The organism is Pseudomonas sp. Root562 (genome assembly GCF_001427125.1).
GTDB lineage: Bacteria > Pseudomonadota > Gammaproteobacteria > Pseudomonadales > Pseudomonadaceae > Aquipseudomonas.
Genome location: NZ_LMGK01000024.1, coordinates 1 through 56,664 on the forward strand (window position 1 = coordinate 1; position 56,664 = coordinate 56,664).

The 56,664-nt window shown below is 60.0% G+C and carries 57 protein-coding genes (1 of these 57 only partly in view); 6 read left to right on the forward strand and 51 right to left on the reverse strand.

Going from position 1 to position 56,664, the window contains the following annotated elements; translation table 11 throughout:
• On the reverse strand, positions 1-256 hold a 256-nt coding region (locus tag ASD60_RS21455), incomplete at its 3' end, for an electron transfer flavoprotein subunit beta/FixA family protein (protein WP_442966015.1).
• A gap of 549 nt (positions 257-805) precedes the next feature.
• On the opposite strand from ASD60_RS21455, the gene ASD60_RS21460 reads away from it, so the two are divergent.
• Entirely contained in the window at positions 806-2,470 is a 1,665-nt protein-coding gene (locus ASD60_RS21460; RefSeq protein ID WP_056855906.1) for an electron transfer flavoprotein-ubiquinone oxidoreductase, read from the forward strand.
• A gap of 178 nt (positions 2,471-2,648) precedes the next feature.
• Here ASD60_RS21460 and ASD60_RS21465 read toward each other — a convergent pair whose 3' ends face one another.
• From ASD60_RS21465 to ASD60_RS21490, 6 genes are all read right to left on the reverse strand, one after another.
• The gene (locus ASD60_RS21465) at positions 2,649-3,452 is read right to left on the reverse strand and encodes an IclR family transcriptional regulator (protein ID WP_056855907.1); all 804 of its coding nucleotides are present in this window, start codon (positions 3,450-3,452) and stop codon (positions 2,649-2,651) included.
• Between the two features lie 60 nt (positions 3,453-3,512).
• Positions 3,513-4,823, reverse strand: a complete 1,311-nt coding sequence (locus ASD60_RS21470; RefSeq protein ID WP_056855908.1) for an MFS transporter — start codon at positions 4,821-4,823, stop codon at positions 3,513-3,515.
• Between the two features lie 176 nt (positions 4,824-4,999).
• A complete protein-coding gene (dgoD, locus tag ASD60_RS21475) occupies positions 5,000-6,148 on the reverse strand; it encodes a galactonate dehydratase (RefSeq protein ID WP_056855909.1) in 1,149 nt (382 codons plus the stop codon).
• Between the two features lie 48 nt (positions 6,149-6,196).
• The gene (locus ASD60_RS21480; RefSeq protein ID WP_056855910.1) at positions 6,197-6,817 is read right to left on the reverse strand and encodes a 2-dehydro-3-deoxy-6-phosphogalactonate aldolase; all 621 of its coding nucleotides are present in this window, start codon (positions 6,815-6,817) and stop codon (positions 6,197-6,199) included.
• Between the two features lie 19 nt (positions 6,818-6,836).
• A complete protein-coding gene (locus tag ASD60_RS21485) occupies positions 6,837-7,829 on the reverse strand; it encodes a 2-dehydro-3-deoxygalactonokinase (RefSeq protein ID WP_056855911.1) in 993 nt (330 codons plus the stop codon).
• 243 nt (positions 7,830-8,072) lie between these two features.
• Positions 8,073-8,555, reverse strand: a complete 483-nt coding sequence (locus ASD60_RS21490; protein ID WP_056855912.1) for a GNAT family N-acetyltransferase — start codon at positions 8,553-8,555, stop codon at positions 8,073-8,075.
• Positions 8,556-8,717: 162 nt separating this feature from the next.
• Between ASD60_RS21490 and ASD60_RS21495 the strand changes: the two genes are divergently transcribed.
• Both ASD60_RS21495 and ASD60_RS21500 read left to right on the forward strand, forming a co-directional pair.
• On the forward strand, positions 8,718-9,056 hold the full coding sequence (locus ASD60_RS21495) for a hypothetical protein (RefSeq protein ID WP_056855913.1): 339 nt from the start codon (positions 8,718-8,720) through the stop codon (positions 9,054-9,056).
• Between the two features lie 40 nt (positions 9,057-9,096).
• Positions 9,097-9,351, forward strand: coding sequence for a hypothetical protein (locus ASD60_RS21500; protein WP_056855914.1), 255 nt, complete (start codon positions 9,097-9,099; stop codon positions 9,349-9,351).
• Positions 9,352-9,396: 45 nt separating this feature from the next.
• Here ASD60_RS21500 and ASD60_RS21505 read toward each other — a convergent pair whose 3' ends face one another.
• The 27 genes from ASD60_RS21505 to ASD60_RS21640 all read right to left on the reverse strand — a co-directional run bounded on the left by ASD60_RS21505 (position 9,397) and on the right by ASD60_RS21640 (position 35,050).
• A complete protein-coding gene (locus ASD60_RS21505; RefSeq protein WP_056855915.1) occupies positions 9,397-10,326 on the reverse strand; it encodes a PfkB family carbohydrate kinase in 930 nt (309 codons plus the stop codon).
• A complete protein-coding gene (locus ASD60_RS21510; RefSeq protein WP_056855916.1) occupies positions 10,319-11,785 on the reverse strand; it encodes a purine-cytosine permease family protein in 1,467 nt (488 codons plus the stop codon). The genes ASD60_RS21505 and ASD60_RS21510 overlap by 8 nt, the downstream gene beginning before the upstream one ends.
• A 216-nt stretch (positions 11,786-12,001) precedes the next feature.
• Positions 12,002-13,000 (reverse strand): ADP-ribosylglycohydrolase family protein, encoded by a 999-nt coding sequence (locus ASD60_RS21515; protein WP_056855917.1) that lies wholly within the window; start codon positions 12,998-13,000, stop codon positions 12,002-12,004.
• Positions 12,997-13,710, reverse strand: a complete 714-nt coding sequence (locus tag ASD60_RS21520) for a GntR family transcriptional regulator (RefSeq protein ID WP_056855918.1) — start codon at positions 13,708-13,710, stop codon at positions 12,997-12,999. Before ASD60_RS21520 ends, ASD60_RS21515 begins: the two co-directional genes overlap by 4 nt.
• Before the next feature lie 1,067 nt (positions 13,711-14,777).
• Positions 14,778-15,746 (reverse strand): L-arabinose ABC transporter permease AraH, encoded by a 969-nt coding sequence (araH, locus tag ASD60_RS21530; protein WP_056856300.1) that lies wholly within the window; start codon positions 15,744-15,746, stop codon positions 14,778-14,780.
• A gap of 12 nt (positions 15,747-15,758) precedes the next feature.
• Positions 15,759-17,300, reverse strand: coding sequence for an L-arabinose ABC transporter ATP-binding protein AraG (gene araG, locus ASD60_RS21535; protein WP_056855920.1), 1,542 nt, complete (start codon positions 17,298-17,300; stop codon positions 15,759-15,761).
• 65 nt (positions 17,301-17,365) lie between these two features.
• Positions 17,366-18,370, reverse strand: coding sequence for a substrate-binding domain-containing protein (locus ASD60_RS21540; protein WP_056855921.1), 1,005 nt, complete (start codon positions 18,368-18,370; stop codon positions 17,366-17,368).
• Between the two features lie 127 nt (positions 18,371-18,497).
• The gene (locus ASD60_RS21545) at positions 18,498-19,316 is read right to left on the reverse strand and encodes an SDR family oxidoreductase (protein ID WP_056856301.1); all 819 of its coding nucleotides are present in this window, start codon (positions 19,314-19,316) and stop codon (positions 18,498-18,500) included.
• A gap of 125 nt (positions 19,317-19,441) precedes the next feature.
• Positions 19,442-20,317, reverse strand: coding sequence for an SMP-30/gluconolactonase/LRE family protein (locus ASD60_RS21550; protein ID WP_056855922.1), 876 nt, complete (start codon positions 20,315-20,317; stop codon positions 19,442-19,444).
• A gap of 44 nt (positions 20,318-20,361) precedes the next feature.
• Positions 20,362-21,078, reverse strand: a complete 717-nt coding sequence (locus ASD60_RS21555) for a FadR/GntR family transcriptional regulator (protein ID WP_056855923.1) — start codon at positions 21,076-21,078, stop codon at positions 20,362-20,364.
• Positions 21,079-21,265: 187 nt separating this feature from the next.
• Positions 21,266-21,826: a DUF1285 domain-containing protein gene (locus tag ASD60_RS21560; protein WP_056855924.1), complete on the reverse strand. Its 561-nt coding sequence runs from the start codon at positions 21,824-21,826 to the stop codon at positions 21,266-21,268.
• Positions 21,827-21,842: 16 nt separating this feature from the next.
• Positions 21,843-22,451, reverse strand: a complete 609-nt coding sequence (locus tag ASD60_RS21565; protein WP_056855925.1) for a DUF4823 domain-containing protein — start codon at positions 22,449-22,451, stop codon at positions 21,843-21,845.
• Between the two features lie 232 nt (positions 22,452-22,683).
• Positions 22,684-23,652: a GTP 3',8-cyclase MoaA gene (locus tag ASD60_RS21570; RefSeq protein WP_056855926.1), complete on the reverse strand. Its 969-nt coding sequence runs from the start codon at positions 23,650-23,652 to the stop codon at positions 22,684-22,686.
• A 138-nt stretch (positions 23,653-23,790) separates the two neighbouring features.
• Positions 23,791-24,429, reverse strand: a complete 639-nt coding sequence (locus ASD60_RS21575; RefSeq protein ID WP_034149949.1) for a TetR/AcrR family transcriptional regulator — start codon at positions 24,427-24,429, stop codon at positions 23,791-23,793.
• A gap of 395 nt (positions 24,430-24,824) precedes the next feature.
• Positions 24,825-25,616, reverse strand: a complete 792-nt coding sequence (locus tag ASD60_RS21580; protein ID WP_056855927.1) for a TatD family hydrolase — start codon at positions 25,614-25,616, stop codon at positions 24,825-24,827.
• Positions 25,617-25,631: 15 nt separating this feature from the next.
• A complete protein-coding gene (locus tag ASD60_RS21585; RefSeq protein WP_056855928.1) occupies positions 25,632-25,988 on the reverse strand; it encodes a PilZ domain-containing protein in 357 nt (118 codons plus the stop codon).
• A 42-nt stretch (positions 25,989-26,030) separates the two neighbouring features.
• The gene (locus ASD60_RS21590) at positions 26,031-27,017 is read right to left on the reverse strand and encodes a DNA polymerase III subunit delta' (protein WP_056855929.1); all 987 of its coding nucleotides are present in this window, start codon (positions 27,015-27,017) and stop codon (positions 26,031-26,033) included.
• Entirely contained in the window at positions 27,010-27,642 is a 633-nt protein-coding gene (tmk, locus tag ASD60_RS21595) for a dTMP kinase (protein WP_056855930.1), read from the reverse strand. Before tmk ends, ASD60_RS21590 begins: the two co-directional genes overlap by 8 nt.
• Positions 27,643-27,661: 19 nt before the next feature.
• On the reverse strand, positions 27,662-28,885 hold the full coding sequence (mltG, locus tag ASD60_RS21600) for an endolytic transglycosylase MltG (protein WP_056855931.1): 1,224 nt from the start codon (positions 28,883-28,885) through the stop codon (positions 27,662-27,664).
• A gap of 3 nt (positions 28,886-28,888) precedes the next feature.
• Positions 28,889-29,704 (reverse strand): aminodeoxychorismate lyase, encoded by an 816-nt coding sequence (gene pabC, locus ASD60_RS21605; RefSeq protein ID WP_056855932.1) that lies wholly within the window; start codon positions 29,702-29,704, stop codon positions 28,889-28,891.
• The gene (gene fabF / locus ASD60_RS21610) at positions 29,704-30,948 is read right to left on the reverse strand and encodes a beta-ketoacyl-ACP synthase II (RefSeq protein WP_056855933.1); all 1,245 of its coding nucleotides are present in this window, start codon (positions 30,946-30,948) and stop codon (positions 29,704-29,706) included. Before fabF ends, pabC begins: the two co-directional genes overlap by 1 nt.
• Positions 30,949-31,057: 109 nt before the next feature.
• Positions 31,058-31,294: an acyl carrier protein gene (gene acpP / locus ASD60_RS21615; protein WP_003175607.1), complete on the reverse strand. Its 237-nt coding sequence runs from the start codon at positions 31,292-31,294 to the stop codon at positions 31,058-31,060.
• 192 nt (positions 31,295-31,486) lie between these two features.
• Positions 31,487-32,230 carry a 3-oxoacyl-ACP reductase FabG gene (gene fabG / locus ASD60_RS21620; RefSeq protein WP_056855934.1) on the reverse strand — a complete coding sequence of 248 codons (744 nt, stop codon included), beginning with the start codon at positions 32,228-32,230 and terminating at the stop codon, positions 31,487-31,489.
• A gap of 16 nt (positions 32,231-32,246) precedes the next feature.
• The gene (gene fabD, locus ASD60_RS21625) at positions 32,247-33,185 is read right to left on the reverse strand and encodes an ACP S-malonyltransferase (RefSeq protein ID WP_056855935.1); all 939 of its coding nucleotides are present in this window, start codon (positions 33,183-33,185) and stop codon (positions 32,247-32,249) included.
• 126 nt (positions 33,186-33,311) lie between these two features.
• Positions 33,312-34,322, reverse strand: coding sequence for a phosphate acyltransferase PlsX (gene plsX, locus ASD60_RS21630; protein ID WP_082557643.1), 1,011 nt, complete (start codon positions 34,320-34,322; stop codon positions 33,312-33,314).
• A gap of 4 nt (positions 34,323-34,326) precedes the next feature.
• Entirely contained in the window at positions 34,327-34,509 is a 183-nt protein-coding gene (gene rpmF, locus ASD60_RS21635; protein ID WP_003179396.1) for a 50S ribosomal protein L32, read from the reverse strand.
• A gap of 13 nt (positions 34,510-34,522) precedes the next feature.
• On the reverse strand, positions 34,523-35,050 hold the full coding sequence (locus ASD60_RS21640; RefSeq protein WP_007942001.1) for a YceD family protein: 528 nt from the start codon (positions 35,048-35,050) through the stop codon (positions 34,523-34,525).
• Between the two features lie 105 nt (positions 35,051-35,155).
• Between ASD60_RS21640 and ASD60_RS21645 the strand changes: the two genes are divergently transcribed.
• Complete coding sequence (locus ASD60_RS21645) at positions 35,156-35,734, forward strand: Maf family protein (RefSeq protein ID WP_056855936.1); 579 nt, start codon at positions 35,156-35,158, stop codon at positions 35,732-35,734.
• Between the two features lie 150 nt (positions 35,735-35,884).
• On the opposite strand, the gene ASD60_RS21650 is transcribed toward ASD60_RS21645, so the two are convergent.
• The 3 genes from ASD60_RS21650 to rluC are packed head-to-tail and all read right to left on the reverse strand — an operon-like array spanning position 35,885 to position 38,510.
• Entirely contained in the window at positions 35,885-36,874 is a 990-nt protein-coding gene (locus ASD60_RS21650) for a S49 family peptidase (protein WP_056855937.1), read from the reverse strand.
• A 24-nt stretch (positions 36,875-36,898) separates the two neighbouring features.
• Complete coding sequence (locus ASD60_RS21655; protein WP_056855938.1) at positions 36,899-37,561, reverse strand: HAD-IA family hydrolase; 663 nt, start codon at positions 37,559-37,561, stop codon at positions 36,899-36,901.
• Entirely contained in the window at positions 37,548-38,510 is a 963-nt protein-coding gene (rluC, locus tag ASD60_RS21660) for a 23S rRNA pseudouridine(955/2504/2580) synthase RluC (protein WP_056855939.1), read from the reverse strand. Before rluC ends, ASD60_RS21655 begins: the two co-directional genes overlap by 14 nt.
• A gap of 700 nt (positions 38,511-39,210) precedes the next feature.
• On the opposite strand from rluC, the gene rne reads away from it, so the two are divergent.
• Entirely contained in the window at positions 39,211-42,405 is a 3,195-nt protein-coding gene (gene rne / locus ASD60_RS21665) for a ribonuclease E (protein ID WP_056855940.1), read from the forward strand.
• Positions 42,406-42,472: 67 nt separating this feature from the next.
• Here the strand turns inward: rne and ASD60_RS21670 are convergent, their stop codons facing one another.
• The 12 genes from ASD60_RS21670 to ASD60_RS21725 form a co-directional block, all read right to left on the reverse strand.
• The gene (locus tag ASD60_RS21670; protein ID WP_056855941.1) at positions 42,473-43,060 is read right to left on the reverse strand and encodes a nucleotidyltransferase family protein; all 588 of its coding nucleotides are present in this window, start codon (positions 43,058-43,060) and stop codon (positions 42,473-42,475) included.
• Positions 43,057-44,040: an XdhC family protein gene (locus ASD60_RS21675; RefSeq protein WP_056855942.1), complete on the reverse strand. Its 984-nt coding sequence runs from the start codon at positions 44,038-44,040 to the stop codon at positions 43,057-43,059. Before ASD60_RS21675 ends, ASD60_RS21670 begins: the two co-directional genes overlap by 4 nt.
• The gene (locus tag ASD60_RS21680; RefSeq protein ID WP_056855943.1) at positions 44,040-46,358 is read right to left on the reverse strand and encodes a xanthine dehydrogenase family protein molybdopterin-binding subunit; all 2,319 of its coding nucleotides are present in this window, start codon (positions 46,356-46,358) and stop codon (positions 44,040-44,042) included. The genes ASD60_RS21675 and ASD60_RS21680 overlap by 1 nt, the downstream gene beginning before the upstream one ends.
• A complete protein-coding gene (locus tag ASD60_RS21685; protein WP_056855944.1) occupies positions 46,355-46,825 on the reverse strand; it encodes a (2Fe-2S)-binding protein in 471 nt (156 codons plus the stop codon). The genes ASD60_RS21680 and ASD60_RS21685 overlap by 4 nt, the downstream gene beginning before the upstream one ends.
• 240 nt (positions 46,826-47,065) lie before the next feature.
• Positions 47,066-48,085, reverse strand: a complete 1,020-nt coding sequence (gene murB / locus ASD60_RS21690) for a UDP-N-acetylmuramate dehydrogenase (protein ID WP_056855945.1) — start codon at positions 48,083-48,085, stop codon at positions 47,066-47,068.
• Complete coding sequence (locus tag ASD60_RS21695; RefSeq protein ID WP_056855946.1) at positions 48,082-48,546, reverse strand: low molecular weight protein-tyrosine-phosphatase; 465 nt, start codon at positions 48,544-48,546, stop codon at positions 48,082-48,084. Before ASD60_RS21695 ends, murB begins: the two co-directional genes overlap by 4 nt.
• Positions 48,546-49,310 carry a 3-deoxy-manno-octulosonate cytidylyltransferase gene (gene kdsB, locus ASD60_RS21700; protein ID WP_056855947.1) on the reverse strand — a complete coding sequence of 255 codons (765 nt, stop codon included), beginning with the start codon at positions 49,308-49,310 and terminating at the stop codon, positions 48,546-48,548. Before kdsB ends, ASD60_RS21695 begins: the two co-directional genes overlap by 1 nt.
• Positions 49,307-49,492 carry a Trm112 family protein gene (locus ASD60_RS21705; protein ID WP_007945752.1) on the reverse strand — a complete coding sequence of 62 codons (186 nt, stop codon included), beginning with the start codon at positions 49,490-49,492 and terminating at the stop codon, positions 49,307-49,309. Before ASD60_RS21705 ends, kdsB begins: the two co-directional genes overlap by 4 nt.
• Positions 49,493-49,517: 25 nt before the next feature.
• Positions 49,518-50,528, reverse strand: a complete 1,011-nt coding sequence (gene lpxK, locus ASD60_RS21710; protein ID WP_056855948.1) for a tetraacyldisaccharide 4'-kinase — start codon at positions 50,526-50,528, stop codon at positions 49,518-49,520.
• Positions 50,528-50,956, reverse strand: coding sequence for an ExbD/TolR family protein (locus tag ASD60_RS21715; protein WP_056855949.1), 429 nt, complete (start codon positions 50,954-50,956; stop codon positions 50,528-50,530). The genes lpxK and ASD60_RS21715 overlap by 1 nt, the downstream gene beginning before the upstream one ends.
• A complete protein-coding gene (locus ASD60_RS21720) occupies positions 50,953-51,588 on the reverse strand; it encodes a MotA/TolQ/ExbB proton channel family protein (RefSeq protein WP_056855950.1) in 636 nt (211 codons plus the stop codon). The genes ASD60_RS21715 and ASD60_RS21720 overlap by 4 nt, the downstream gene beginning before the upstream one ends.
• 98 nt (positions 51,589-51,686) lie before the next feature.
• Positions 51,687-53,921 carry a DNA internalization-related competence protein ComEC/Rec2 gene (locus ASD60_RS21725; protein ID WP_056855951.1) on the reverse strand — a complete coding sequence of 745 codons (2,235 nt, stop codon included), beginning with the start codon at positions 53,919-53,921 and terminating at the stop codon, positions 51,687-51,689.
• A 136-nt stretch (positions 53,922-54,057) separates the two neighbouring features.
• Between ASD60_RS21725 and ASD60_RS21730 the strand changes: the two genes are divergently transcribed.
• Positions 54,058-54,573 (forward strand): DUF2062 domain-containing protein, encoded by a 516-nt coding sequence (locus tag ASD60_RS21730; RefSeq protein WP_056855952.1) that lies wholly within the window; start codon positions 54,058-54,060, stop codon positions 54,571-54,573.
• Positions 54,574-55,310: 737 nt separating this feature from the next.
• Here ASD60_RS21730 and ASD60_RS21735 read toward each other — a convergent pair.
• Both ASD60_RS21735 and ASD60_RS21740 read right to left on the reverse strand, forming a co-directional pair.
• Entirely contained in the window at positions 55,311-56,090 is a 780-nt protein-coding gene (locus ASD60_RS21735; protein WP_056855953.1) for an ABC transporter permease, read from the reverse strand.
• On the reverse strand, positions 56,087-56,664 hold the 3' portion of the coding sequence (locus ASD60_RS21740) for an ABC transporter ATP-binding protein (protein ID WP_056855954.1). It continues 355 nt past the right edge of the window; only the last 578 of its 933 coding nucleotides appear in the window; its start codon lies off the right edge, out of view; the stop codon is at positions 56,087-56,089. Before ASD60_RS21740 ends, ASD60_RS21735 begins: the two co-directional genes overlap by 4 nt.

Sequence of the window (56,664 nt, forward strand, 5' to 3'; positions counted from 1 at the left end):
CAGCGCGGTGCGCAGTTGCTCCTGAGCGCAGCGCGGTGCGCAGTTGCTCCTGAGCGGTGGACGGGCCGACGGAGACGACGACGATTTCAGTCGCAACACCCTTCTCTTTCAGGCGTACGGCTTCTTCCACGGCGATCTCGCAGAATGGGTTCATCGACATCTTGACGTTGGCAAGATCGACGCCGGAATTGTCCGCCTTGACGCGAACCTTGACGTTGTAATCCACAACGCGTTTGACAGCTACAAGAACCTTCATGGATTCCTCGTTACTCTCCGGTGAAAAGAAAGTCGCCTAGGCGAACCTGGCGGTTGATGCTCATCGGGCGCAAGGGCACCTCCAAAAACGCCGGCAAAAAGTGTCAAGTGAACATCGCTCACGATGTAGATGACCGTTCGTCAGCAGTGACTGACGAGTCATTCAATATCGCTGCGTGTAAACTGCGCGCCAATCCCGCGCGGCGCATCACTTGCCCAGGCCATCGCCCTGTCTTTAGAGGTGCTCTTGAAACCAACATTCAGCCTACGGCGAGCGCAAAACCGCCCGTATCTTGACCGGAACACCTATTCCGGTCAATACGGCAAAATAGCCGTTCATAAGCCGCGTGACTTTGATTTCTCTGGGTTTGAGCCATTTCAAACAAACGTTTGTATTGGACCCTGAGAGTGGTGTAGATATAATGCGCCACCCAAAGAGAAAGGTGGTCACTCGATTGTCCTCTCCCGACGTTACGCCGGGATTCAAGGATGCGACACCTAACCTCCAAAATTAGAAAAAAACTGTTGAGCCTTGAGTAGGAGATAGCCTGTGGAACGCGAATACATGGAATTCGACGTGGTCATCGTCGGTGCCGGCCCCGCTGGTCTTTCCGCCGCCTGCCGCTTGAAGCAGAAGGCTGCGCAAGCCGGTAAGGAAATCAGCGTCTGCGTGGTCGAAAAAGGCTCCGAAGTCGGTGCTCACATTCTCTCCGGTGCCGTGTTTGAACCACGCGCCCTGAACGAACTGTTCCCGGACTGGAAAGAACTCGGCGCGCCGCTGAACACGCCCGTCACCCGCGACGACATCTTCGTTCTCAAGAACGCTGAAAGCGCGCAGAAAATTCCAGACTTCTTTGTGCCCAAGACCATGCACAACGAAGGCAACTACATCATCTCCCTGGGCAACCTGTGCCGCTGGCTGGCCCAGCAGGCCGAGAACCTCGGGGTGGAAATCTACCCGGGCTTCGCCGCTCAGGAAGCGTTGTTCGATGAAAACGGCGTGGTTCGCGGGATCATCACCGGTGACCTGGGCGTTGACCGCGAAGGTCAGCCCAAAGAAGGCCTGTACACCCCGGGGATGGAACTGCGTGGCAAATACACGCTGTTCGCCGAAGGCTGCCGTGGCCACATCGGCAAGCAACTGATCAAGCGTTTCAATCTGGACAGCGATGCCGACGCCCAGCACTACGGCATCGGCCTGAAAGAAATCTGGGAAGTCGACCCGGCCAAGCACCAGCCAGGCCTGGTGGTGCACACCGCCGGTTGGCCGATGGACATCATGGGCACCGAAAACACCGGTGGCTCCTTCCTCTATCACCTGGAAAACAACCAGGTGGTCGTTGGCCTGATCGTCGATCTTTCCTACAGCAACACCTTCCTGTCGCCGTTCGACGAGTTCCAGCGCCTCAAGCATCACCCGGTGCTCAAGCAGTACCTGGAAGGCGGCAAGCGCATCAGTTACGGCGCGCGTGCGATCTGCAAGGGCGGCCTGAACTCGCTGCCGAAAATGGTCTTCAAGGGCGGTGCGCTGATCGGTTGCGACCTCGGCACCCTGAACTTCGCCAAGATCAAAGGCAGCCACACGGCGATGAAGTCCGGCATGCTCGCGGCGGAATCCGTGGCGGACGCCCTGTTCGCCGACAAGGACGGCACCGAAGAGCTGACCACTTACGTGGATGCGTTCAAGAACAGCTGGCTGCACGAAGAACTGTTCGCCAGCCGTAACTTCGGCCCGGCGATCCACAAGTTCGGCGCTATTGTCGGCGGTGGTTTCAACTGGCTGGACCAGAACATTTTCGGTGGCAAACTGCCGTTCACCCTGCACGACACCAAGCCGGATTATGCGTGCCTCAAGCTGGCGGCCGACTGCAAGAAGATCGACTACCCGAAACCGGACGGCAAGATCAGCTTCGACAAACTGAGCTCGGTGTTCATCTCTGGCACCAACCATGAAGAAGAACAACCGTGCCACCTGAAGCTGACCGATCCGAGCATCCCGATCAGCAAGAACCTGCCGCTGTACGATGAGCCTGCCCAGCGTTACTGCCCGGCCGGCGTGTACGAAGTGATCACCAAGGAAGACGGCGAGAAGCGCTTCCAGATCAACGCCCAGAACTGCGTTCACTGCAAGACCTGCGACATCAAGGATCCTGCACAGAACATCACCTGGGTGACGCCGGAAGGCGCTGGCGGCCCGACTTACCCGAACATGTAAGCCGAACCGCGAACATCAAGGCTCCCGAAACGGGGGCCTTTTTGTTGCCTGCGATCCAGGGCATAACACCACTCCCTGTGGGAGCTGGCTTGCCAGCGATGACGGTTCATCATTCAACATTGCCGTCGACTGACCCACCGCTATCGCGGGCAAGCCCGCTCCTACAGGGGGAATGTGTTTAAACCTTGAGGCCAAGCTCCGCCGACAGCCGTGCGGTGACGCCTTTGATCAGGGGAATCAGCTCGGCCATTTTTTCCAGCGGCATATACGGCACTGTACTGGCAATGCTGATGCCGGCGACGATGCGTTTGCTGGCATCACGAATCGGCGCGGCCACGCAGCGGATCGACGGTTCGTTGTCTTCCAGGTCGAAGGCATAACCACCGGCCACGTACTCGATCATGCGCTGCTGGAACTGCTCCCAGGATTGCTCCGGGTGCTGCGGCCAGAACTGGTTTTTTCCACCCACCGGCAGGCTGACTTCGTACAGGCGCTGCCACTCTTGCGGCGAATCATCGAGCATCAGCGCCTTGCCGATCCCGGTGCGCGCCAACGGCATGCGGTGGCCGACCCGCGAGCGCATTTCCGGGCCGTTGCGCCCCGGATTCTTGTGCAGGTACAACACCTCGTCGCCTTCACGGATCGCCAGGTGAATGGTGTCGCCGGTCAAAGCCGACAACTCATCCAGATACGGTCCGGCCAGGGTCACCAGCGGCAACTCTTCGCGCGCCTGGAATCCCAGCTCGATCAGCTTCGGCCCCAACAGATATCCGACTTGCGGCACCACCCGCAGGTAACGCTCGTCCACCAGGCAACTGGCCAGGCGATGAGTGGTGCTGCGCGTGGTGCCGATCAAGCGGGCGATTTCCTTGAGATCGCGGGCGCCGCTGGCCACGGCCTGGACCACACCCAAACCGCGAAGCAGTGTCTGGGTGCCGGTCGGTGCGGCGTCCTTGGCGATTTTTGGGGCGTCTTCCTGCATATCCAGCCTTTACCGTTGAGCGAGTGAACGGGCGGCATTATGGTCGCCCGGATGGCACGACTACAACTTGATACGCTCGACCTTGCCCACCAGCAAGATGTAGGACAGCGCTCCCATCAATGCCAGTACCGAAATGTAGGTGATCGCCGGAGCAAAGGAATCACCGCTGGCGAGGAAGCCGATCACGATAGGCGTGGCGATGGCCGACAGGTTGCCGATGAAGTTGAACACGCCACCGGTCAATCCCAGCAAGCGGGCCGGCGCCAGCGTCGACACCAGCGACCAGGTGATCGAAGCCAGACCGTTGCCGAAAAAGGCCAATGCCAGGAACGCAATCACCAGCGGCGTCGATTCGACGAAGTTGGCGCCGATGATCGACGTGGAAATCAGCAGGCCACTGATGATCGGCAACTTGCGGGCGAAACCGACGCTGTAGCCACGGCGGATCAAAAAGTCGGAGAAGAAACCGGAACACAACACGCCGACGAACGCCGCCAGAAAAGGCAGCGATGCCAACAGACCGGACTTGATGAAGTCCATGCCGCGATATTTCACCAGGTAGGTCGGGAACCACGTCAGGAAAAACCATAACGTCGAATTGAGGCAGAACTGGCCAAGGTAAATGCCCCAGAGTTTGCGCTTGCTCAAGACAATACCAAGGTCGGCCCAACTGAATTTGGCCTTGACCTTGGCTTGTTCGGCCTGGATATCCACCAGCCCGCCGCCTTCGCGGATCAGATCGATTTCAGCCTGGTTGGCGCCTTTGAAATCCCGTGGTTCGCGATACACCGCGTACCAGATCACCGCCCAGAGAATGCCCACTGCACCTGTGGTGACGAACACCATGTGCCAGCCGAATTCATGCTGGAGCCAGGCCAGCACTGGCGTCAGGAATGCCAGGCCGACAAACTGTCCCGAGGTGTAGAAACCGATGGCCGTGGCGCGTTCGCGCTCGGGGAACCAGGTGGTGACCACGCGGCTGTTGATCGGATAGGCCGGCGCTTCGAGGGCACCGACGGCCATGCGCAGGACGAACAGCGCAATGAAGCTGCCAGCGAACCCGAGCATCACCGTGGCAATCGACCACAGCAGCAAAGCGGCGGTATAGAGGATACGCGGCGGTACCCGGTCCACCAGCCAGCCGCCGGGGATTTGCATGGCGGCGTAGGTCCAGCCGAACGCGGAGAAAATCAGGCCGACGTGAATCGGATCGATGCCCAGGTCGCTGGTCAGCGCCGGAGCGGCAATCGACAGGTTGCTGCGGTCCAGGTAGTTGATCACCACGGTGATGAACAGCAGCACCATGATGAAAAAACGCTTGCGGCTGGGCGCCGCCAACGACGCCTGCCCGGTAAGGGTTTGCGGTTGCATGGGGAGTGCCTCTTTTTATGTTTATTGAGGTCGTTCGTGATCGTTCCCACGCTCTGCGTGGGAATGCAGCCTGGGGCGCTCCGCGTCCCAAAAGAGGACGCAGAGCGTCCGGTAAGGCATTCCCACGCAGAGCGTGGGAACGATCACCACAGGTTCATTGGTGATTCAGGAGGTGATCACCACTCGGCGAAACTGCCATCGGCATGGCGCCAGATCGGGTTGCGCCAGCGGTGGCCGACAGCGGCGCGTTCGATCACGTATTCCTCGTTGATTTCGATGCCCAGGCCCGGGCCATTGGGGATCTTCACGAAGCCTTTGTCGTAGTCGAACACCCGTGGGTCTTTGATGTAGTCGAGCAGGTCGTTGCTCTCGTTGTAATGGATGCCCAGGCTTTGTTCCTGGATGAACGCGTTGTAGCAAACAGCGTCCAGTTGCAGGCACGCCGCCAGGGCAATCGGGCCGAGCGGGCAATGCAGCGCCAGCGCCACGTCGTAGGCCTCGGCCATGTTGGCGATCTTGCGGGTTTCGGTGATGCCGCCAGCATGGGATGCATCCGGCTGGATGATGTCAACGTAGCCTTCGCTGAGCACACGCTTGAAATCCCAGCGTGAGAACAGCCGCTCGCCGAGGGCAATCGGTGTGCTGGTCAGCGGTGCCAGTTCCTTCAGCGCTTCGTAGTTTTCGCTGAGCACCGGCTCTTCGATGAACATCAGCTTGTACGGATCAAGCTCCTTCATCAGTACCTTGGCCATCGGCTTGTGCACGCGGCCATGGAAGTCGACGCCAATGCCGACGTTCGGGCCGACCGCGTCACGCACGGCGGCGACATTGGCCAGGGCCAGGTCGACTTTCTCGAAGGTGTCGAGAAATTGCAGCTCTTCGGTGCCGTTCATTTTCACTGCAGTGAAACCACGGCTGACCGCTTCCTTGGCTGCTCGCGCGGTGTCTGCCGGACGGTCACCACCGATCCACGAATACACGCGGATCTTGTCCCGAACCTGGCCACCCAGCAGATCGCTGACCGACACGCCCAGCGCCTTGCCCTTGATGTCCCACAACGCCTGATCGATACCGGCCAGGGCACTCATGTGAATCGCCCCGCCCCGGTAAAAACCGCCGCGATAGAGCACGGTCCAGATGTCTTCGATGTTGCGCGGATCCTTGCCGATCAGGTAATCGGACAATTCTTCAACGGCAGCCGCCACCGTGTGAGCACGACCTTCGACCACGGGCTCGCCCCAGCCGGTCACGCCCTCGTCGGTTTCAACCTTGAGGAAGCACCAGCGCGGTGGAACGATGAAAGTGGTCAGTTTGGTGATTTTCATCTGATTGTCTCTCTTGTTAGATGCAGCGCTCGCAGCGCCAAAAAAGTCTTAGCGAAGGGCTTTCCAGGCAGTGACATAGGCCTTGGCATTGGCCGCCACTTGCTCCGGGGTCATGCCCGGTTTGAACAGGCCCGAACCGAGGCCGAAACCTTTGACGCCCGCGTCGATGAACGCCTGCATGTTGTCCGGGGTAATCCCGCCGACGGGCAACAGGACGGTTCCGGCCGGCAGCACCGCGAGCCAGGCTTTGACGACTGCCGGCCCCATCTGCTCGGCCGGGAACATTTTCAGCACGTCCGCGCCTTCAGCCAGTGCCGCGAACGCTTCGGTCGGTGTAGCGACGCCCGGTGACAGGTACAGCCCGGCTGATTTCGCTGCGCGCAGGACTTTCGGGTCGCTGTGGGGCATGACGATCACCTGCCCGCCCGCCGCTTTCACCTGCTCGACCTGTTCCGCGGTCAGCACCGTCCCCGCACCAATCAGGCAATCGGCGGGCAAGGTATCGCGCAGGATACGGATGCTTTCGTACGGCACAGGAGAGTTGAGCGGGACCTCGATAACCCGGAAACCGGCGGCGTACAGGACTTCCCCGATGGCGGCCGCTTCTTGCGGATGCAGGCCGCGCAGGATCGCGATCAGACCGTTTTGCGCCAGTGCTTGTTTGAGCATGTCAGGACTCCAGTCAGGTTTAACGGATTGGGTTGGGCCGGATCAGGCCGGCGGCCAGCGCCACTTGCCACAACCCGCGTTCGGTGGCCTGCTCGGCCAGGGACACTCGGGCAAAGCCGCAAGCGTCGAGGGCGCGGCTATAACGAGTGCAGAGCTGGGAATTGCCGATGAGGATGATTGATGGCAGATGCACGCTGTTGCGACGACGCCGTTGAGCATTGGCCAGGGCCGACAGCTCATGGCCGATCAACAGGCCGGACAGATAATCCGGTTGCGCCGCAGCGCTCAGCTCGCCGGTCAATCCGAGGCTGCGGGCGCTGAACAAAGTCGACAGCACGCCGATCTCACCGTCCGCCGACAACGCGACCTGCACCCCGCGATCGAACGCAGCGCCATCAAACGCGCCGCCGCGCTGTTGGGTGCGCCCCAGGATGCTGTGTTCGCTGAGTACGGCGAAGACTTCACCGGTCATGAAGGTATCGAAGTGCACGATGCAGCCATCGGTAACTTCCACCCATTTTGAATGGCTGCCTGGCAGGCCGATCAACAGTCCGGCGCCCGCCTCATCCGCCAGCGTTTGCAGAACACCGAGTACCTGGGTTTCTTCGCCACGCATCACGTTTGGCAGGCGCGAGCGTTGAATCACGCCCGGCACAATATGCACATCGACACCGCGCAGACTGCGCACGGTTTGCAGGGAAGTTCCGAGATTGGCGACATTCGCCGGCGTATCGCAGTAGGCCGCTTCACGCCAGCCCTGGGCGCTGCCGACCATCCCGCAGGCTATCACCGGCAAATCTGGCTGAGCATCGAGCCAGTCGCCGCAAGCCTCGTCAAAAGCCAGTTCAAAACCGTCGGTGCATTCACGACCGTTGATGAGTCGCGGCGCCTTGGGCAACTGCATGATCCCCGACGACAGCGAACGCTGTTCAAGGACCTGGCCGCCTTCGGCAAGTTTGTAAGCACGTAATGAGGTTGTCCCCCAATCGAGCGCGATCAATTGCGCCAGCATCGCTTCACCTGTTTTGTTTTTTGGCAGTGAGTGAGCGGGACTATAAACCTTGGCGCAGGTAAATCTCAATATATAAATATCAATCCCATATATTGGAACAACACAAAAAAAAACCATCGCCTGCGACAGCCTCCTGTAGGAGCCTGCCTGCTGGCGATGGTCGTCAACGATAATGGGGGAAGCCTGAAACCCTGTGGTGTTTGCGATTTTTTCGCGAGCAGGCTCGCGCCTACAGAGAGCGGTTCAATTACCTTCGGCGAACTCTCTCAACACCTTCCCATCCATCCGATAGCGAACCCATTCCTCCTGCGGCTGCGCACCCAGGGATTTGTAGAAATCGATGGCGGGGGTGTTCCACTCCAGCACGCTCCACTCAAAACGGCCGCAGTCATTGGCACAGGCGATTTTGGCCAGATGGCGCAACAACGTCTTGCCCGCCCCGCCACCACGCTGCTCGGGGGTGATGTAGAGGTCTTCGAGGTACAGGCAGTTGCTGCCCAGCCACGTGGAGTAGCTGAAGAAGAACACCGCGAAGCCGATCGGCAAGCCATCGCGCAGGCAGATCAGACCATGGGCCGTTGCGCCTTCGCTGAACAGACTGCGCTCGATGTCGGCGACGCTGGCGATGACTTCATGGCGGGCACGTTCGTAGTCGGCCAGTTCAGTGATGAACGCGAGAATTTGCGGCGCATCGCTGGGGGTCGCCGGGCGGATTTCGATCGTCATGGACGTGCCTTGTCAAAAGTGGAAAACGCCATACTAAGTCGGTGAGTGATTTGTGGCGAGACATCGCAACCGGGCTGAACCGTTCGTCGTTCATCAGGCACCAATCAGAAACAGGGGCGGACCAACATCAGGTAAGGACTCTAAATCAATGGAGACACCACCATGATCATGTCCAGGCTGCCCGCTCTAGCCTTTGCTGCCCTGCTCTCCTCGTTCGCTGTCGCTGCGACCACCGCGTCCGGCACCGGCCCGACCAATCCGGTCGAGCCGCCCAAGGCTCCCGCCATCCAAAGCGCCCCCGGCATGAACACCAACGGTACGGGCGTCGACGACAGCCTGCCGCCGTCCACGGGTACTGACCCACGGACTCAAGGCAACGATATGGGCCGCCAGGGCGGCCTGAACCTGCCGGACACCAAAACACCCGACAACGCCGGCCCCGGCGTTGGCTCGAAAACCACCACCGGTGGCTCAGGCTCCGAAGGTGGAGTGAGCCAGTAAGTTCGCCGCAAGACCTACCCATCGCCATGAAGAGGTAACCATGAACGTCGATAAAAACCTGGAAAAAGAAGTCCTCACCCGCCTGCTGCACGCCCATCCAAGCGGACTGGGCAAGGAGGTCCTGGACAATTACCGGGGGGAGAAAGTCGTGGCCAGCACCCTTGCCGAATTGCAGGACCGCGGCTTGATCCAGCACGGCAATGTGCAGTGCAACGAAGCCGGCGAACACTCGTTGAACCTGCCGATCAAACTCAGCGCCGCTGGCGTAGAGGCCGCACGCAAACTGGATATCTGAATGACTCCGATCGCCAGCAGCTAGCCTGCTGGCGATCGCGACGGATCAGCCGCCGAAAGTATTACGGATCAACGCATCCACCTCTGTAGACCCGGGCGACGTCGCAGGCCCCCAGCGTGTGACCGCCAATGCCGCCGCCGCATTGGCCCGACGCGCCGCCTCCTGTGCGTCCAACCCCTGGGCCAATCCGGCGATGAACACTCCCGCATGAGCATCACCGGCACCGTTGCTGTCCACGGCCTCGACCTTGAATCCCGGCACATGCCTGTGCTCGGAACCCTGGTTGATCCAGCAGCCATTCGGCCCATCACGCACCACCATCAGCACATCCTGCGGTAGATAGCCGACCAGTCGATCCAGTGCCTGAGCAATATCCGCAGCGCCGGTAATCTTCAGTGCTTCGACGCTGTTGCTGGTCCACACGTCGATGCGCGGCAGCAACGCCTGCATCAGCGGCTCATCAGGTGAATCCACCAGTGGCCCCGGATCGAACACCACGTTGACACCTTTCGGCAGCGCAAGCACCCAGTCCACCAACGGCTGTGCCTTGCCCACATGCAGCAGGCTGTAGCCGCTGACGTAGACAAAATCCCCCGCTTCGGCCGGGACACTGGCCAAATCCTCGGCGCTCAATTCGCCTTCGGCGCCGATGTAGGACACGAAACTACGCTCGGCCGAGGCGTCCGTAATCGCGACGCACAACCCGGTATCACGTTCGGCCGGATCTGTAATGCCGATACGGATGCCTTCCGCGCTCATGGCGTCGCGGGCCAGATCACCGAAACGCCCGGTGCCGTGTCGCCCGAGGTACACCACCGGCAATCCGTTGCGCTGCGCGGCGGCCATTACATTAAAACCGCCGCCGGCTTCGAAACTGGCGGATTGCGCTAATACGTCACCCCCTGCTTGCGGCAATTTATCCACGGCCATCACCAGGTCGATGATGACCTGGCCGGTGTGCAGCATCTTAGGCATGAGCATTCTCGGTAAGCGCGGCGCGACGGTCTTTCGCCCCACCGAGTACAAAATAAATCCCGCCAGCCACGACAAAAGTCACGATCCAGCCGAGGCCGTTGTGCCCCAGCCACGAGTCGGACAGGAAGCCCTTGAACCAGACATTTTCGGCCGTGGTGCCGATGGTGGTGAAGCTGAAACCGAGCACGATGGCGATGGCCCACGCGCTGAATGCGCGCCATTCCACACCGCCGCGATACCAATAAGCGCTGCTCGGGCTGACATCCAGCAAGTCCTTGGGACTGTAGTAATGCCGATGAATCAGGTCGACCACAAAGATCCCGACCCATGCCGTGATCGGCACCGCCAGCAAAGAAATGAAGGTAATGAACGGGCCGTAGAAACTGTCGGCGATCAGCATGAAGTATATCGAGCCAGCAAAGATCGCGACGATGTCGACCACCACGGCGTAGACGCGCTTGACCCTGAGCCCGAGCGTCAGCGTGGTCAAACCGGCGGAATACACCGACAGATTGTTCGACAGCAGCAAGCCACCAAACGCAGTGATCAGGTACGGCACGGCCATCCAGGTCGGCAGCATGTCGCGGATCGCGATGATCGGGTCAGTGGCCTGGGCCAGGTCATTGTTGCCCACCGACAACAGGCCGCCGAGGGTGATCAGCAGCACCAGCGGAATCCCCGCACCGAATGCTGCCGAAGCCACCAGGCGTACGGCTTTGACGCTGCGGTGCTGATAGCGCGACATGTCCGCACCGGCATTGGCCCAACCGATCCCGGTGCCGGCCGCCATGGTGCCGATGCCGATGATCATCGCGCTGATCGGCGCAGGCGTAGCGTTGAACACCGCGCTCCAGTCGATGGTGGCGCAGAGGAAGCCGCCGACCAGAATATTCAGCGCGCCGAAGACGTAGGTCGCCCATTTCTGAATGACCAGCAATGTCGCATGACCGAGGCCGGACACCGACAAGGTCAACAAGACGAAAATCGCGATGAACAGCAGCGTCAGCACAGGCGCACTTTTCGCTTCCACCGGCGAGCCGAACAGGATCGAGCACAGTGAGAGCAGCACGAACGCGGCGGTGGTGGTGTTGACGGTTTCCCAGCCCAGCCGCGACATCAGCGAAACCAGGGTCGGGCCGATATTGCCGCGTACGCCGAAGATTGCTCGCGACAAGGTCAGGCTCGGCGCGCGACCGCGACGACCGGCGATCGAGATGATGCCGACCACCGCAAATGAACCGGCGGCGCCGAGGATCGCGACGATGATTGCCTGCCAGATCGCCAAACCGCGAAAGGCCACGAGGGTCGCACCCAATGGCAGGCCGAGGATGGAAATGTTGGCGGCAAACCAGACCCAGAACAGTTGCAACGGATGACCATTGCACTCGGATTCCGGCACCGGTTCGATGCCGCGTGTTTCCAGTTGCCCGGCACTTTGCCCGGCGTTTGATGAACTCATGAAAAATGCTCCTGTTGCCATTTTTGTGGTTGTGGGCAAATCGGATATCGACACTACAGCCCTGTGGCGAGGGAGCTTGCTCCCGCTGGGCCGCGAAGCGGCCCCAAACCTGCGACAGTAGTGAAGCAGGCACACCGAGTCGTCAGCGTTTACGACTGCTGCGCAGCCGAGCGGGAGCAAGCTCCCTCGCCACAGAATATCGGCTTGATCCAAAAATCAGCGCAGAACCAGCAGCCCTTGCACCAAAGGCTCAAGCTCCAGATCATTGACGGCCTTGACCTTGTCGATCATCTCGACCGGCCAACTCTCAAGGCCCAGGCAGGCCCCAAGCATCGCGCCGAGAATCGCTGCGATGGTGTCGGTGTCACCGCCAAGGCTGGCGGCCATGCACAACGCTTCGAAGGCATTCATTTCGCCGATGGCCACCTGCTGGGCCAGGGCAAACGACACCACCACCGACTCCTGCGATGCCACCGACGTACCGATCACGTCGTACATCAGATCCGCCAACAGCGCTTTGTCGCTGTCAACGCTGATGCTCCGCGCCCAACTGATGCGCGAGGCAATGCGTCCGCCGGCGACCCAGTGACCATGGGTTTCTGCTTGCTGGGCGATTTGCTGACCGAGGTTCAATGCTTCGCCCAGGTCCATGCCATTGATCCCGGCGGACACCACCGCCGCCACCGCCGCCGCGCTGGAAATCCCCAGCGTGGTGTTGTGGGTGACCTGGCAGGCCTGCACGACCGCTTCAATGAAACGCTGCGGATCGACAACATCCGCCGCGATCCCGACCGGCGTAATGCGCATCGCCGCGCCATTGGTGGTGCCGTAGCGCCCCGCCTCTTCCGGTGAATGACCCGCGAGGATCATCTCGATGGCGCGCTTGGTCGAAGGACCGAGCAGATCCTGCGAGCCCTTGGCCTGCATCACCGCTTCCCAATCGATCAAGCGCTGGGCAAGCACCGACGGTTCGATGCGACCTTCGCCCTCGATCAGCAACTGGCCGACCAGGATAGCCTGTTCGGTGTCATCGGTGATCGAGCCTTTGGGCATGTTGGCGGCGATCGGTTGATCTGGGCCGGCATCTTCAAGGTCAGTGATTTGGCCAAAACGCGCCTGGATTGCAGCACGACTCAACGATTGCGTCGGCATGCCCAGGGCATCGCCCAAAGCCAGACCGTAGAACGCGCCCAAGGCACGGTTGAGCGCAGTCATTTCGACGTTCCAAATTGCAGGTGCAGACGGAAATGCACAGGGTCGAGCAAACTTTCCACTTGCTCCATGAAGCGGTTCTGTCGGTCGTAAGTTGTACGCAGCGCCTTGAGAAAGACCGTGCCGACCGGGCGCCCCAGCAACTCGGCATCCAGTTCATTCAATGGTTCGGCGCCGATCCATTGATCGCCACGCTCACCGATGTAGCCATAGGCAGCCAGGGTGATGGTCAGGGAATTGTCGATCAGACCGACCCGCGGCAGGCTTTCCAGGCCTCCGGTGGCGGGCATCAGCGAGCGTTCGAGGGAAACCAGCGTACCGTCGTTGGAACGGCGGCGACGGTCGAGCGTGATGAATTGGTCAGTGCCGAACCGCGACAGCAGGTCGGGGCGAGTCACCGCCTCCAGCCGCAGCACCTCGGTATTGACCAGCGCTCCGCTATCGGCCAGGGCTTGGGCCCAGCCGCTGCGCTGGTCGAGGACCACACCGTCAAAGGTGACGATGGAACCCACCCCGCTTTGCGTCGCGATGTAATTGCGCCGTTTCAGTTCGGCCAGAGCTTCACGCAAAGTGCCGCGGCTGACTTTGAATTCTTGAGCCAACTGATGCTCACCCGGCAACTGAAAACCGTCCTCGAGGAGGCCGCTTTCGATGCGCCGGATGAGTTCGTCGACCACCCGTTGTTTCTTGTCAAATCGAACCTGTCTAATCATGTACAAAGTGATAACCGAAACCGGTTCGGGCGGGCAAGGAAAATTTATCGATCCAGACGGAAGGATCACAGAACCGTGGCGAGGGAGCTTGCTCCCGCTCGGCTGCGCAGCAGTCGTAAGCCCGGAAAGTGCGGTCTACCAGACTCACCGCGACAAGCGCTTTTGGGGCCGCTTCGCTGCCCRGCGGGAGCAAGCTCCCTCGCCACAAAAGCTCTCTACTACAAAGGAATGATGATCGTTCCCACGCTCTGCGTGGGAATGCAGCCCGGGACGCTCCGCGTCCCCATTCAAAGGCCGAACGCAGAGYGCCCGCGGAAGCATTCCCACGCTCTGCGTGGGAATGATTGGCTCACAGAACCGTGGCGAGGGAGCTTGCTCCCGCTCGGCTGCGCAGCAGTCGTAAKCCCGGAAAGGTGCGGTCTACCAGACTCACCGCGACAAGCGCTTGTGGGGCCGCTTCGCTGCCCGGCGGGAGCAAGCTCCCTCGCCACAAAAGCTCTCTACTACAAAGGAATGATGATCGTTCCCACGCTCTGCGTGGGAATGCAGCCCGGGACGCTCCGCGTCCCGGCGGGAGCAAGCTCCCTCGCCACAAAAGCTCTCTACTACAAAGGAATGATGATCGTTCCCACGCTCTGCGTGGGAATGCAGCCCGGGACGCTCCGCGTCCCCATTCAAAGGCCGAACGCAGAGCGCCCGCGGAAGCATTCCCACGCTCTGCGTGGGAATGATTGACTCACCGAACCGTGGCGAGGGAGCTTGCTCCCGCTCGGCTGCGCAGCAGTCGTAAGCCCGGAAAGGTGCGGTCTACCAGACTCACCGCGACAAGCGCTTTTGGGGCCGCTTCGCTGCCCAGCGGGAGCAAGCTCCCTCGCCACAAAAGCTCTCTACTACAAAGGAATACCCGGAAAGGTGCGGTCTACCAGACTCACCGCGACAAGCGCTTTTGGGGCCGCTTCGCTGCCCAGCGGGAGCAAGCTCCCTCGCCACAAAAGCTCTCTACTACAAAGGAATCAGCACTGTGATGATCGTTCCCACGCTCTGCGTGGGAACGATCAGCTGAGGGGTTAGCGCTGTTTGAGACGGTCGATCACCACCGCCAGCAACAGGATCGAGCCGCGGATCACGTACTGGTAAAAGGTGTCGATGTTCTTCAGGTTCATCGCGTTCTCGATGATTGCCAGAATCAGCACCCCGGCGATCACGTGCCGGATCATGCCAATCCCGCCGCTCAACGAAACCCCGCCCAGTACACACGCAGAAATCACCGTCAGCTCGAAACCCTGGCCGATCATCGGCTGACCGGAGGTCATGCGCGAGGCGAGGATTACGCCGGCCAACGCACCGATTACACCGTGCACGGCGAAGATGATGATCTTGGTCCGGTCAACGTTGACCCCGGCCAGCAGCGCCGCTTCCTGGTTCCCGCCGATGGCCATGGTATTGCGGCCATAGGTCGTGTAGTTGAGCAACCAGCCGAAGAACAGGAAGCAGACGATCGTGATCAGGATCGGCACCGGCACGCCGAACAGTTGGCCGTTACCAAAGACGAAGAACGACTCCTGGGAAACGCCCACCGCTTTGCCGTTGGCAAAGATGTACGCCAGGCCGCGGACGATCTGCATCGTTGCAAGCGTGGTGATCAACGCATTGACCCGCAGCTTGGCAATCACGATACCGTTGATCAGGCCCACGATCAGGCCCATCACCAACGCCGCGCCGACGCCCAGCAACACGCTGTCGGTGTCGCGCATAACCACCGCCGCAACCACCCCGGCGCAGGCGATCACCGATCCCACCGACAGGTCGAAGTGCCCGGACGCCAGGCAATACAACATGGTGCACGCCGCGATCCCGGTCGTTGAAATCGCCAGCCCCAACCCGCGCATGTTCAATGGCGAAAGAAAGTTGTCGATCAGCAAAGTGCAGAGTACGAAGATCCCTACGGCCGCCAGCAGCATCACCCAGTCATCGAGAAAGCGCCGCAAGTCCAGGGGTTTGCGCGCAGTCGGCAGGGTTTCGTTTTGGGTTGTCATCATAGTCACCTCTCAGTTCGCCACGCCGTCAGCGCGTTGGCGCGGCAAAGCCAGTTGCAGCAAGTTGGATTCATTGGCCTGTTCGCGGCTCAGTTCGCCACGCAGCGCGCCTTCGCACAGCACCAGGATGCGGTCGGAAATGCCCATCACTTCCATCAGGTCGCTGGACACCACGATCACCGAAATACCGTCCGCCGCCAGGTTATGGATGATCTGGTAGATCTCGGCCTTGGCGCCGATGTCGATGCCACGGGTCGGCTCGTCGAGCAGCAGGACTTTCATCGGCATCGACAGCCAGCGGCCGAGAATGGCCTTCTGTTGATTGCCGCCGGACAGGTACATGATTTTCTGTGCTGCGCTCGGCGTCTTCACTTTCAGCGCCTTGATCTGCTTGTCGGCATTGCCCTTTTCCCACAGGCCGCGCAACAGGCAACCGAAGGTGGAATGCGCGCCGCGTGCGCTGATATTGATGTTCTCGGCAACACTGGAGAGCGGCATGATGCCCTCCTTCTTGCGGTCTTCGGGACACAGCAGAATCCCCGCCGAAATCGCGTCGCGGGGCGAGCGCAGTTTCAGCTCGTGCCCACGTAACTCAAGGCGCCCGGCGGTGTTGCGCTCCAGGCCGCTGAGCATCCGGAACAACTCCGTGCGCCCCGCCCCAACCAGGCCGAACAACCCGAGGATCTCGCCTTTGTGCGCTTCGAAGCTCACCGGTTCGCGCAGACCCGGGCCGAGCAGGCCGTCAACCTTCAACGCCACCGCGCCACGCGGGCGCGGGCGATAATCGTAGATGTCCTGGATGTCGCGACCGACCATGCACGTGACCAGGTGATCGTGGGTCAGCTCGCGCATGTCTTCGAAAGTACGCACGTAACGGCCGTCCTTGAACACCGTCACCGCGTTGCAGATACGGAACACTTCTTCCATGCGATGAGAAACGTAGAGCACCACTTTGCCTTCATCGCGCAGGCGGCCGATGATCGCCATCAAGCGATCGATCTCCCGCGCCGACAGGCTGCTGGTGGGTTCGTCAAAAGCTATGACATGGGCGCCACGGGACAGCGCCTTGGCGATTTCCACCAGTTGCCGCTGGCCAAGCGACAGCCGCCCGACCTTCTGCTGCGGGTCGATTTCGTCGGCCAGGCCCTTGAGACAGGCCAATGCCTGCTGACGCAACGTGCTGCGATTGATCAGGCCGAAACTGGCCGGCAAATGTCCGAGAAACAGGTTTTCCGCCACGGTCATTTCCGGCACCAGGTGCAGCTCCTGGTGGATCACCGCGACGCCACTGCCGATGCTGTCGGCGGTGGATTTGAATGCCATCGTCTGCTCGCCGATCTGCAGATTGCCGCTGCTGGGGATGTAAGCGCCGCCGAGAATTTTAAGCAGCGTCGACTTGCCGGCGCCGTTCTCGCCCATCAAGGCGTGAACCTGCCCCGGATGAGCGACGAAGTTGATGTTGTCCAGCGCCTTCACCCCGGGAAAGATCTTGCCGATCCCGTTGAAGCGCAAGCTGCCGCCTGCATTGTGTTGTATTTGTGTTTGCGCGTGCATAGCCCACCTCTTCACACAGAACGGGCGGCCCCGTTGCCGAGGCCGCCGATGAAATCAACCAGCCTTCAATTCCACAGGCCGATCTTTTCCAGTTCCTGCTTGAAGTTGTCGCGGGTGATCAGCGTTACGTCGTCCATCGCCGTGTATTTCGGCGGCTCTTTGCCGGTGGTGACCCACTCGTACATCATGCTGGCGGTGTTGTAGCCTTCGATGTGCGGGCTCGGCAGCATCGAACCGAAGAAGCCGCTGTTGGGCTTTTTCAGTTCGCCGATGGCGTCGGTGCCATTGATGCCGATGCCGATCACGTTCGCTGCGGTAAAGCCGGCGGCTTCCGTGGCACGCACGCCGCCGAGCACGGTGTTGTCGTTCATGCCACCGATGATCAGGTTTTTCGCCGCGCCCGGCAGTTTCACCAGCGCCGAGTTGGTAGCGTCCATGCTGCCCGGTACGTCGAGGGTTTTCAGGGCGGCGAACAGGATATGGTCTTTTGGCATGCCGGCATCTTCCAACGCCTTGACCGAACCGTCGGTGCGTTTCTTGCCGGTGTCGAGTTCGTTGTAGGTGTTGATTACCGCGTAGGTGTCTTTCCACTCCCAGCCGCGTTTTTTCGCCTCGGTGGCCATGGCGCTGCCCTGCTTCTGGCCAACTTCAAAGGCGGCCATGCCGAGGTACGGCACCTCTTCCATGAACTTGCCGCTGGCATCGACAAAGCGGTCATCCACAGCAATCACTTTCAGGCCGTTGAGCTTGGCCTTGGCCATGATTGCAGGACCGAGTGACACATCCGGCGGGCAGATCACGAAACCCTTGGCGCCGTTGGCCGCCAGGCTGTCGATGGCCGACAGGGTTTTCTCGCCGTCCGGCACGGCGATTTTGATCAGGGTAAAGCCCTTGTCTTTGCCGGCCTTTTCGGCAAACGCCCATTCCGTCTGGAACCAGGGCTCCTCCGCTTGCTTGACCAGAAATCCGATTTTCACCTCTTCAGCCGCCAGCAGCGTGCTGCTCAGGCTGACCGCCGAAACCGCCAGGGCGGCACAGCACAGGGTTCGGATGGCATGACGACGATTCATAAGCTGACTCCTTGTTATTTTTCTTGAGCGTTCTTTGAAAGCCATAAGGCGGTGTAGCCGTACTACTAATAGTCATATCGTATGATGATTGGATTTCAGGCGTAATTTTCCACCTCAATCCGTTCATTCAGTCGTGGTACATCACCGAGCGACCACCATCGATGGTGATGCAGGATGCGTTGATGAACGGCGCTTCATCACTGGCCAGGAATACAGCCGTCATGGCCACTTCTTGCGGCTGGCCGATGCGCTTGGGCGGATGCAATTCCAAAGCGCGCTGACGCTCAGCGTGTGGATCGGCAAAACCGTTCCAGTAGTCGACGTTCAATTGAGTCTCGATGTAGCCCGGGGCGATGGCGTTGACCCGGATACCTTTGGGCGCGTATTCGATCCCCAGGGCGCGGGTCAGGCCGAGCAAGCCGTGCTTGGCCACCGGATAGGGAAAACAGCCCGGAATGATATGAGAAGAATGAGTGGACGCGATGTTGATGATGCTGCCGACGCCTTGCTCGATCATCTGCGGCAATACAGCCTTGCAGCCGAACCAGGCGCCATCGAGATCAATGGCGAAGCAGCGGCGCCAGTCCTCTTCGGTCATTTGCAGTGGGTCACGAAACACGTTGACCCCGGCACAGTTGACCAGCACGTCGATCCGACCGTGACGTTCTACAGCCAGTCTGGCCATGGCATGCAGATCTTGCTGTTGCGAAACGTCGGCCTTGATCGCCAGCACATCAGCCCCTTGGCCTCGCCAATACGCGGCGACTGCTTCGACTTTCCCGGCCTGGATATCGCTGATGATCAGCTTGGCCTGTTGCGACGCAAAAGACCCAACAATCGCCTCGCCGATGCCCTGGGCGGCGCCGGTCAGCAGCACTACCTTGTTTTTCAGACGCTCGCCCTTGGGCGGCGTGGGCGCCGCCGGCAAAGAAAGGGGTTCAGCCATGGATCGCTGCATCACTTCACCTGTTTTGTTTTTTTAAGTGTGAGTGCGTGTAACTGATGAAGCCGACTATAAACCCGGCTCGCAGATAATCTCAATATATATATTTGCATCCCATATTTAGGGATTTATCCCGAGAACCGAGTACACAGCTTTCCTGGCACGTCCACCCGAATCGCCAACACCGCCCCATCCAGCGGGTGACCGAGCGGGCTCGCGGCACTGGTGATGTACAGGGTTTTCAGGTCGGCATCGCCGAACACACAACTGGTCGGACGGCTGACAGGCAATTCGATTATCCGATCGACTTTGCCGTCCGGCGTCAGCCTGAGCAGGCAGCTGCCGTCCCAGCGGGCGTTCCAGATAAATCCCTCGGTATCCATCGCCGAGCCGTCCGGGCCGCCGCGTGCATGAGGGCCGAACCAGGGTTGCGCGGGCTCGAGATTGCCGTCGGTGCGGATGAAGTGCCGATACAACGTGCCGTCCAGGCTGTCGCCGAAATACACGGTGGTCGCGTCATCGCTCCACAGCAGCGTGTTGGGAATGCCTGATCCGCGCAGCAACGGCGTCACCCGCGCATCGCTATCGATACGGAACAACCCGCCCGAGCGGCGCTCGATGGGCAAGTCTTCGCCCTGTTCGCCGATGTTGTTTTGCATGGTGCCAAGCCAGAGCCGACCCTGAGCATCGCAGCGGGCTTCGTTGGCGCGGTTGCCCGGTTGCGGATCGGCAACGCACAACAGCGTCAGCCGCGGCTCGAGCCCTGGGGAATCAAGATCAAGGCGGTACACGCCGCTGCTCAACGTCACCAGAGCATCACCGCTTTCACAGGGGATAAACGCAGAAACATGCTCAGGCATCTGCCAGATCTGCACATTCGCGCCGATCAGCCGCAACGCTTGCTTGCCGGCGATATCCACCCAGTACAACGCCTGGGTCGGCGCATCCCAGAAGGGGCCTTCGCCCAGCTGTGCCCGATGTTCGGTGACCGCGGTCAACGTCATGAAACCTCCTGCATTGTTATTGTTTTTATCCGTGGTGCTTTTTGTCAGCCCGCTTTTTTATCGGCCATGACTTGAGGGTAATAGCGCTTGATCGCCAGGTCGGCGTTATCGATCAGGGTCATGCAAGCCCAGACGCCCCGCGCGGCATCCCGGGCGGCGATGGCATCGGCCATGTCTTTATGAATGGGCAAGGTGCGGCGCAGTTCGTCGGGGTCGGCAGCGGACACTTCGAAACACACCGCCAATAGCGCACCGAGGGCCGGGATCATTTGTTCAATGAATTGGTTGTGGCTGGCGGCAAGAATGCACTCATGGAATATCTGATCCGCGCGGTTGTAATCGACACCGCTTTCCACCGCCCTTTCCAGCGCGTTGTAGGCCAGCAGCACGGCTTTAACCTGCTCGGCATTCGCCCGCTCGCAAGCCCAGCGCACGGCCATGGGCTCGATGGTGCGACGCAGGTCGAGCAAGTCATCGACGAAGTTTTCCGGCAATCCGCTGCGTGACAACCAGCCTACGACTTGTGGATCGAAGAGATTCCAGCGCCGCACCGGCAACACCCGCGTGCCGACTTTCGGCCCGACTTCGAGCATGCCCTTGGCAACCAGAGTCTTGATGGCTTCGCGAATGACGGTGCGGCTGACCCCGAGCTGCTCGCCGAGATCGGCTTCGACCTTGAGCGTTTCCCCGGGTTTGATCTGCCCGGTCGCGATCCAGCAACCCAGCCAATCGACCGTCGACGCATGAAAGCTGCTGGACATGGACACCTCAAAGCCGTTCGCAATGGATGCCCACGCTAATCATCATATGATTGGTTGTCAATTTGATTTTTTGAACACACAACCCTCAATAGGAGCGAACCTGCTCGCGATGGCGATGTAACAAGCAACCAGGATGTTGAATGTCACGACCTCATCGCGAGCAGGCTCGCTCCTACAGGGTTTTGCGTCAGGGCTCGAGGCCAATGGGGAAGAACTCGCCGCCGCTCCAAACACCCAGCCAACGCTGCCCGTCCAGTTCACGGCTCACCGCCAGTTCCACCAATTGATAGAACACATTGCGATGGATCAGCGCTTCGAGGTTGGTGCGCACATGCACATAGGGCGCGGGTTCTTGTGTGAGCGGATCAATCACCACGCGAATCGGGTGTTCAGCACCGGCTTCGGTGGTTTCGTCGACATTGGTGGTGAAGCGCAAAACCTGCTGTTCACCCTCGCCTTCCACGTCCACGGCAATCGCCACAAACGGCGCGTCATCGACTTTGATGCCAACCTTTTCAACCGGGGTAATCAGAAAGTAATCATCGCCGTCGCGGCGAATGATCGTGGAGAACAGCTTGACCATCGGCTTGCGTCCAATCGGCGTGCCCAGGTAGTACCAGGTACCGTCCCGGGCGATGCGCATATCGATATCGCCGCAGAAGTCAGGATTCCACAAGTGGACCGGTGGCAAGCCTTTGGTCTTGGGGATTTGCCCCAACAGGTCGTTGGCTTTTTGCGGGCCACTCATGGCGTTCTCCTTGAAATTACTGATCGCTGAGGCCCAACAGGCCACGAGCATATTGCTCCAGTGGCGGGCCCATCAGGTCTTCGGGTTTTTCGTCGTGGAACGTCAGCAAACCGCCACGACTCTTGATACGTGCAGTATCAATCAAATACTGGGTGCTGGTCTCGATCAACATGATTTGAATCACGCCGGTATCGACGCCAAGGCGATCCACGGCTTCCTGATCCAGCCACTCATCGGAGTTGCCGATGCGGTCATCGGATTTGGCGAATCGCGTGTAAAGCAGATAATGCGCACCCAGGGCACGGGCTTCGCTCATCGCCTGATCGAGGCCTTCCGGCACGCGCGCGCGGCGCACCATCGGAAAGTATTCGATGAAGCCGTCGAAGGCGACTTCGGCGATCACGTTTGGCCGAGGGTACACGGCACTGCCCGGCGGCACGAACGCGCCCTGAGCGATGTAGACGAACGAGTCCGGCTGAATGCGCAGGTTGTTCACGCGGCGGCTGTCGCTGTGATCCAGCAGGCCTGCATCGCTCATATGGTAGCGAGTCCCTTCGGCCATATCGCTGACGTTCATGCAGCCACCGAGCGCCAAAACGGCCAGCAGCAAAACCAGGCTACGCATCCTATCCTCCAGAGGCCGGTGACGGAAAACCGGCGAATGGCCGTGGGATGCAGATTTTGCGCCATTCCTTGCGATCACGGATATTTCCGGATTGATCATGTGGCCTGTGGCGAGGGAGCTTGCTCCCGCTCGGCTGCGCAGCAGTCGTAAATACTGAGGAATACTGTGTATTTGATCATTTAGGGCTGCTTCGCACCCCAGCGGGAGCAAGCTCCCCCGCCACAGGGGTCAATCAGCCGCCGATAATCTTCATGACGGTAGCGCCACCTGAGAACGCCACCTCCTGCTTGTCCCCAAGGGCTTTCACCAGCAATCGCTGCAAGGCCGGCAACGCCTGATGGCGCGGCTTGTCCAGCAAATCACCGACATAGTGGCGATTGCTCGACGACAGGCAGCCATGCAGCCATCCTGTGGAGGAAAGACGCAAGCGCGAACAAGTCCGACAGAACGGCACGCTTTCATTGGCGATCACGCCGAAATGCCCAAGCCCGGGAATCTCGTAGCGCACCGCCGTCGCATCCACCGGCGCATCGGCCTGCAAATATTCATAACGCTCGCCGATCAGACTCAGCAATTGCTGCAGGCTGACGAACTGTTGCAGAAAGCCATTGGAGTCGCTGGCCAGGTGGCCCATGCGCATCAACTCGATGAAGCGCAGCTCATAACCCCGCTCCAGGCAATAATCGAGCAACGGCATCACCTGATCGAGGTTCTGCCCGCGCAGCGGCACCATGTTCACCTTGATCTTCATGCCGGCCTTGCGTGCCTGATCCATGCCGTCTAGCACGGTAGCCAGGTCGCCGCCACGGGCAATGCTGCGGAAGGCGCTGGCGTCGAGGGTATCGAGGGAAACGTTGATGCGCCGAATACCTGCATCCACCAACAGCGGCAGTTTCTTCGCCAGCAACTGACCATTGGTGGTCAGGCTGATGTCTTGCAGGCCCATCTGCCCGACCGCATTCATGAAGGTTTCGAGTTTGGGGCTGACCAGCGGTTCGCCACCGGTGATGCGCAAACGCTCGATGCCGGCCGCTTCGATCAGATAGGCCACACCACGCGCCATGGCCTCTGCCGACAGTTCATCCTGCGCAGCCACCAACCGCTTGCCATTGGGCACGCAGTAGGTACAGGCGTAATTGCAGGCTGATGTCAGGCTGACTCGCAAATTGCGAAAACGCCTGCCTTGACGGTCAACGATCATGGCCACTCCGGCGAAAGGATATTCGGATTGCTAAAACTTGACTCACAAATCAAGTTTTAGCAAGTCCTATGCCTGAGTATATTCCTGCGGTACTGCCTCATGTAGCGAAATCATGGGGCAATAAGGCTGCTGAATGGCTCAGCTGCTCGGGGTGTCGGTGTCGCGCTTGCGCTTGTTGCCCATGCGCACACCGATGTCCATCAGGAACTGGAAGAACCCTTCCTGATCTTCCAGCACATTGCTCCAGAACGGCGAGTGATACAGCGCTACCGCGCCGTGCACCAACGCCCAGGACGCGCAGTAATGGAAGTACGGCGGCACGTCTTCGAGCTTGCCTTCGCTGATCCGGCCCTTGATCAACAGGGTCAGGCGTTCGAAGTTCGAGGCACGGATCTTGTGCAGCTCCTCGATCATCTCCGGGACCTGGTTGCCCTTGACCACCTTTTCTTCCAGGCGATCGAACAAGCGATAACGTTGCGGATCGCGCATGCGGAATTCGAAATAGGCGCGGGACAGGGCTTCCTTGTCCTTGTCGACGTCGGCCGAATGCAGCAATTCGTTCAAATCGCGCTCGTAATCGAGCATCAGGCGCAGATAAATCTCGGCCTTGGATTTGAAGTGCTTGTAGATCGTGCCTTTGCCGATACCGACGGCATCAGCAATCATCTCGACGGTGACACTGTCTTCACCTTGTTCGAGGAACAGCTTGAGCGCGGTATCGAGAATTTCTTGCTCGCGGCGACGAAACTCACGGACCTTACGAGGTTCTTTATGCATAAGAAAAGGTCTGTAGGGGTCAAAATTCGAAGCCGCGTATTATGCCTAACTTGCGCCAAAATGCACGGATCATCCGACCATATCTGTGTTTTCTGGTCATTTTGCGCACGCTGCAAGGTTGATGAGAACTCTTCTGAAGCGCCCGTATTCCAAATTTGTTTAAAAACCCCGGTTCTCAAACTGGACTGGGCGCAATACTGATCAATACTTGAACTGTCGGCGGGACATCTCCCCCAAGTGTCACGCCGATATTGGTACCAACGGACCGCGTACCATTGTTTTACTCCTAATGGTCTTAACCCGGATTCACCCCCCAGAACCCGGGTTTTTTTTGCCTGCGATTTAACGACCAAAGCCCCGTGGGCGCGGCCCCAGGCTGCGATTTGTTTCTGGCGTTACGACACTGCCCTGACATGCGCCAGGGGAAACAATCGCTGGAAGTTTTCGGTGGTCTGTTCAGCAAATCGCTCGTAGGACTCGCCGCGCAACATTGCCAGAAATTCCGCAACTTCTCGCACGTACTGCGGCAGGTTCGGTTTGCCGCGATGAGGAATCGGTGCCAGGTACGGCGAATCGGTTTCCACCAGCAAGCGGTCCGCCGGCACCTTGCTCGCCACATCACGTAATGCGTCCGCGTTGCGGAACGTGACTATCCCCGACAGGGAAATGTAATACCCCATGTCCAGCGCGGCTTTCGCCATGTCCCAATCTTCGGTGAAACAGTGCAACACGCCCGCCTGAGGCAATGCCGCTTCGCGCAGCAGGTTCAGGGTATCGGCGCGCGCACCACGGGTATGAATGATCACTGGCTTGCCGGTCTGCTGTGCAGCTTGCAAGTGCAATCTGAACGATTCCTGCTGTAACTCGGCTGCCTCGGGCTCGTAGTGATAATCCAGACCGGTTTCCCCGATCGCCACTACGCGCGGGTGATTGAGTTCCTGCAACAGCCAGTCCAGCGCGGGTGCGGCGCCGGGCTGCACATCCAGCGGATGCACGCCGACCGAGCAGTCCACGTCGTCGTATTTCTCGGCCAGGGCTTTGACCTCGGCAGCGTTGTCGACGCTGACGCCGATACACAGAAAGTGCCCTACCCCGCGCTGACGTGCCGCATCCAGTGCGGCATCGAGGGAACCGTCGTGGGCGGCAAGGTCAAGGCGATCAAGGTGGCAATGGGAATCTACGAGCATAAAAATGGCTGCAACTTACATCGTATGAGTGGGACGGTCGGACTTCAGTGCTCCGGCCAGATGGGTTTCGATTCGACTGCGAGCGGTGTCGTCACCGTCGCCGAACTGTACGCCGACACCGGCGGCACGGTTACCCTGCGCGCCTTTGGGCGTGACCCAGGCGACCTTTCCGGCCACCGGGATTTTTTCCGGCTCATCCATAAGATGCAGCAGCATGAATACCTCATCGCCCAACTTGTAGCTCTTGTTGGTCGGGATAAACAGGCCACCGTTCTTGATGAACGGCATGTAGGCCGCGTAAAGCACGGATTTGTCCTTGATGGTGAGCGACAAAATGCCGTTGCGTGGCCCCGGGCTGACAGATTCGTTCATGCTGACCTCCACTGCTGATGCACAGAGTCTAGGCGCAGACCGTCACCTCTGGGTAGGCAAGGATGCCCATTGCACCAGCAGGGCCTCCAGCAGCAAGACCCGATTGAGGTTGGCCTTGCTCAACACCTTCTGGCGCTGGGCGAGAATCCAGTCCTGGATATTCAGGACTTTGTCTTGCGCCGATTTCTGAGCCAGGTACTGAATCACCTTGCGCATGTCGGTCAGCCCCAAGCCTTCTTCATCCTGGGTCAACTGATAGCGCAGGATCAGACTCGACCAGTCGCAGAACCAGTCGAAGAGCAACAATAGCGGGATCGCATTCCAACCCTCGGCCAGTTGCGTCGGCGATTGCTGCTGCTTGAGCAATTTCTTTACCCCTTCGACCACTTGCGCACGCTGCTCGCGAACGCCCTGGGCCTGCAGGTTGACGGCGGCCAGAGGAGAGCCGGCAGCCAACGTCAGCAATTCAACCCGTTCGTCTTCCGAACAATCGGGCAAGGCCTTGGCCAGCCAGGCCTGGCTCATGGCTTCGCTTGGCAGCGGACAGGCCTGCTGCACGCAGCGACTCTTGATGGTCGGCAGCAGACGGCTGGGCTGGTGACTGACCAACAGCAGCACCGTGTCGCCTGAAGGTTCTTCAAGGCTTTTGAGCAAGGCATTGGCCGCGTTGATGTTCATCGACTCGACCGGCTCGATCAGCACCACTTTGCGTCCGCCCAACTGCGCGGTCTGCACCACGAAACTGACCAGGTCGCGAACCTGATCGACCTTGATCGCCTTGTCGGCTTCTTCCGGCTCCAGGATGTAATTGTCCGGATGACTGCCTGCCTTGAGCAACAGGCAGGATTTGCATTCTCCACAGGCGTCCTGAGCAGTTGGACGCTGGCACAACAGGCTGGCCATCAAACGCTCGGCCAACGCCCGCTTGCCGATCCCGGCCGGGCCGTGCAACAAATAGGCATGCGCGTGCTGAGCACGACCGGCCAGTTGTTGCCACAGACTGTCCTGCCACGGATAGGCTTCAGCCACGGGTCAACTCCAGCAGACGTGGGAGCAAGGCGTCCAGAGCCAGCTGAACCTGCGCCAGCGATTGCGCGGCGTCGACCAGGACATAACGTGCCGGCTCCGCGGCTGCGCGCGTGAGGAAGGCATTGCGCACGGCATCGAAAAAGGCCCGGCCCTCCAGCTCAAAACGATCCAGACGTCCGCGTGCACTGGCGCGGGCCAGACCGACTTCCACCGGCAGATCGAAGATCAGCGTCAGGTCGGGGCGCAGATCACCCTGGACAAAGGTTTCCAGCGCGGCGATTCGCTCCAGTGACAAGCCGCGGCCGCCACCCTGATAGGCATAAGTCGAATCCGTGAAACGATCACACAAGACCACCGCACCACGGGCCAGCGCCGGGCGAATCACCTCGGCCAGATGCTGGGCACGCGCTGCAAATACCAGTAGCAGTTCGGTGTCCGGATTCATCACCTCATCCACCGGGGCCAGCAGCACTTCACGAATGCGCTCGGCCAACGGTGTACCTCCCGGCTCACGGGTCAGCACGACCTCGATACCGGCTGCGCGCAGGCGCTCGGCCAGGTATTCACGATTGGTGCTCTTGCCGGCGCCTTCCGGGCCTTCCAGCGTAATAAACAAGCCAGTCACAGGCAGTCCTTAGTCAGAATCATTGCGGGTTTTGCGGCGCGGCTGCATCCGGTGCGGGCGTAGGTGCAGGTTCTTGTGGCGGCACTTGCGGCAAAGCCTCGGGAGTGATGTTGGGAGATGCGGCCGGGATCGGCGTCTGGTCCGGCTCAGCCTGAGGCTCTTCGGTTTGAGGTTCCTCAATCGCATTTTCCGGCGATTCGGGCGCAGTCACCGGTGCGGGGCTGGAACGGTAATCGGCGCGACGCTTGAGCTGATACTCTCGCACGGCATTGTTGTGGGCATCCAGGTCATCGGAAAACACATGGCTGCCATCACCGCGAGCAACGAAATAGAGGCTGCTGCCCTCCACCGGATTCAGCGCCGCGTGGATCGCTTCACGGCCAACCATGGCTATCGGAGTCGGCGGCAGGCCGGAAATCATATAGGTGTTGTAAGGCGTCGCTTCCTTGAGATGGGCGCGAGTCAGCTTGCCGTTGTAACGATCGCCCAGGCCATAAATGACCGTCGGATCAGTTTGCAACAGCATGCCCATCGCCATGCGCCGCACGAACACGCCGGCAATCTGCCCGCGCTCCTGTGGCACGCCGGTTTCCTTCTCCACCAGCGAGGCCATGATCAGGGCCTGATACGGACCGCTGTAGGGCAAATCGGAGGCACGCTGATTCCACTCCTTCGCCAACACTTCATCGAGACGGTCGTAGGCCGTCTTCAGCAGCTCGACGTCGGTCATGCCCCGCACGAAACGATAGGTGTCGGGGAAGAACCGTCCTTCCGGGAAAACCCCGGTATGACCAAGCTTGTCCATGACCTGGCTGTCGCTCAGACCGTCAAGGGTTTGCTCGATCTTTTCCTCTTTGGCCAGCGCCGCACGGACTTGATGGAAATTCCAGCCTTCGACCAGCGTCAGGCTGTATTGCACCATTTCACCGCGCTTCCACAGGTCGATCAGACCTTCGACTGTCATGCCGGGCGTCATGCGGTATTCGCCGCTGTGCAAAGGCTGCTTGGGCAGGTTGAAGCGCCAGTAAACGCGCAACCAGAACGCATCCTTGATGATGCCGTCGGCTTCCATTCGCAAAAAGGTGCGGTTCGGTGTGGTGCCTTTGGGCACCTCCAGCAATTCTTCCTGAGTAATGTTCAGCGGCTGAACCAGCGCCGAATGAATTTTCCAGGCAGAAGCACCCAACATCAGCCCCGCCAGAACCAGTCCGGTTTCCAGCAGCAGCAAGAATTTACGTCTCACGTATCAAACATCCAGTAGCGCACGGGCAATGGTTTGAAGTTTACGGGTGAGCGGCCCAACCGGCCAGCTCAGTGCGCCACAGGCATGCACTGGCCACACGCCATAAACGCTGTTGCAGACAAAGACTTCATCTGCCGATTGCAGCTGATCCAGCGTGATATCGGTGATTTGCGTGGGAATGCCCAGTGACTCGGCTTGAAACAATAATTCGGCACGCATCACCCCTTCCACGCCGCAGCGGTTCAGATCGGCGGTGATCAGCACGTCATCGCATACCATGAACAGGTTGCTGAACACTCCCTCGATGACGCGGCCAGCCCGGTCGAGCATCAAGCCCTCGGCATGGTCGCTATCTTGCCATTCGGAACGGGCGAGCACCTGTTCCAACCGATTCAAGTGTTTGAGTCCGGCAAGCAGGGGCTGATCTGAAAGGCGTGTAGTACAGGGAAACAAGCGGATGCCTTGCTCGGCATGCGCGGCTGGATACGTCGCCGGAGGATTACCCAGCAAGATGCGGCGGGCTTGAACAGAGGGGTCAAAGGCATATCCGCGCAAACTGTCACCACGGGTGATGATCAGCTTGAGAACGCCTTCGTCGAGCTTTGCAGCGTAGTTGAGCAGCTCTGTAACCATGGTGCCATGATCGAGGTTGATTGCCAGCCGCTGACACCCTCTGGTCAACCGCAATACATGGCGATCCAGCATCACCGGGAAACCATTGCGCACGGCGATGGTCTCGAACAAACCATCGCCGTAAGCCAGGCCGCGATCTTTCAGCGACAGCGTGTCAGCCGGCTGACCGTCGACCCAGCTTTCCATCAACCTGCGAACCGGCGGAACACCAGCGAGCCGTTGGTGCCGCCAAAACCGAAGGAGTTGGACAGAACCACATCGATATCCATGTTGCGCGCCGTGTGCGGTACGAAATCGAGATCGCAGCCTTCATCCGGCTCATCCAGGTTGATGGTCGGTGGTGCCACCTGGCTGTTGATCGCCAGCACGCTGAAGATCGCTTCAACCGCGCCGGCCGCACCGAGCAGGTGACCGGTCATCGACTTGGTAGAACTGACCGCCAGGTTGTAGGCGTGCTCGCCGAACACCGACTTGATCGCACTGACTTCCGCGAGGTCGCCGGCAGGAGTCGAAGTACCGTGGGCATTGATGTACTGCACTTGGTCGCCATTGATTTTGGCATCGCGCAGCGCATTGGTGATGCAGCGGGCAGCACCGGCGCCGTCGGCGGGTGGCGAGGTCATGTGGTAAGCATCGCCGCTGGTACCGAAACCGATCAGCTCGGCATAAATGGTCGCGCCACGGGCCTTGGCGTGCTCCAGTTCTTCCAGAACCAGCGCACCGGCACCGTTGGACAATACGAAGCCATCGCGGCCCTTGTCCCATGGACGGCTGGCGCGGGTCGGCTCGTCATTGCGGGTCGACAGTGCGCGGGAGGCACCAAAGCCGCCCATGCCCAGGCCGCAGGCGGCCATTTCGGCGCCACCGGCAATCATCACGTCAGCTTCGTCGTACATGATGTTGCGCGCTGCCATGCCGATGCAGTGCGTACCGGTGGTACATGCCGTGGCGATGGCATAGTTAGGCCCCTGTGCACCCAGGTGGATGGACAGGAAGCCGGAAATCATATTGATGATCGAGCCGGGTACGAAAAACGGAGAAATCCGTCGCGGGCCGGTTTCGTGCAGCGTGCGGCTGGTTTCTTCGATATTGGTCAAGCCGCCAATACCCGAACCCATGGCCACGCCGATGCGCTCGCGGTTGGCGTCGGTGACTTCCAGGCCCGCATTGCGCACTGCCTGAAAACCTGCGGCCAGACCGTACTGAATGAACAGGTCGAGCTTGCGTGCTTCCTTGAGCGACAGGTATTCCTCGACATTGAAGCCCTTTACCGAGCCGCCAAAACGGGTGGAATAGGCAGAAAGGTCGGTGTGTTCGATCAGACCAATGCCACTGCGGCCAGCCAGAATGCCCTGCCAACTGCTCGGCACATCCGTGCCCAGTGGCGACAACATACCCATACCGGTGACTACGACGCGTCTACGCGACACAGCACTCTCCTTTTTTCAAATGACGACTTTGCATCAGGCCTAAAGAAAAAACCGCACGCCATGATGGCAGTGCGGTTTTTCCATGACAGCAAGCAACGATTACAAACTATTACGCCTGATGGCTAGTAACGTAGTCGATTGCAGCTTGTACAGTAGTGATCTTCTCAGCTTCTTCGTCAGGGATTTCGGTCTCGAATTCCTCTTCCAGAGCCATCACCAGCTCAACGGTGTCAAGGGAGTCAGCACCCAGGTCTTCAACGAAGGAAGCAGTGTTGACCACTTCTTCTTCTTTAACGCCCAGTTGCTCGGCAACGATTTTCTTGACGCGCTCTTCGATGGTGCTCATACCTTGTTTTCACTCCTAATGGACAAATTCAGGCAGCTGGCCAGTGGGTAAGTGTATAGAAAGACTTTTCAGTTTTTCAACTGAAAGCTTCACTCCTCAAACCCGGTGACCCTCTGCCTATAAATAGATTGCAGCTTTATAACGGATTTTAGACAGCTCGTATGACATTTTTTTTGAAGCAATCCGTCACATTTAACTCATGTACATCCCGCCGTTCACCGGGATTGTAGCCCCAGTAACGTAAGCCGCACCGTCGGAGGCAAGAAAAGCGACCACAGACGCGATCTCTTGAGCTTGTCCCAGACGACCCAGCGGAATCTGCGTCTGCAAGGCTTCACGCTGTGCCTCGGGCAGTTCGCGGGTCATATCGGTATCAATGAACCCTGGAGTCACCGAGTTTACCGTAATCGAACGCGAACCGACTTCACGCGCCAGTGCACGGCTGAAACCTTCCAGACCGGCCTTGGCGGCAGCGTAGTTTACTTGGCCTGCGTTGCCCATGGCACCCACAACCGAGCCAATACTGATAATTCGTCCCCAACGGGCTTTGGTCATACCGCGCAAAACGCCCTTGGACAGGCGGAACAGACTGTTCAGGTTGGTATCGACAACGTCATGCCACTCGTCGTCTTTCATGCGCATCATCAGGTTATCGCGGGTGATACCGGCATTGTTGACCAGAATCGCCGGCGCACCGAACTGCTCCTGAATGCTCGCCAGGACAGCCGCCACGGACTCGTCGCTGGTGACATTGAGCTCAATGCCGGTGCCCTGGATACCGTTTTCCTTCAAAGTGGCGGCAATACGCTCGGCACCCGAAGCGGTGGTCGCGGTGCCAACAACGATGGCGCCCTGACGACCCAGCTCCAGGGCGATGGCCTGGCCGATGCCACGGCTTGCACCGGTGACCAGTGCAACTTTACCTTGCAGACTCATGCAAGTTTCTCCTGATTCAGGCCAACGCTGCACGGGCGGCAGCGAAAGCGTCTGGGGTATTGAGGTTGGAAGTCGATACGCCTTCGGCGCAGCGTTTGTTCAGGCCGGCGAGCACTTTGCCAGGACCGCACTCGACCAGATTGGTCGCACCCTTGGCTGCCAGCGCCTGGACCGACTCGACCCAGCGTACAGGCTTGTAAAGCTGTTCAAGCAGATCGCGCTTGAGGGTTTCCAGATCGGCAGGCACATCGGCACTGACGTTCTGCACCAGCGGAATTTGCGGAGCCTGCCAGTCGATCGCTGCGATCGACTCGGCAAAACGCTCAGCAGCCGGACGCATCAGCTCGCAGTGCGACGGCACGCTGACCGGCAACGGCATGGCACGCTTGGCACCACGCGCCTTGCAACCTTCGATGGCACGCTCGACCGCGGCCTTGGCACCGGCGATCACCACCTGGCCAGGGGAGTTGAAGTTGACCGCGCTGACCACTTCACCTTGCGCCGCTTCGGCGCAGGCTGCCAGCACATCGGCGTCGTCCAGACCAAGGATCGCGGCCATGCCGCCCTGCCCGGCCGGAACGGCTTCCTGCATCAACTGACCACGACGCTCGACCAGCTTCACCGCGTCGCCGAGGCTCAGGCTGCCAGCGGCAACCAGTGCGCTGTATTCACCCAGGCTGTGACCGGCAACATAAGCCGGGCGCGCGCCGCCTTCTGCCAGCCACAAGCGCCACAGGGCGATCGAAGCGGTCAGGATTGCCGGTTGGGTTTTATCGGTTTGATTGAGTTGCTCTTCCGGCCCTTGCTGGGTCAGTGCCCACAGGTCGTAACCCAGAGCATCGGAGGCTTCTTTGAATGTTTCGAGGACAACCGGATGTTGCGCGCCCAACTCGGCCAGCATGCCGAGGGACTGCGAACCTTGTCCCGGAAAGACGAATGCGAGGGAAGCAGACATGTAACAAGCCCCTAATGATCTTGTCGTCGGAGAATTGACGTCCCGCCATCGGGGACGCAAGAAACTGACAGTTGGATGGCCAATTGAACTGAGCGGTCACATTTAAGCATTGTCCGACGAAAACGCCTAAAGCAACAAATCCTCCAGACGACCGTGAATGCGTTCTGGCAGATTTTCCTGAATTTCGATCAAGGCGCGGGAAATAGCACTCTGAAAACCCTGCACCCCGGCGGAACCGTGGCTTTTAACGACAATACCCTGCAAGCCGAGAAAGCTCGCGCCGTTATGTCGCGCCGGCGCCAGGTCAGCCTGCAGACGCTTCATCAGCGGCAGCGCCAACGCACCCACCATGCGCGAAGGCAGGCTTTTCTTGAACAACGCTTCGATTCGCCCGGCGATCATGGTCGCCAGCCCCTCGCTGGACTTGAGCAGGATATTGCCGACAAACCCGTCGCACACCACCACGTCCGCCTCGCCACGGTACAAGCCGTCACCTTCGACGAAACCGATGTAGTTGATACCACGGGCACTTTGCAACAAGGTTGCAGCCAGCTTGACCTGCTGATTGCCCTTGATGTCCTCGGTGCCGATGTTCAGCAAGGCCACCCGTGGACGAACAATACCCAAGGTTTCTGCCGCGACCGAGCCCATCACTGCAAATTGCAGCAGATGTTCGGCACTGCAATCGACATTGGCCCCCAGGTCGAGCAACTGGCAGTAACCTTTCTGCGTCGGAATCGCCGCCACCATGGCCGGGCGATCGATACCCGGCAACGTCTTGAGCACAAACCGCGACAACGCCATCAACGCGCCGGTATTGCCAGCACTGACACACGCCTGAACCTTGCCGTCGCGCAATAACTCAAGCGCCACGCGCATCGACGAATCGGGCTTGCCACGCAGGGCCTGGGCAGGTTTCTCGTCCATGGTGATGACTTCGGACGCCGGAGCAATCGACAGGCGCGCGCGATCCACAGCCGAATGGCCAGCGATCAGTTCTTCAAGAAGGGAGGGTTGACCGACGAGGGTCAGGTGTAGCGAGGGTGTAGCAGACAGGCAAGCAAGGCTGGCCTGGACAATGCTGCGGGGACCGAAGTCCCCGCCCATTGCGTCAATCGCGATGACTTGAGCGGACAAGTGATTACTCGTCAGCGCCCTTGTCGATCACTTTACGGCCACGGTATACGCCTTCTGGCGATACGTGGTGACGCAGGTGAACTTCACCGGTGGTTTTTTCTACAGACAGGGTGCTAGCCTCGAGAGCGTCGTGCGAACGGCGCATGTCACGGGCAGAGCGGGATTTTTTGTTCTGCTGAACAGCCATAATTGATTAACTCCTAAACGTTTGGGTCACGCTTTAACTGCGCCAATACACTGAACGGGTTGGACCGCGTTACCTCGTCCTCGCTCGGTTCGGGCTCATCTGCTCCCGCCGGCTGCTGGCATTCTTCCGGATGATGAGCAGGCACAATGGGCAAGGCGAGCAGAAGCTCCTCCTCGATCAGTGACTGCAGATCCAATGGATCTTCGCCCAGTTCCAGCACGTCATAACCTTTCGGCAACGACTGGGTATTCGCACCCTCCTTCACCACAGCATAACTGCATTCGCTATGGATCGGCAGGGTGACCAGCTCAAGACAACGCTGGCAAACCATTTTGACTTCAGTGTCGATAAAGCTGTGAATTACCACAGATTTACGTTCATCTCGTTCAAAAACGAATTTAGCCTGCACCGTACCGACATTGTCGGAAAGCGGGTCGCAGAGTCTCTCCAAATCGGCCAGCAGCATTTCACCTTGAAGGGTGGTGCCACGGTCAGCCAATTTGCGCGGGTCAACGTGAGGTGGAATCGGGTCATTCAACATAGGCGCAGCATTATAGGGATGCACCCGCCCATGTCAAAGGAAATTCAGCCCTGTCCGTCACTTGGAAGCCTCGCTAGAATTCGCACCTGCCATTTGGAGTTGCGCATGCTGCCTTTATTACTTGCTTCCAGCTCGGTCTATCGCCGGGATTTGCTGGCCCGCCTGCGGCTGCCGTTCACTTGCAGCTCTCCGGACATTGATGAAAGCCATCGCCCCGGCGAGCCTGCCATTGATCTGGTAAAACGTCTCGCCGAGCACAAAGCCCGCGCACTGGCGCACAGCCATGCCGCTCATCTGATCATCGGTTCCGACCAGGTCGCCGTACTCGGCGACAAGATTATCGGCAAACCCCACACCTTCGAAAAGGCCCGCGAACAGCTGCTGGCCTCAAGCGGTGCCAGCGTGACCTTCCTGACTGGACTGGCGCTGCTCAACAGCGAGACCGGCCACTGCCAGGTCGACTGCGTGCCGTTCACCGTACACATGCGCACACTCGAGGCAGCGCGCATCGAACGCTACCTGCACGCCGAGCAGCCCTACGATTGCGCGGGCAGCTTCAAGGCCGAAGGCCTGGGTGTGAGCCTGTTTCAAAGCACCGAAGGTCCTGACGCCACCAGCCTTGTCGGCCTGCCGCTGATCCGCCTGATCGACATGCTGCTGGCCGAGGGCGTGCAAATCCCCTGAGGCATCCTGTGGCGAGGGAGCTTGTCGGATCGCTTTTGGGGCCGCTTCGCGCCCCTGCGGGAGCAAGCTCCCTCGCCACGGGCACAATGTTCACCCTCAAGTGAACAGCATTACGCAAATGTGGGGCCGGTTTTCTTGATTGTGTCGAAATCAGCGCAACGACGGACCGTTGAACCCCATCCACATCGCCAAATGCTCAGCCACGCTGGCACCAAGCTTTTTCGAGAAGCGGTCGAATGGCGATTCCTGAACGGTGAAGTCGACCAGTTCTTTTTCCCCGATTACATCACGCGCAACCGAACTGGCATTGCCCAGGCCATCCACCAGCCCCAGCGGCAAAGCCTGCTCGCCAGACCATACGAGGCCGGAAAACAGCTCCGGATGCTCTTTGTCCTTCAGGCGATCGCCCCGACCCTGCTTGACGCTGTTGATGAACTGCTTGTGCGTGGTGTCGAGCACGCCTTGCCAGAACGCTGTTTCTTCAGGCTTTTGCGGCTGGAACGGATCAAGAAAGGACTTGTGCTCGCCCGAGGTGTAGGTGCGACGCTCGACACCCAGCTTTTCCATGGTGCCGACGAAACCGTACCCGGCCGCCGTCACACCGATGGAACCCACCAGACTCGCCTTGTCGGCGTAGATCTGATCGGCAGCACTGGCGATGTAGTAGGCACCGGAAGCACCCAGATCGGAAATCACTGCGTAGAGCTTGGTATCAGGGTGCAGACCACGCAAACGACGGATCTCGTCATAGACGTAGCCTGACTGCACCGGACTGCCACCCGGGCTGTTGATGCGCAGGATGACACCTTTGACCTTCTTGTCCTCAAAGGCCGCACGCAGACTGCCAACGATATTGTCGGCGCTGGCCGGCTCCTTGTCGGCGATCATGCCATTGATGTCGATCAGCGCGGTGTAGTTGCCGCTGCGGGTAGCGGCTTTTTCCATGTCCATCAGCGGCGAGAACAACAACAGCGCGCCAAACAGGTACACAAAGGTCAACAGCTTGAAGAAAATCCCCCAACGCCGGGAACGGCGCTGCTCCTGAACGCCCGCCAGCAAGGTTTTTTCCAACAGCTTCCAGCTCTTCTCGTCACCGCTCTCTGCGCTCGCCTTGGCGGGTGCTTTCCATTCGTCGGTCATGACATCTACCCCAGCAAAAACGTATTAAGCCGGCTGACTCAGCCAGGCATGCAATTCTGAAAAGTGATCGATGGCCAAGCGAGGCTCGAACAGCTTCAACGACTCGATCGATTGGGCGCCATAGCTGACCGCGACCGAATCCATGCCGGCGTTGCGCGCCATCTGCAAATCGAAGGATGAGTCGCCGACCATCAGCGCCTGTTCCGGGCGAACCTCGCAATGCGCAAGAATCTGCTCAAGCATCAGTGGGTGAGGCTTGCTGGCGGTTTCGTCGGCGGCACGAGTGATATCGAAATAGTCAGCCCAACCGTGCGCATTCAACACCCGATCCAACCCACGCCGAGCCTTGCCCGTTGCGACTGCCAGGTGATATCCCTCGGCGCGAAACGCCTGCATCGATTCAACCACCCCCTCGAACAACGGAGAAGGCACCGCCTCCGAGGCGATGTAGTGGTCGGCATAGTGCTCGCGAAAGGCGATCAGCTCGCTATCGCTGATGTCCGGATACAGCGTGCGGATCGCCTCCGGCAACCCCAGCCCGATGATGCCCTTGACGGCGAGATCATCGCGCAATTGAAAACCGGATCGCTCGGACGCCACATGCATCGCTTCGACAATCCGACCAATGGAATCAGCCAGGGTGCCATCCCAATCGAATATCAGCAGTTTGTAATCAGATGGGCGCACTCAATCGCTCCACAGTCTTGGCCCACATTTCGTCGACCGGCGCCTGCAACTTGAGTTCACCGCCATCGGGCAGCGGCACGGTCAGCATGTAGGCGTGCAGGAACAGCCGCTTGCCGCCCAGATCACGGATTTCCTTGCTGAAATCGTCATCACCGTACTTGCTGTCGCCGGCAATACAGTGCCCGGCGTGCAAGGTATGGACGCGGATCTGGTGGGTACGGCCGGTAATAGGCTTGGCTTCGATCAGGGTGGCAAAGTCGCCAAAGCGACGCAGGACCTTGAACACGGTCACGGACTCTTTGCCCTCTTCCTCGTCCACCTCGACCATTCGCTCGCCGGAGCGCAGGTTGCTCTTGCCGAGCGACGCCCGGACCTGCTTGATCGAGGACGCCCAGTTACCGCGAACCAGCGCCATGTAGCGCTTGTCGACGCCATCGCCGCGCAGTGCCGTATGCAAGTGACGCAACATGCTGCGCTTCTTGGCGATCATCAGCAGGCCGGAAGTGTCGCGGTCCAGACGGTGAACCAGTTCCAGCTCCTTGCAATCGGGACGCAACTGACGAAAGGCTTCGATCACCCCGTAATTCAAGCCACTGCCGCCGTGAACCGCAATGCCGCAAGGCTTGTTGATCACGAGCAGCGCCTTGTCTTCGTAGACAATCGAGGCCTCGAGTCGCTGCAGCAGGCCTTGTGCCAGCGGCACGGGTTCGTCGCGCTCAGGCACGCGAACCGGCGGCACGCGCACGATATCGCCCGCCTGCAGCTTGTATTCGGGCTTGATCCGACCTTTGTTCACCCGCACTTCGCCTTTGCGCAAAATGCGATAAATCAAGGTCTTGGGCACGCCTTTGAGCCGAGCGAGAAGGAAGTTATCAATACGTTGGCCGGCATATTCCGGCGAGACCTCAAGCAGTTGTACGCCTGGGGTCGAAGGGGCAGTAGTCGTCATGGCGCGGATGATAACAATTTTTTATGGAATTGAAGCACTTAATCATTGCTGCTATAGTCGCGAACGCCGCCAAAAGCGGCCTGGACAGCGGAGCAACGGTCAAAAACCGACCCTGACCAACGCAATTCACCAGGACGCGAGGCCGTCCTACGGGGCTTTCGCTACGTAACGGTGGAGTTTGCAGGTGTAACGAGCGCAGGTGACATGAGGCCTGAATCACGCCGCAAAGCAGAGTTTTGACTCGTTTTGCGCGCCATATTCACGGCCAGTTCACAAAGTGCAGTCAGCTGCGAATGACCCCGAGCGAACGCTTCGGAAACATTGCCTAAATTAGCCATGATGCGTGACCTCCCCTTTCGGAGCTCACGGTAAATGCCAACCCGCTGCGGATTCTGCGCGCGGCAGCACCCGAATTATCAGGGATACGTGTAGGGTGGAGATGCACAACCGCTGGACTGTGTAGCAATAGGCTTTATCAAGACGCTTCATCTCGTCCACAGCCGCCGGTTGATTCCTCCTCCTGACTGAGTGCTTAAGTAGCCACAGCAAGCAGGACGCGTACGTCGCGATGCAGGCCCACATTGGCCGGACATCGCTGGACACGGGAATGGCCAACCACTCCCGACGCACCTGACACCGACCGTGAGAAGTCGTGTGTGCCGAACGCCGTTTCCGGCAGCCCGGAAACCGACGGTACTACATGAAAAGAATGCTGATTAACGCAACTCAACCTGAAGAGTTGCGTGTTGCACTGGTAGATGGCCAACGCCTCTACGACCTGGACATCGAATCCGGTGCACGCGAGCAGAAGAAGGCCAACATCTATAAAGGCCGGATTACTCGCATCGAACCAAGCCTTGAGGCTGCCTTTGTCGATTTCGGCTCCGAGCGCCACGGCTTCCTGCCCCTCAAAGAAATCTCCCGCGAATACTTCAAGAAAGCCCCGGAAGGTCGCGTCAATATCAAGGACGTCCTGAGCGAAGGCCAGGAAGTCATCGTTCAGGTCGAAAAAGAAGAACGTGGCAACAAGGGCGCCGCCCTGACCACCTTCATCAGCCTGGCCGGTCGTTACCTGGTGCTGATGCCGAACAACCCGCGTGCCGGCGGCATCTCCCGTCGCATCGAAGGCGAAGAGCGCAACGAACTGCGTGAAGCGCTGAACGGCCTGGTTGCACCGGCCGACATGGGCCTGATCGTGCGCACTGCCGGCCTGGGCCGCAGCAGCGAAGAAATGCAGTGGGACCTCGATTACCTGCTGCAACTGTGGACCGCCATCAAAGAAGCCTCGCTGGACCGCGCCGCGCCGTTCCTGATCTACCAGGAAAGCAACGTGATCATCCGCGCCATCCGCGATTACCTGCGCCAGGACATCGGCGAAGTGCTGATCGACAGCGTTGAAGCCCAGGACGAAGCCCTGACCTTCATCCGCCAGGTGATGCCGCAGTACGCCAGCAAGATCAAGCTGTACGAAGACAGCGTTCCGCTGTTCAACCGCTTCCAGATCGAAAGCCAGATCGAAACCGCCTTCCAGCGCGTTGTCGAACTGCCTTCCGGCGGCTCCATCGTCATCGATCCGACCGAAGCCCTGGTGTCCATCGACATCAACTCGGCGCGCGCCACCAAAGGCAGCGACATCGAAGAAACCGCCCTGCAGACCAACCTCGAAGCCGCCGAAGAAATCGCCCGTCAGTTGCGCCTGCGCGACATCGGCGGCCTGATTGTCATCGACTTCATCGACATGACCCCTGCCAAGAACCAGCGCGCCGTGGAAGAGAAAGTCCGCGAATGCCTGGAAGCCGACCGCGCTCGCGTGCAAGTCGGTCGCATCTCGCGCTTCGGTTTGCTGGAAATGTCCCGTCAGCGCCTGCGTCCATCCCTGGGCGAAAGCAGCGGCATCGTCTGCCCGCGTTGCAACGGCACCGGCATCATCCGTGACGTTGAATCGCTGTCCCTGGCGATCCTGCGCCTGATCGAAGAAGAAGCCCTGAAAGACCGCACCGCCGAAGTTCGCGCACAAGTGCCGATCCCGGTGGCCGCGTTCCTGCTCAACGAAAAACGCAACTCGATCACCAAGATCGAACTGCGCACCCGCGCCCGCATCGTCATTCTGCCGAACGATCACCTCGAGACGCCGCACTTCGAAGTGCAACGCCTGCGTGATGACAGCCCGGAAGCCGCGACCAACCAGTCCAGCTACGAAATCGCCGCTGCCGCTGCCGAAATCGAAGAAGTCCAGCCAGCCGCTGCGACCCGCACCCTGGTTCGCCAGGAAGCCGCGGTCAAGACCGCTCCGGCCCGCGCCAATGCTCCGGTTCCGACCGAAGTGGTCGCAGCACCTGTTGCCGCCCCTGCCGCCGCGCCAGAGCCAAGCCTGTTCAAGGGCCTGGTGAAGTCGCTGGTCAGCCTGTTCGCCACCAAGGAAGAGCCAGTGGCTCCCGTTGTGGTCGAGAAGCCGGCTACCGAGCGTCCTGCTCGCAACGAAGAGCGTCGCAACGGTCGCCAACAGAGCCGCAACCGTAACGGTCGCCGCGATGAAGAACGCAAGCCGCGCGAGGAACGTGCACCGCGTGAAGAACGCGCACCACGTGAACCACGCGAAGAGCGTCAACCACGCGAAGCCCGGGAAGAGACTCCAGCCGTAGCCCGCGAAGAACGCGCTCCACGCGCTCCGCGTGAAGAACGTGCACCACGCGCTCCACGTGAAGATCGCAAGCCACGTGGCGAGCGTGAAGAACGCGTACGTGAACTGCGTGAGCCACTGGATGCTGCCCCGGCCGCTGCTGCGAGCGTGGAAGAACGTCCGGCCCGCCAGCCACGCGAAGAACGCGCTCCACGCCCACCGCGTGAAGAACGTCAGCCGCGTGCCGAGCAAGCCGCTGCCGCTGTAGCCGAAGAAGAACTGCCAACCAACGAAGAGCAACTGCAGGAAGATGGTCAGGAAGGCGCCGAAGGCGATCGTCCACGCCGCCGCTCCCGTGGTCAGCGTCGCCGCAGCAACCGTCGCGAGCGTCAGCGTGATGCCAACGGCAACGTGATCGAAGGTTCGGAAGAGTCCGAAGCTGGCGACAACGCTGAAGCGCCAAGCACTGCCGATCTGGCCGCCGGCCTGGCTGTTACCGCAGCCGTTGCCAGCAGCGTGATCAGCGCTCCGGCCGAAGCACAAGCTCACGAGCAAGCCGAACGCGCCACTGCCGCCACCCTGGAGACTGCTCCAGTTGAAGCGCCAGTCGTTGAAGCGACCACGCCGGTAGAAGTAACCGCTTCGCCGGAAATCGAAGTGGCCCAGGCACCAGAAGCACAACCTGTGGTTGAAGCGCCTGCTGAACCAGCCGCGGTTGCCGAGGCGCCTGCGGTGGTTGCAGAACCGGTTGTTGAAACCGTGACTGAAACCGTTCGTGAAGTCCGCGAAGAGCAAACTGCGTTCAACTGGGTCGCCGAGCCAGCCGTTGCCGAAACTCCAGCACCGGCTGCCGAAGCTGAAGTGCCTGCAGCGTCGGTTTCCGAACCGGTCGTTGCCGCTGCCGAGCCAGCCCCGGTTGTAGAAGCACCGGTCGTCGCCGAAGCGCCAGCACCTGTCGTTGAAGCGGCTCCGGTCAGCGCCCTGACGCCAAGCGGCCGTGCGCCGAACGACCCGCGTGAAGTGCGTCGTCGCAAGCGTGAAGAAGAGCGCCTGCAGAAGGAAGCCGAACTGGCTGCCGCTGCTGCTCAGACTGAAGCTGCTGTCGCGGCACCGGTTGCTGCCGAAGTGGTCGAGGCAGCACCTGCCCCGGCTGCCGAAGTCGCCGCCGAGCAGGTTGAGTCGGTGATCGAGGAAGCACCGCGCTCCGTACAGGAAGCGGTAGAGCAACACGAACAAGCCGAGGAAAAGGAACACGAGCCTAAACCACTCGTCTGATTCCGTCGGTCAGTAAAAAGCCCCGCCTGGCGAACCCAGGCGGGGCTTTTTATTGTTTGATTAAAGCTTAAAAGATCAACTTCTCCGGCACGTCCACGTCCCACAACACACCAGGATCATCCACCGCGACTTCAACCACGCGCCCCTGTGCAAACAGCGGCTTGGCCCCGCGATCACCTGACAGCGCCATCAACCCTGAACCAAAACTGCGGCCAAAACCCACCGGATGGCCATATTCGCCGTCCTGCACCGGCACACTGATACAGTCGTCAGCCACCTGCGCCGCAACGTGTTCAATGCTCGAAGGCAGGATGAACGGCATATCCCCCAACACCATCAACCACCCACCGAGCTGCGCACAAGCCGCCACGCCAGCGGCGATGCTGTCACCCATTCCCGTGGATTCGACCAGCACGATCTCGCAGCCATAAGCCTTGGCCATCCGAATCACCTGCGGGCGATCCGCCGTGGTGACCAGCACACGTTGGTCCAACGTGGCCGGCAGATTCACCAGCACCTGCTCGATCACCGAACGGACAGCGCCATCCCGCCCTTTACAGTCCGCCAGCAACTTGTCTTTTTCCTCACCCGCCACCTGCCGGAACCGACTGCCCTGCCCCGCCGCCAGAACGATGACTCCGATGGGCTCGTTCATACGCCCTCCCGCAACGGTTTTTTCTGTTTCAACTCAACACCGTTCTTGATCGCCACAATCTCGGCCATCAGCGACAACGCGATTTCCGCCGGGCTGTGGCTGCCAATGTGCAGGCCGATCGGGCCATGCAGCCGTTCGATGGACTGTTGCGACAAACCCAGCTGCGCGAGGTTTTCCCGGCGCTTGTGGCTGTTGATCCGCGAGCCCAATGCGCCAACATAGAATGCTTTGGAATCCAGGGCGGTGAGCAGCGCCATGTCGTCCAGCCGCGGGTCGTGCGTCAGCGCAACAATCGCTGTGCGCTCGTCGGTCTGGATGCTGAGCACTGCGTCGTCGGGCATGCCCGAGACGAAGCGCCCGTGCTGTTCCTCCCAACCGTAGACGAATTCAGTGCGCGGATCGCAGATCAGCACTTCGAAATCCAGCAGTCGTGCCATTTCGGCGACATATCGGGACAATTGTCCCGCGCCGATCAGTAGCAGGCGCCAGCGCGGACCATAAATGGCCCGCAGCGTCTTTCCATCAAACGTCAGCACGTCCGATTTGTCGGCCGCTTGCAAAAGCACTTTGCCCGATTCGATATCCAGCGAACGCGCGACGATTTGATGATCCTCGCAGCGCGTCAGCAACTCGGCCACCCAATCCACATCGCCGACCCGCTCTTCGGTCAAACGCAACGTGCCACCACAGGGCAAACCGAAACGTGCGGCCTCCTCGCGGGTGACGCCATAGGTAATCAACTGCACCGGCGGCCCGTCGCAGGGCATTCGACCGTCATGCAACCGCGCAATCAGGTCATCTTCGACGCAACCGCCGGACACTGAGCCGATTACGACACCGTCCTCGCGCAACGCGAGCATCGCACCCGGCGCCCGGGGCGCGGTGCCCCAGGTCTGGACCACGCTGTACAACACCACTCGCTTTCCGGCGCGGCGCCACTCCAGCACGCTGCGCAGGACGTTCAGATCGACGCTGTCCATCAGGCTTGCGCCTTGCGCCAGTCTTGCAGTTGATAGCGAACCGGCAGGTCGCGAATGCGTTTGCCGGTGGCGGCGAAGATCGCGTTACACAGCGCCGGGGCAATCGGCGGCACACCCGGCTCACCCACACCGCCCAAGGGTACGGTGCCGGGTGGTGTGACCAGATGCACAGCGACTTCCTTCGGTGCCAGCGACATGCGCGCCACTTCGTACATGTGGAAGTTATCCTGCTGGACCTTGCCATCCTTGAAGCTGATCTCGCCCAGCACCGCATTGCCCAGCCCCATCACGCAGGCGCCTTCAAACTGCGCGCGAATCCGCTCGGGATTGATCTGCGGCCCACAATCCACGGCGATGTCAGCCTTGTGCACGAGCAACGTGCCATCGTCTTTGACTTCGACCTCGATCACCGCCGCCACGTAGGTGACGAAGCTGTAATGTACCGCCAGCCCCAGGCCCCGGCCCTTCGGCAACTCGCGGCCCCAACCCGCGGCTTTGGCAGCGGTTTCCAGCACGGTACGCAGTCGCCCGGTATCGATCGGATAGCGCTCGGGCGATTCGCCGTAGTTCCATTCCTCACTCAGGGTGCGCGGATCGATCTGCCGGTCCGGTCCGAGCAACTTGATCTGGTACTTGAGCGGGTCTTGCCCGGCCTTGTGCGCCAGTTCGTCGATAAAGCTCTGGATCGCGAAACCATGCGGGATGTTCGACACCGAGCGATACCAGCCCACGCGGGTGTGCACGGTGGCTTCGGGGTTTTCCAGGCGCACATTCGGGATGGCGTAGGCCATGTTGGTGAAGCCCATGCCCAACTCGAAAGCCGCCTCGTGATTCATGCCCGGCGCGAACAATGCGGTAATGCTCGGCGCAACCGTCCGGTGCAGCCAACCTGATGGCAGGCCGTCCTTGTTCAGGCTGGCCTTGAGGTATTCGGCCGAGACGGTGTGGAAGTAGGAACAATGAATATCGTCTTCACGGGTCCATTGCACACGCACAGCCTTGCCGGGGAACTCTTTGGCGAGAATGGCCGCTTCGATGATGAAGTCGGGTTTGGACTTGCGACCGAAACCGCCGCCAAGCAAGGTCACGTTGAACGTGACGTTATCGAACGGCAGACCCAGACGCTCGCCGATCCGTTCGCGGGTGACCTGTGGCGCCTGACTTGGCCCCCACGCTTCACAGGCGCCATCCTTGTAGCGGGCGATGGCGACCATCGGCTCCATTGGCGATTGCGACAGGTGCGGCAGATAGTAGGAGGCCTCCAGCGTGCTGTCGGCGCTGCTCATGGCTTCGTCGATGTTGCCGGTATTGCGGACGACTTTGCCTGGCTTGAGGGAGGCGGCTTCGAGTTCCTTGCGGTAGGCGATCGAATCGTAGCTGGCATTGGCGCCGTCATCCCACTCGATTTTCAGCGCTTCGCGGCCCTTGATCGCCGCCCAGGTATTGTTCGCCACCACGGCGATTCCGCCCAATGGTTGGAACTCCGATGGCAGCGGACGACTTTCGATCTGCAGCACCTTGACCACGCCCGGGACTTTCATCGCCGCAGTGGCATCGAAGCTTTTGACCTTGCCACCGTAGACCGCAGGCCGGGCAATGGTGGCGTACAACATGCCGTCGAAATGCACATCGGCGCCATACACTGCCCGGCCGTTGACAATGTCGTCACCGTCGATGGCCTTGCTGCCTTCCTTGCCGATGTAGCGAAATTCCGAGGGTTGCTTGAGCTTCAGGCTGTCCCGCGGCGGAACGGCCAAGGCACCGGCGGCTGCGGCCAGCGCGCCATACTCCAGTTCACGGCCGGACGGCTTGTGGATGACTTTGTGCAGCTGCGCATGGCATTCGCCGACCGGCACTTTCCACTGATCGGCAGCGGCCTGCTCCAGCATGGTCCGCGCGGCGGCGCCACAGCGGCGCATCGGCTCGTACCAGTGGCGCATGCTGCGCGAACCGTCGGTGTCCTGGTTGCCGAAGCGCACTTCGTCACCCGGCGCCTGCCGCACTTTGACTCGCGCCCAATCAGCTTCCAGTTCATCGGCAACCACCATGGTCAGACTGGTGCGCACGCCCTGGCCCATTTCCGAACGGTTGCAAACAACGGTTACCGTGCCATCGGCGGCGATGCTGACGTACACCTTGGGGTCATCCACCCAACCATTGGGCATGCCGTCGGCGCCGAATTTCTTCACTTCTTCGGCAAACGCGTCTTGCCAGCCCCAGCTTGCGGCAACCACCAGGGCACCCGCAGCGCCCACGCCCTTGAGAAAACCACGGCGACTGAGGTTGCTCAGGGCGAAATCCATTGGTAACTGGCTCATGCCTTGGCCTCCTTCAGGTGGGTGGATGCCTGGCGGATGGCAGTCTTGATGCGGTTATAAGTGCCGCAGCGGCAGATATTGCCGACCATCGCCTCTTCGATCTGTTCGTCGCTGGGGTTCGGGTTGGTCTTGAGCAGGGCCGTGGCGGACATGATTTGTCCACCCTGGCAGTAACCGCATTGGGCCACCGCCGTATCGAGCCAGGCTTGTTGCACCACTTTACCTACCGGGTCGGCATGCAGGTTGTCGATGGTGGTGACGTTCTGTCCGACCACCGAGCCGATCGGCGTGATGCAACTACGCGCCGGCGCACCTCCGATATGAATGGTGCACGCGCCGCACAGGCCCATGCCGCAGCCGAATTTGGTGCCGTTATAGCCCGCCACGTCGCGGATAGCCCAGAGCAGCGGCATGTCCTCGGTGACGTCGAGTTGATGGTCTTGACCGTTGAGTTTCAGGGTAATCATGGGCACGCCCGCATATTTCTTGAGTTATGGGGTCGAGCAATCTGCCGTTGGATCTTGGTTCGGAACGCAGATCGGCTCAGGCTAATCGGCTCTCTTGCGCAAACGGCAGCGTCTGCACCGGGCCTTTGGTAGAACAAATCGTTTGCATCGTTAGCTGACTAAGTTAACCCAGCATTAACAAAAAAGCCCTGCACAATGGTCATTGTGCAGGGCTTGAGAATCAGTCCTGAAAGCTTAGCTTCAATACCGGTTCGGCTCCATTTCCAGTTCGACATGAAAACGTTCTGAAATGTCTTTCTGAATACGCTGCGCCAGGTCGAGCAATTGCAACCCCGTGGCGCTGCCGTAGTTGACCAGCACCAGCGCCTGCAATTTATGCACGCCCGCGTCGGCATCACGGAAACCTTTCCAGCCTGCCCGCTCGATCAGCCAACCGGCGGCGATTTTCATCTGCCCGTCGGGTTGCGCATAGGCCACCAGATCCGGGTATTGGATTTTGAGCTGCGCGACAAGCGCCGCTGGCACCAACGGATTCTTGAAGAAACTGCCGGCATTGCCCAGTACCGCCGGGTCCGGCAGTTTTTCGTTGCGAATGCTGCAAATGGCCTGGCTGACATCGCTGGCGGTCGGGTGCTCGATGCCTTGCTCGGTCAGGCGCTGACGCACCGGGCCGTATTCCAGATGCAATGGCGCGACACGGTTGAGGGCAAAGCGAACGCGCAAAATCAGCCAGCGCCCCGGTTGCTGTTTGAACAAACTGTCGCGGTAGGCGAAGTTGCACTCTTGCAGGCTGAAGTCGCGCAGTTCGCCACTCTGGCGATCAAGCGCGGTCAGACCGGCGAATACGTCCTTGATCTCGACCCCGTAAGCGCCGATGTTCTGCATGGGTGCTGCACCGACGGTGCCGGGAATCAGGCTGAGGTTTTCCAGGCCCGACAAGCCCTGTGCCAACGTGTGCTGCACGAACGGATGCCAAGGCTCACCAGCCTCGGCCTCAATCACCACGTTGTTGCCATCGTCGCTCACCACACGAATCCCGCGGGTGGCCATGCGCAGCACCAATGACTGGATATCCGCCGTCAGCAGCAAATTGCTGCCACCACCGATTACCAGCACCGGCACCTTATGCTCCAGCCCGTAGGCCAAGGCCTCCCGTACATCGGCGTCGCTATGGGCCTGGGCAAATAACCGTGCCTGGACATCCACGCCAAAGCTGTTGAACGGCTTGAGCGAAACCTGCGACCGAACCTGCAAACTCATAACCGTCCCTTCAGTTCGATCACCAGCAAATCACTGGCGCGCTCGATCAGATCCAGCACCTGCTCAAAGCCTTGGTCGCCGTCGTAATACGGGTCCGGGACTTCGTCGATTTCCACCTGATAGCGGCGCAGGAACAAATCCAGCTCAGCCTTGCCCTTTGCCGGTTGCAAAGCCTTGAGGTGGAGCAGATTGCTGTTGTCCATCGCCAGGATCAGGTCGTAGGTGGCGAAATCAGCTTTGGTCACTTGCTGGGCGCGTTGGGCTGACAGATCGTAGCCACGCAGCTTCGCCGCCGCCTGGCTGCGCTTGTCCGGCGCCCTGCCGACATGCCAGTCGCCGGTGCCGGCAGAGGCGACTTCGACCTGACCGGCCAGCCCCGCCTCACGCAGTTTGTGGCGCAACACGCCTTCAGCCGTGGGTGAACGGCAGATGTTGCCCAGGCAGACAAACAGAACCCGCATCAGGCCTCCAGCAGGCGACGAACGCGCTCAAGGTCTTCAACAGTATCGACGCCCGGAGGTGGCGCGATCAGCGCATCGGCGACGTGAATGCGCACGCCGTGCCACAGGGCCCGCAACTGTTCCAGGCACTCGGTGTTTTCCAGCCAGCATGGCCCCCAGCTGACGAAGTCATTCAGGAAACCGGCGCGGTAGGCGTAGATGCCGATATGGCGACGATACGGCACGCCTTCCGGCAATTGCTCGCGGCTCTGGGCGAACGCGTCCCGTGCCCATGGCAGCGTGGCACGACTGAAGGTCAGCGCCAGGCCATTGAGGTCGCTGACCACTTTCACCACGTTGGGATTGAACAGGGTTTCCACGTCGTCGATCGGCTCGGCCAGGGTGGCCATGCGCGCTTCGGTATGCAGAGCCAGGTTGGCGGCGACTTGATCGATCACGCTCGCCGGGATCAACGGCTCATCACCCTGGACATTGACTACGATAGCGTCAGGAGCAAGGCCCAGTTTCGCCGCGACTTCCGCCAGGCGATCGGTGCCGGAGTTGTGGTCTTCACGGGTCAGCACCACTTCGGCACCAAAGCCCTCGCAGGCCTCGACGATGCGCGCGTCATCAGTGGCAACCACCACACGCTGGGCGCTGCTTTTGCTTGCCTGTTCCCAGACGTGCTGGATCATCGGCTTGCCGGCGATCAACAGCAGCGGTTTGCCGGGCAAACGGGTGGAGGCGTAGCGCGATGGAATGACAACGGTAAAGGCTGTGGTCATTTATCCAGACGCTCGTCGGTGGTCAGGGTGCGGGCTTCGGTTTCGAGCATCACCGGAATGCCATCGCGAATCGGGTACGCGAGGCCAGCGCCCTTGCTGATCAGCTCGGTCTTGTCGGCGCTGAGCTTGAGCGGGCCTTTGCAGACCGGGCAAGCGAGGATGTCGAGCAATTTGGTGTCCATGAGCATTCCCTGGATAAAAACGGATTTAAGGCAAGAGACGAGCCGGCAACAGGCGCATCAATTGCGTATCGAACCAGGCCACGAAGGCCGGCGTCGGCACAGCATCGACCGCCAGGTACCACCAGTCGGCAGCGGCGAAGGCACGGCACTTCACCGCGTCCTTTTCGGTCATCACCAACGGCAATGACGGGGTGAAATTCAAGGCCTGCAGGCTGTATTCGGCATGGTCGGCGAACGCGTGCGGGACTGGTTGCCAGTGTAGCGTTTCGAGGGTCTTGAAGAAACGCTGCGGATTGCCGATCCCGGCCACCGCGTGCAATGCCTGGCCCGAGGGAAAGTGATCGAGGTGACGTCGTTCGCCGCTTCGCAGATTGACCAGCGCAGTGGGTTGCAATTGAAAAGCAAACCCATCCTCACGATCGGCGGTGGCGCCGTTGTAGAGCACCGCGTCCACACTTTGCAGGCGCTCGGCCGGTTCGCGCAAAGGCCCGGCCGGCAAACAACGCCGATTACCCAGGCCACGGGCGGCGTCGATCAACACCAGCTCCAGATCCCGGGCCATTCGGTAATGCTGCATGCCATCATCGGACAGGATCAAATCCAGCGGTTCACTCGCCAGCAAGGCTTTGACGGCGTTGCTGCGGTTCGGGTCGATCATCAGCGGCACGCCGGTGCGCTGGACGATCAACAGCGGTTCGTCACCGGCAATTTCCGCGCTGTGCTGCGCTTCGACTCGCCATGGCAACTGTGGCGGTTTGGCGCCGTAGCCACGACTGACCACACCGACCCGCAAACCGCTGCGCTGGCAGTGATCGATCATCCACAAAATCAACGGCGTCTTGCCGGTGCCACCGACTGTAATGTTGCCCACCACGATCAGCGGCACCGGTGGCTGATAGATTTCCCCCTCGCCCGCCAAAAAGCGTTTGCGCTTTTTATCGACCACACGCCGATACAACCACTCCAGTGGCTGCAACAGCTTCAGCGCGGGATGGCCTCGGTACCATGCGGCTAACAGGCGATCGGACATGGCCATCAGGGCGCGGGCGGCGCCGCCTCGACTGTGGTCATGCGCAAGTGGCTGAAGCCAAGTTTGCCAGCGGCGTCCATCGCGGTGACGACGGACTGATGCTGGGACTTACCATCGGCACTGATCGACAGCGGCCGGCTGGTATCGCCGTTGGACTCCTTCTGCAATGCGTCCATCAGGCTGGCCAGATCACTTTTGGGTAGCACCTGGTTGTTGACCGAGAACACGCCGTCGGCACTGATGGCGATATCCAGCGGCTTGTTCTGGTCTTCGGCGGGCGATCCACTGACCGCTTCGGGAAGATCGACACGCAGCTGGGTTTCACGGGTGAATGTGGTGGTCACAACGAAAAACAGCAGCAGGATAAACACCACATCGATCAGCGACGCGAGGTTGATGTCCACTGTTTCCCGCGGTTTGCGGCGGAATTTCACGCTTTGCCCTCAGCCAGATCCACGTCGCGGTCGCCCTGCACCACTTCGACCAGTTTGATCGCTTCCTGCTCCATCCCCACCACCAGCTCATCGATCCGGCGTTGCAGGAATCGATGGAAGAACACTGCCGGGATACCGACCATCAAACCGGCAGCCGTGGTGATCAGGGCCTTGGAGATACCACCGGCCAGCACCGACGCGTTGGTGGTCATGCCATTGCCGGTGAATGCGCTGAAAATATCGATCATGCCCAACACCGTACCGAGCAAGCCCAGCAGCGGCGCCATGGCGGCAATTGTGCCGAGCGCGTTGATGTAGCGCTCCAGATCGTGGATGACCCGTGCGGCAGCTTCTTCGATGCACTCTTTCATGATCTCGCGACCATGCTTGGAGTTGGCAAGGCCCGCGGCCAGGATTTCACCCAACGGCGAGTTGGCGCGCAGTTCCTTGAGCCTGTCCTTGTTGAGTTTCTTGTCCTTGATCCAGACCCAGACCTGACCGAGCAAATGCTCCGGCGTCACGCGGCTGGCCCGCAGGGTCCACAGACGCTCGGCAACGATTGCCATGGCCGCGATGGAACTCAGGATGATCGGCAGCATCATCCAGCCGCCGGATTTGACCAATTCCCACACAGTGTCAGTCCCCTCGAAAAAGTGCGCCACTCTAACATAGGGGGTGGACGCACCGAAGACCGTGATGTCGCATCCGGTCGGGCTTTAGTAACGCTCGGTTATTGAACCGATACTGGCGGGACGCGCCAGAACCGCCGCTCCAGACGCATCGAGCGGGGAGATTCAAACCGCCCCAGTTGCAGATGAATGGCACCTTCATGCGCACTGTCATGGATCGCAATGCCACGCTTGAGATAGCGCGCCACGACGGTTGGGTGCGGATGGCCGAATGAATTGCCATGCCCACGAGAAATCAGCACCGCTTTAGGCTGCAAGCCATTGAGCAACGCCATGGACGACGAACTGCGGCTGCCATGATGCGGTGCCTGCAACCAGTCGGTCGGTACGGCCAATGGACTGTCGAGCAGCGATCGCTCGGCGGCGGCATCGATATCACCGGTCAACAACAAGCGCTCGTCATTGGCTTCGATCTGCAAAACACAGGACTTTTGATTGCTGACACCGGCTGATGACCATTGCCAGAGCCGGAACTTCACCCCGTCCCAGATCCATTGCCGGTCGGTTTCACAGGCCTGGGCTTGCAACTCGGCAGGCAGTGCCAGCGGATCGCCACTGATGACACGCTTCACAGCCAACCCCTTGGCGACCGCCAGGGCGCCGCCGGCATGATCGGCGTCGGCGTGGCTGATCAGCATCAAATCGAGCTCTTTTACGCCAAGCTTGCGCAATGAAGGCAACACCACCCGTTCGCCCAGATCGAAATCACCGAAGCGCGGGCCGGTGTCATACAGCAAGGCCTGATGGCGAGTGCGCACCAGGATCGCCAGGCCTTGCCCGACGTCCAGCTGCCAGATGTCGGCGATTCCTTCGGGCAACTCTGCCCGTGGAGGAAACACCAGCAACAGCAGCATCGGCCACCCCAACGGACGCATTGGCACGCCCTGGGGCAACAACAGAAGTAAGGCGCCCATGGCCCCCACGCACCCTACCCAGAACGGGATCGCCATGGGCACCCACGCTGCAATCCGCCCAGCGACCAATGCCAACCCCTTGAACAAAAAATCGATCAAACCGCCCGCCAGCCACAACAGGCCTTCCCCTACGTGAGGCAGTGGCAATAACAGAGTGCCGAGCAATGCAGGAGGCAATACCAGCAGACTGATCCATGGCACTGCCAGCAAATTGACCAATGGTCCGCTGACACTGATCGGCAATCCCAGCACCAACAGCAATGGCAGCAGGCCAATCGCGATCAGCCATTGGGCGCGGGTCCAGGTTTGCCACCAGCGCCAGGGGCCGAGACGACCGCCAAAGGTAAAAATCAAAACCGCGACTGCGGCGAAGGACAGCCAGAATCCCGGTTGCAGACTGGCCAGCGGGTCTAGCAGCAATACGCCATTGAGCGCCAGCAATAACGGCCACCAGGCACCCAGGTGACGAAAACGCAGACGCCACAACAACACCAGACCGATCATCAGACAGGCACGGCGAACCGGGACTTCAAACCCGGCCAACAATCCGTAAACCAGCGCGGCGATGAATGCCAGGCCGCAAGCCCAGGGCAGCCAAGGGAGGCGAGTTGGCCAGAGTCCATAGCGGGCCAGACCGGCGATCAGCAAGTACACCACGCCCGCCAGCAATCCAATGTGCTGACCGGAAATCACCAGCAAGTGCACGGTGCCGGTGTCTTGCAACACTTGCCAGTCTTCGCGGCTGAGCCCGGCACCATCGCCCAGCACCAACGCCGCCAGTGCCCCCGTTCGACCCTGTGCATCCACCGCCAGCAATCTTTGGCGGATGCCGTCACGCCAGGCCCATCGCGCCTCAACCAGTCGCGCGCCATCCTTGACCGTACCCGTCGCACCAATGCGCTGCGCCAACAGCCAAGCTTCGTAATCGAAGGCATGCGGATTGAGCAAGCCGGCAGGACGCTTCAACTTGACCGCCAATCGCCAGCGCTCGCCACTTTTCACCGGCGGGCCGTCGTACCAGGCCAGGCGCATGAGCGACGGCACGTCTGCGTGTCGCGACGTTGCCTGCGCCAATTCAAATCGAACAACCGCCTCGCCGTTCTCGGGCAATCCCGTCACCCGCCCTTCGACCCATCGGGTTTCACCGTCCAGATCCGGCGCCAAGCGGTCATCCAATGCCCAATGGGCCTGCGCGCAACCCCAACTCAAACCGAACAGAAAAAACGCCACCGGATAAGTTCTGAACGGCAGCAACATCAAACCCACAACCGGCATCAACAGCCACAACCCGACCGGCGGCAATGCCGGTAAAAAACGCAAGGCCAGCAGACCCAACGCCAGCGCCATCATCCCTGTGCGCATAAGCCCGTCCTTGAGAGTCCCGACCTTAGGCATAGTCGTCTGGCGGCACGCTCGTCGTTATCAATTGTCACAAAGTCTGAATGGGCGCTTCATGGAATCGAGACATACTTGCCGCCTTGACCGACCGAGAATCCCTATGCCCCGGCGATTATTCAAACGTTACATGCCAGACCCGACCAGCATCAGGGAACATAAATCCTTACGCTTTCTCGGCACGCTGCTGCATGACCCGAACCTCTGGCACCTCAATCGCCACTCCGTCGCACGGGCCATGGCGGTTGGCTTGTTTGCGGCTTTTCTGCCGATTCCGTTGCAGATGCTGCTGGCCGCGACCCTTGCCATCGTGGTGCGCGGCAATATGCCGATTGCAGTAAGCCTGGTCTGGCTGACCAATCCGATCACCATGCCGGCAGTGTTCTTTTGTACCTATCAGACCGGCGCGTGGTTGCTGGATGTTCCCGCGCGGCATCTGCCGGATGAGCTGACCTGGGAATGGATCAGCGGCGAGCTGTCGACCTTGTGGCAGCCGTTTTTGCTGGGGTCGGTGGTGACGGGGGTGGTGTTGGGAGCGTTGGCTTATTGCCTGGTGATGCTGTATTGGCGCTGGTGGGTCGCGCGGCAGTGGAGGCGGCGCAAGCAGAGTCGGATGTGATGGGGTGTCTTTGAGGTTGGTCGTACGTACCGTTACAGAAACCGAGGCGACCCTCGAGCCGACCTCGCTGAGGTCGAATGCATTCCCATACGGCACCGCGCCCTTTGTGGGAGCTGGCTTGTCGGGTCGCCGCATCGCAGCGATGGCGGCCAGACAATCAGCCATGATTTTGCGGATATAGCCGTTCCCACGTAGGAGCGAGCCTGCTCGCGATGGTCGTCAACGATAACGCGCCTTGGCTGGATGGTCGCGGTGTCTGGACGTTTTTCGCGAGCAGGCTCGCTCCTACAATGGGATGGGGGGTATCAGGTAGAGATTGGTCGGCTGTCAGGCCGTCATCGCTGCGATGCGGCGACCCGACAAGCCAGCTCCCACTTGAAATGCGTACAATCCAGACAAACAGGCCGGCCGGTAGGCCGCCTCGGCCCTCTTGTTTCACCCGCCCCATCGGCAGGCTGAGTGGAGGCGTTTATCCGGGGGTGGGCGCGTAGCGCCGTGCGGCGTAGCCGCACACATCGAGAGGAGGTTGAAGCGAAGCCAACCGGAGGCGATGCCCCCGGATGAATGCCGGAGCGAAGGTACCCCGAGCCCCAGCGAGGGGCCGTACGTAAGGGGCGAGCGTTTTTTGGTTACTTTTTTTGGCGCTTGTAAAAAAGTGACTCGCCGTAAGGGCGAAACCATAAGTGGCCGTTACCGCAGAAACGGATATACACCCAAAATCCCCAAGAAAAACATCCTCAGGTCCGCATCCCCCGCCCACTCACCAACAACCGCGCACACCCAAAATACAAAATCACCGTCGCCACCACCATGAAGGCAATCGCCACGCTGATCCGGATATCCGAAACCCCAAGAATGCCGTAGCGGAAGGCGTTGACCATGTGCAGAACAGGGTTGGCCAACGACACTGTCTGCCAGAACGGCGGCAACAGCGTAATCGAATAAAACACCCCGCCCAGATAGGTCAACGGCGTCAGCACGAACGTCGGGATGATTGAAATGTCATCGAAGTTGCGCGCAAACACGGCGTTGATGAAGCCCAGCAGCGAGAAAATCGTCGCCGTCAGCACCACCACCAGGATGGTCACGCCCAGGTGATGCACTTGCAGATGGGTGAAGAACAGCGACAACAAGGTCACGATGATCCCGACCATCAACCCGCGCAACACGCCGCCCAGGACGTAGCCGATCAGAATCGTGTGTGGCGAGACCGGTGAAACCATCAGTTCTTCGATGGAACGCTGGAACTTGCTGCCGAAGAAACTCGACACCACGTTGCCGTAGGAGTTGGTGATCACCGACATCATGATCAGCCCCGGCACGATGTACTCCATGTAGGTGAAGCCGCCCATGTCGCCGATTTGCCGGCCGATCAGGTTACCAAAGATCACGAAATACAGAACCATGGTGATGGCCGGTGGCAGCAGGGTCTGCGGCCAGATCCGGGTGAAGCGCCGGATTTCGCGGTAAACGATGGTGTTGAGGGCGACGAGGTTGGGTTGCAGCTCGGAACTCATACCGCCACCTTCGACAGATTTTTCTCCACCAGGGACACGAACAACTCCTCAAGGCGATTGGTTTTATTTCGCAGGCTCAACACTTCAATATTTTGCTGGGCAAGCTGGGTGAACAGCGCAGTGATCCCCATCGACTTGTCCACCTGGACTTCCAGCGTGTGGCCGTCAAGCAGACGTGATGGATAACCGAGCAACTGGGGTGGCGCACTGAGGCTGTTCTTCAGATCCAGCAGGAAGGTCTCGACGTGCAACTGGCCGAGCAGCTGCTTCATGCTGGTGTTCTCGACGATGGTGCCGTGGTCGATGATGCCGATGTTGCGGCACAGCTGTTCAGCCTCTTCCAGGTAGTGCGTGGTGAGGATGATGGTGATGCCTTTCTGATTCAGTTCGGTGAGGAAGGTCCACATCGAACGACGCAGTTCGATGTCGACGCCGGCAGTCGGTTCGTCGAGGATCAACAGACGTGGTTCGTGAACCAGCGCGCGGGCAATCATCAGACGACGCTTCATGCCACCCGACAGTGAACGTGATGGCACGTCGCGCTTGTCCCACAGGCCGAGCTGGGTCAAGTACT

Excerpts from the sequence above, each read along its gene's own strand:
- ASD60_RS21465 (WP_056855907.1), bottom strand. The coding sequence starts at position 3,452 with ATGCAGGAAGACGCCCCAAAAATCGCCAAGGACGCCGCACCGACCGGC.
- ASD60_RS21470 (WP_056855908.1), bottom strand. The coding sequence starts at position 4,823 with ATGCAACCGCAAACCCTTACCGGGCAGGCGTCGTTGGCGGCGCCCAGC.
- dgoD (WP_056855909.1), bottom strand. The coding sequence starts at position 6,148 with ATGAAAATCACCAAACTGACCACTTTCATCGTTCCACCGCGCTGGTGC.
- ASD60_RS21480 (WP_056855910.1), bottom strand. The coding sequence starts at position 6,817 with ATGCTCAAACAAGCACTGGCGCAAAACGGTCTGATCGCGATCCTGCGC.
- ASD60_RS21485 (WP_056855911.1), bottom strand. The coding sequence starts at position 7,829 with ATGCTGGCGCAATTGATCGCGCTCGATTGGGGGACAACCTCATTACGT.
- ASD60_RS21490 (WP_056855912.1), bottom strand. The coding sequence starts at position 8,555 with ATGACGATCGAAATCCGCCCGGCGACCCCCAGCGATGCGCCGCAAATT.
- ASD60_RS21495 (WP_056855913.1), top strand. The coding sequence starts at position 8,718 with ATGATCATGTCCAGGCTGCCCGCTCTAGCCTTTGCTGCCCTGCTCTCC.
- ASD60_RS21500 (WP_056855914.1), top strand. The coding sequence starts at position 9,097 with ATGAACGTCGATAAAAACCTGGAAAAAGAAGTCCTCACCCGCCTGCTG.
- ASD60_RS21505 (WP_056855915.1), bottom strand. The coding sequence starts at position 10,326 with ATGCCTAAGATGCTGCACACCGGCCAGGTCATCATCGACCTGGTGATG.
- ASD60_RS21510 (WP_056855916.1), bottom strand. The coding sequence starts at position 11,785 with ATGAGTTCATCAAACGCCGGGCAAAGTGCCGGGCAACTGGAAACACGC.
- ASD60_RS21515 (WP_056855917.1), bottom strand. The coding sequence starts at position 13,000 with ATGACTGCGCTCAACCGTGCCTTGGGCGCGTTCTACGGTCTGGCTTTG.
- ASD60_RS21520 (WP_056855918.1), bottom strand. The coding sequence starts at position 13,710 with ATGATTAGACAGGTTCGATTTGACAAGAAACAACGGGTGGTCGACGAA.
- araH (WP_056856300.1), bottom strand. The coding sequence starts at position 15,746 with ATGACAACCCAAAACGAAACCCTGCCGACTGCGCGCAAACCCCTGGAC.
- araG (WP_056855920.1), bottom strand. The coding sequence starts at position 17,300 with ATGCACGCGCAAACACAAATACAACACAATGCAGGCGGCAGCTTGCGC.
- ASD60_RS21540 (WP_056855921.1), bottom strand. The coding sequence starts at position 18,370 with ATGAATCGTCGTCATGCCATCCGAACCCTGTGCTGTGCCGCCCTGGCG.
- ASD60_RS21545 (WP_056856301.1), bottom strand. The coding sequence starts at position 19,316 with ATGGCTGAACCCCTTTCTTTGCCGGCGGCGCCCACGCCGCCCAAGGGC.
- ASD60_RS21550 (WP_056855922.1), bottom strand. The coding sequence starts at position 20,317 with ATGACGTTGACCGCGGTCACCGAACATCGGGCACAGCTGGGCGAAGGC.
- ASD60_RS21555 (WP_056855923.1), bottom strand. The coding sequence starts at position 21,078 with ATGTCCAGCAGCTTTCATGCGTCGACGGTCGATTGGCTGGGTTGCTGG.
- ASD60_RS21560 (WP_056855924.1), bottom strand. The coding sequence starts at position 21,826 with ATGAGTGGCCCGCAAAAAGCCAACGACCTGTTGGGGCAAATCCCCAAG.
- ASD60_RS21565 (WP_056855925.1), bottom strand. The coding sequence starts at position 22,451 with ATGCGTAGCCTGGTTTTGCTGCTGGCCGTTTTGGCGCTCGGTGGCTGC.
- ASD60_RS21570 (WP_056855926.1), bottom strand. The coding sequence starts at position 23,652 with ATGATCGTTGACCGTCAAGGCAGGCGTTTTCGCAATTTGCGAGTCAGC.
- ASD60_RS21575 (WP_034149949.1), bottom strand. The coding sequence starts at position 24,429 with ATGCATAAAGAACCTCGTAAGGTCCGTGAGTTTCGTCGCCGCGAGCAA.
- ASD60_RS21580 (WP_056855927.1), bottom strand. The coding sequence starts at position 25,616 with ATGCTCGTAGATTCCCATTGCCACCTTGATCGCCTTGACCTTGCCGCC.
- ASD60_RS21585 (WP_056855928.1), bottom strand. The coding sequence starts at position 25,988 with ATGAACGAATCTGTCAGCCCGGGGCCACGCAACGGCATTTTGTCGCTC.
- pabC (WP_056855932.1), bottom strand. The coding sequence starts at position 29,704 with ATGGAAAGCTGGGTCGACGGTCAGCCGGCTGACACGCTGTCGCTGAAA.
- acpP (WP_003175607.1), bottom strand. The coding sequence starts at position 31,294 with ATGAGCACCATCGAAGAGCGCGTCAAGAAAATCGTTGCCGAGCAACTG.
- fabG (WP_056855934.1), bottom strand. The coding sequence starts at position 32,230 with ATGAGTCTGCAAGGTAAAGTTGCACTGGTCACCGGTGCAAGCCGTGGC.
- fabD (WP_056855935.1), bottom strand. The coding sequence starts at position 33,185 with ATGTCTGCTTCCCTCGCATTCGTCTTTCCGGGACAAGGTTCGCAGTCC.
- rpmF (WP_003179396.1), bottom strand. The coding sequence starts at position 34,509 with ATGGCTGTTCAGCAGAACAAAAAATCCCGCTCTGCCCGTGACATGCGC.
- ASD60_RS21640 (WP_007942001.1), bottom strand. The coding sequence starts at position 35,050 with ATGTTGAATGACCCGATTCCACCTCACGTTGACCCGCGCAAATTGGCT.
- ASD60_RS21645 (WP_056855936.1), top strand. The coding sequence starts at position 35,156 with ATGCTGCCTTTATTACTTGCTTCCAGCTCGGTCTATCGCCGGGATTTG.
- ASD60_RS21650 (WP_056855937.1), bottom strand. The coding sequence starts at position 36,874 with ATGACCGACGAATGGAAAGCACCCGCCAAGGCGAGCGCAGAGAGCGGT.
- rluC (WP_056855939.1), bottom strand. The coding sequence starts at position 38,510 with ATGACGACTACTGCCCCTTCGACCCCAGGCGTACAACTGCTTGAGGTC.
- rne (WP_056855940.1), top strand. The coding sequence starts at position 39,211 with ATGAAAAGAATGCTGATTAACGCAACTCAACCTGAAGAGTTGCGTGTT.
- ASD60_RS21670 (WP_056855941.1), bottom strand. The coding sequence starts at position 43,060 with ATGAACGAGCCCATCGGAGTCATCGTTCTGGCGGCGGGGCAGGGCAGT.
- ASD60_RS21675 (WP_056855942.1), bottom strand. The coding sequence starts at position 44,040 with ATGGACAGCGTCGATCTGAACGTCCTGCGCAGCGTGCTGGAGTGGCGC.
- ASD60_RS21680 (WP_056855943.1), bottom strand. The coding sequence starts at position 46,358 with ATGAGCCAGTTACCAATGGATTTCGCCCTGAGCAACCTCAGTCGCCGT.
- ASD60_RS21685 (WP_056855944.1), bottom strand. The coding sequence starts at position 46,825 with ATGATTACCCTGAAACTCAACGGTCAAGACCATCAACTCGACGTCACC.
- murB (WP_056855945.1), bottom strand. The coding sequence starts at position 48,085 with ATGAGTTTGCAGGTTCGGTCGCAGGTTTCGCTCAAGCCGTTCAACAGC.
- ASD60_RS21695 (WP_056855946.1), bottom strand. The coding sequence starts at position 48,546 with ATGCGGGTTCTGTTTGTCTGCCTGGGCAACATCTGCCGTTCACCCACG.
- kdsB (WP_056855947.1), bottom strand. The coding sequence starts at position 49,310 with ATGACCACAGCCTTTACCGTTGTCATTCCATCGCGCTACGCCTCCACC.
- ASD60_RS21705 (WP_007945752.1), bottom strand. The coding sequence starts at position 49,492 with ATGGACACCAAATTGCTCGACATCCTCGCTTGCCCGGTCTGCAAAGGC.
- lpxK (WP_056855948.1), bottom strand. The coding sequence starts at position 50,528 with ATGGCCATGTCCGATCGCCTGTTAGCCGCATGGTACCGAGGCCATCCC.
- ASD60_RS21725 (WP_056855951.1), bottom strand. The coding sequence starts at position 53,921 with ATGCGCACAGGGATGATGGCGCTGGCGTTGGGTCTGCTGGCCTTGCGT.
- ASD60_RS21730 (WP_056855952.1), top strand. The coding sequence starts at position 54,058 with ATGCCCCGGCGATTATTCAAACGTTACATGCCAGACCCGACCAGCATC.
- ASD60_RS21735 (WP_056855953.1), bottom strand. The coding sequence starts at position 56,090 with ATGAGTTCCGAGCTGCAACCCAACCTCGTCGCCCTCAACACCATCGTT.